Source organism: Planktotalea arctica (assembly GCF_002105285.1).
Lineage (GTDB): Bacteria > Pseudomonadota > Alphaproteobacteria > Rhodobacterales > Rhodobacteraceae > Planktotalea > Planktotalea arctica.
The window spans coordinates 57,370-115,040 of the sequence record NZ_MUHR01000003.1; the positions used below are offsets into that span (position 1 = coordinate 57,370).

50 protein-coding genes, 2 tRNA genes and 1 other RNA gene (2 of these 53 only partly in view) are annotated in these 57,671 nt (G+C 58.3%); 38 read left to right on the plus strand and 15 right to left on the minus strand.

The features are described 5' to 3' along the window. Positions 1-553, plus strand: the 3' portion of a protein-coding gene (locus B9P63_RS03940; protein ID WP_085307266.1) for a superoxide dismutase. 47 nt of this gene lie to the left of the window's left edge; only the last 553 of its 600 coding nucleotides appear in the window; the start codon falls outside the window, past its left edge; its stop codon occupies positions 551-553. A 124-nt stretch (positions 554-677) separates the two neighbouring features. Here B9P63_RS03940 and B9P63_RS03945 read toward each other — a convergent pair whose 3' ends face one another. Next, complete coding sequence (locus B9P63_RS03945; RefSeq protein WP_085307318.1) at positions 678-1,217, minus strand: LOG family protein; 540 nt, start codon at positions 1,215-1,217, stop codon at positions 678-680. A 99-nt stretch (positions 1,218-1,316) separates the two neighbouring features. Between B9P63_RS03945 and B9P63_RS03950 the strand changes: the two genes are divergently transcribed. The 3 genes from B9P63_RS03950 to B9P63_RS03960 all read left to right on the plus strand — a co-directional run bounded on the left by B9P63_RS03950 (position 1,317) and on the right by B9P63_RS03960 (position 4,832). After that, positions 1,317-2,411 carry a LysM peptidoglycan-binding domain-containing protein gene (locus tag B9P63_RS03950; protein WP_085307267.1) on the plus strand — a complete coding sequence of 365 codons (1,095 nt, stop codon included), beginning with the start codon at positions 1,317-1,319 and terminating at the stop codon, positions 2,409-2,411. A gap of 64 nt (positions 2,412-2,475) precedes the next feature. Next, on the plus strand, positions 2,476-4,290 hold the full coding sequence (locus tag B9P63_RS03955) for an ABCB family ABC transporter ATP-binding protein/permease (protein WP_085307268.1): 1,815 nt from the start codon (positions 2,476-2,478) through the stop codon (positions 4,288-4,290). Further along, positions 4,287-4,832, plus strand: coding sequence for a methyltransferase family protein (locus tag B9P63_RS03960; RefSeq protein WP_139816197.1), 546 nt, complete (start codon positions 4,287-4,289; stop codon positions 4,830-4,832). Before B9P63_RS03955 ends, B9P63_RS03960 begins: the two co-directional genes overlap by 4 nt. A 72-nt stretch (positions 4,833-4,904) precedes the next feature. Here B9P63_RS03960 and B9P63_RS03965 read toward each other — a convergent pair whose 3' ends face one another. Together B9P63_RS03965 and B9P63_RS03970 are read right to left on the minus strand one after the other, a co-directional pair. Further along, entirely contained in the window at positions 4,905-8,504 is a 3,600-nt protein-coding gene (locus B9P63_RS03965; protein WP_085307270.1) for an efflux RND transporter permease subunit, read from the minus strand. Next, positions 8,501-9,754 carry an efflux RND transporter periplasmic adaptor subunit gene (locus B9P63_RS03970; RefSeq protein WP_085307271.1) on the minus strand — a complete coding sequence of 418 codons (1,254 nt, stop codon included), beginning with the start codon at positions 9,752-9,754 and terminating at the stop codon, positions 8,501-8,503. Before B9P63_RS03970 ends, B9P63_RS03965 begins: the two co-directional genes overlap by 4 nt. Positions 9,755-10,003: 249 nt before the next feature. Here B9P63_RS03970 and B9P63_RS03975 point away from each other — a divergent pair, with 249 nt between their 5' ends. The 3 genes from B9P63_RS03975 (at position 10,004) to der (ending at position 13,658) form a co-directional block, all read left to right on the plus strand. After that, positions 10,004-10,678 (plus strand): hypothetical protein, encoded by a 675-nt coding sequence (locus B9P63_RS03975; RefSeq protein ID WP_085307272.1) that lies wholly within the window; start codon positions 10,004-10,006, stop codon positions 10,676-10,678. A gap of 55 nt (positions 10,679-10,733) precedes the next feature. After that, positions 10,734-12,065, plus strand: coding sequence for an outer membrane protein assembly factor BamB family protein (locus B9P63_RS03980; protein ID WP_245830547.1), 1,332 nt, complete (start codon positions 10,734-10,736; stop codon positions 12,063-12,065). 120 nt (positions 12,066-12,185) lie between these two features. Next, entirely contained in the window at positions 12,186-13,658 is a 1,473-nt protein-coding gene (gene der, locus B9P63_RS03985; protein WP_085307274.1) for a ribosome biogenesis GTPase Der, read from the plus strand. A gap of 20 nt (positions 13,659-13,678) precedes the next feature. Here the strand turns inward: der and B9P63_RS03990 are convergent, their stop codons facing one another. Further along, positions 13,679-14,383: a hypothetical protein gene (locus tag B9P63_RS03990; RefSeq protein ID WP_085307275.1), complete on the minus strand. Its 705-nt coding sequence runs from the start codon at positions 14,381-14,383 to the stop codon at positions 13,679-13,681. Positions 14,384-14,499: 116 nt separating this feature from the next. On the opposite strand from B9P63_RS03990, the gene B9P63_RS03995 reads away from it, so the two are divergent. Next, a complete protein-coding gene (locus B9P63_RS03995) occupies positions 14,500-15,717 on the plus strand; it encodes a DUF2235 domain-containing protein (RefSeq protein ID WP_176219097.1) in 1,218 nt (405 codons plus the stop codon). On the opposite strand, the gene serS is transcribed toward B9P63_RS03995, so the two are convergent. Beyond that, positions 15,714-17,012: a serine--tRNA ligase gene (gene serS, locus B9P63_RS04000; RefSeq protein WP_085307277.1), complete on the minus strand. Its 1,299-nt coding sequence runs from the start codon at positions 17,010-17,012 to the stop codon at positions 15,714-15,716. The genes B9P63_RS03995 and serS overlap by 4 nt on opposite strands. Before the next feature lie 238 nt (positions 17,013-17,250). Further along, positions 17,251-18,165 (minus strand): LysR family transcriptional regulator, encoded by a 915-nt coding sequence (locus B9P63_RS04005; RefSeq protein WP_085307278.1) that lies wholly within the window; start codon positions 18,163-18,165, stop codon positions 17,251-17,253. Between the two features lie 191 nt (positions 18,166-18,356). Here B9P63_RS04005 and B9P63_RS04010 point away from each other — a divergent pair, with 191 nt between their 5' ends. The 10 genes from B9P63_RS04010 (at position 18,357) to B9P63_RS04055 (ending at position 29,706) form a co-directional block, all read left to right on the plus strand. Next, positions 18,357-21,758 carry an indolepyruvate ferredoxin oxidoreductase family protein gene (locus B9P63_RS04010; RefSeq protein ID WP_085307279.1) on the plus strand — a complete coding sequence of 1,134 codons (3,402 nt, stop codon included), beginning with the start codon at positions 18,357-18,359 and terminating at the stop codon, positions 21,756-21,758. Between the two features lie 118 nt (positions 21,759-21,876). Further along, a complete protein-coding gene (locus B9P63_RS04015) occupies positions 21,877-22,758 on the plus strand; it encodes a lysophospholipid acyltransferase family protein (protein WP_085307280.1) in 882 nt (293 codons plus the stop codon). 8 nt (positions 22,759-22,766) lie between these two features. Next, positions 22,767-23,579: a glutamate racemase gene (locus tag B9P63_RS04020; protein WP_085307281.1), complete on the plus strand. Its 813-nt coding sequence runs from the start codon at positions 22,767-22,769 to the stop codon at positions 23,577-23,579. Between the two features lie 33 nt (positions 23,580-23,612). Then, the gene (gene argC / locus B9P63_RS04025) at positions 23,613-24,641 is read left to right on the plus strand and encodes an N-acetyl-gamma-glutamyl-phosphate reductase (protein WP_085307282.1); all 1,029 of its coding nucleotides are present in this window, start codon (positions 23,613-23,615) and stop codon (positions 24,639-24,641) included. Between the two features lie 24 nt (positions 24,642-24,665). Then, positions 24,666-25,109, plus strand: a complete 444-nt coding sequence (gene ccmE, locus B9P63_RS04030; protein ID WP_085307319.1) for a cytochrome c maturation protein CcmE — start codon at positions 24,666-24,668, stop codon at positions 25,107-25,109. A gap of 74 nt (positions 25,110-25,183) precedes the next feature. Then, the gene (locus B9P63_RS04035; protein ID WP_085307283.1) at positions 25,184-25,804 is read left to right on the plus strand and encodes a holin-associated N-acetylmuramidase; all 621 of its coding nucleotides are present in this window, start codon (positions 25,184-25,186) and stop codon (positions 25,802-25,804) included. Beyond that, positions 25,795-26,403, plus strand: a complete 609-nt coding sequence (locus B9P63_RS04040; RefSeq protein ID WP_085307284.1) for a holin family protein — start codon at positions 25,795-25,797, stop codon at positions 26,401-26,403. Before B9P63_RS04035 ends, B9P63_RS04040 begins: the two co-directional genes overlap by 10 nt. A 75-nt stretch (positions 26,404-26,478) precedes the next feature. Next, positions 26,479-28,437, plus strand: a complete 1,959-nt coding sequence (locus B9P63_RS04045) for a heme lyase CcmF/NrfE family subunit (RefSeq protein ID WP_085307285.1) — start codon at positions 26,479-26,481, stop codon at positions 28,435-28,437. Further along, the gene (locus tag B9P63_RS04050; RefSeq protein WP_085307286.1) at positions 28,434-28,898 is read left to right on the plus strand and encodes a cytochrome c-type biogenesis protein; all 465 of its coding nucleotides are present in this window, start codon (positions 28,434-28,436) and stop codon (positions 28,896-28,898) included. Before B9P63_RS04045 ends, B9P63_RS04050 begins: the two co-directional genes overlap by 4 nt. A 31-nt stretch (positions 28,899-28,929) precedes the next feature. Then, on the plus strand, positions 28,930-29,706 hold the full coding sequence (locus B9P63_RS04055; RefSeq protein ID WP_085307287.1) for an enoyl-CoA hydratase-related protein: 777 nt from the start codon (positions 28,930-28,932) through the stop codon (positions 29,704-29,706). A gap of 104 nt (positions 29,707-29,810) precedes the next feature. On the opposite strand, the gene ssrA is transcribed toward B9P63_RS04055, so the two are convergent. From ssrA to B9P63_RS04070, 3 genes are all read right to left on the minus strand, one after another. Beyond that, positions 29,811-30,161, minus strand: a transfer-messenger RNA (tmRNA) gene (gene ssrA / locus B9P63_RS04060). Then, the gene (locus B9P63_RS19135; protein ID WP_176219098.1) at positions 30,143-30,493 is read right to left on the minus strand and encodes a DUF4345 family protein; all 351 of its coding nucleotides are present in this window, start codon (positions 30,491-30,493) and stop codon (positions 30,143-30,145) included. Before B9P63_RS19135 ends, ssrA begins: the two co-directional genes overlap by 19 nt. 79 nt (positions 30,494-30,572) lie before the next feature. Continuing rightward, a complete protein-coding gene (locus B9P63_RS04070; RefSeq protein WP_085307288.1) occupies positions 30,573-31,301 on the minus strand; it encodes a FadR/GntR family transcriptional regulator in 729 nt (242 codons plus the stop codon). 65 nt (positions 31,302-31,366) lie between these two features. Here B9P63_RS04070 and B9P63_RS04075 point away from each other — a divergent pair, with 65 nt between their 5' ends. The 17 genes from B9P63_RS04075 (at position 31,367) to B9P63_RS04155 (ending at position 50,063) form a co-directional block, all read left to right on the plus strand. Next, on the plus strand, positions 31,367-32,146 hold the full coding sequence (locus tag B9P63_RS04075; RefSeq protein ID WP_085307289.1) for a DUF2182 domain-containing protein: 780 nt from the start codon (positions 31,367-31,369) through the stop codon (positions 32,144-32,146). Between the two features lie 6 nt (positions 32,147-32,152). Continuing rightward, positions 32,153-32,860: a DUF1326 domain-containing protein gene (locus B9P63_RS04080; protein ID WP_085307290.1), complete on the plus strand. Its 708-nt coding sequence runs from the start codon at positions 32,153-32,155 to the stop codon at positions 32,858-32,860. Continuing rightward, positions 32,857-33,381 (plus strand): DinB family protein, encoded by a 525-nt coding sequence (locus tag B9P63_RS04085; protein WP_085307291.1) that lies wholly within the window; start codon positions 32,857-32,859, stop codon positions 33,379-33,381. Before B9P63_RS04080 ends, B9P63_RS04085 begins: the two co-directional genes overlap by 4 nt. Before the next feature lie 6 nt (positions 33,382-33,387). Further along, complete coding sequence (locus B9P63_RS04090) at positions 33,388-34,491, plus strand: dimethylsulfoniopropionate demethylase (protein WP_085307292.1); 1,104 nt, start codon at positions 33,388-33,390, stop codon at positions 34,489-34,491. Between the two features lie 64 nt (positions 34,492-34,555). Further along, a complete protein-coding gene (gene acuI / locus B9P63_RS04095; protein ID WP_085307293.1) occupies positions 34,556-35,539 on the plus strand; it encodes an acryloyl-CoA reductase in 984 nt (327 codons plus the stop codon). Positions 35,540-35,763: 224 nt separating this feature from the next. After that, entirely contained in the window at positions 35,764-36,186 is a 423-nt protein-coding gene (locus B9P63_RS04100; protein ID WP_085307294.1) for an HIT family protein, read from the plus strand. A 189-nt stretch (positions 36,187-36,375) separates the two neighbouring features. Beyond that, positions 36,376-38,049 carry a BCCT family transporter gene (locus B9P63_RS04105; protein WP_085307295.1) on the plus strand — a complete coding sequence of 558 codons (1,674 nt, stop codon included), beginning with the start codon at positions 36,376-36,378 and terminating at the stop codon, positions 38,047-38,049. 98 nt (positions 38,050-38,147) lie between these two features. Then, entirely contained in the window at positions 38,148-39,368 is a 1,221-nt protein-coding gene (locus B9P63_RS04110) for an aminotransferase class V-fold PLP-dependent enzyme (RefSeq protein WP_085307296.1), read from the plus strand. Between the two features lie 53 nt (positions 39,369-39,421). Further along, a complete protein-coding gene (locus tag B9P63_RS04115; protein WP_085307297.1) occupies positions 39,422-40,843 on the plus strand; it encodes a cryptochrome/photolyase family protein in 1,422 nt (473 codons plus the stop codon). A gap of 114 nt (positions 40,844-40,957) precedes the next feature. Further along, positions 40,958-42,166 carry an SAM-dependent methyltransferase gene (locus tag B9P63_RS04120; protein ID WP_085307298.1) on the plus strand — a complete coding sequence of 403 codons (1,209 nt, stop codon included), beginning with the start codon at positions 40,958-40,960 and terminating at the stop codon, positions 42,164-42,166. Positions 42,167-42,184: 18 nt separating this feature from the next. Then, positions 42,185-42,625, plus strand: coding sequence for a TrgA family protein (locus B9P63_RS04125; RefSeq protein ID WP_085307299.1), 441 nt, complete (start codon positions 42,185-42,187; stop codon positions 42,623-42,625). Then, the gene (locus B9P63_RS04130) at positions 42,622-43,764 is read left to right on the plus strand and encodes an NUDIX domain-containing protein (protein WP_085307300.1); all 1,143 of its coding nucleotides are present in this window, start codon (positions 42,622-42,624) and stop codon (positions 43,762-43,764) included. The genes B9P63_RS04125 and B9P63_RS04130 overlap by 4 nt, the downstream gene beginning before the upstream one ends. A gap of 200 nt (positions 43,765-43,964) precedes the next feature. Then, positions 43,965-45,002 (plus strand): cysteine synthase A, encoded by a 1,038-nt coding sequence (locus B9P63_RS04135; RefSeq protein WP_085307301.1) that lies wholly within the window; start codon positions 43,965-43,967, stop codon positions 45,000-45,002. Continuing rightward, complete coding sequence (locus tag B9P63_RS04140) at positions 44,999-47,341, plus strand: DUF3772 domain-containing protein (protein ID WP_245830548.1); 2,343 nt, start codon at positions 44,999-45,001, stop codon at positions 47,339-47,341. Before B9P63_RS04135 ends, B9P63_RS04140 begins: the two co-directional genes overlap by 4 nt. After that, entirely contained in the window at positions 47,338-48,066 is a 729-nt protein-coding gene (locus tag B9P63_RS04145; RefSeq protein ID WP_085307302.1) for an alanyl-tRNA editing protein, read from the plus strand. The genes B9P63_RS04140 and B9P63_RS04145 overlap by 4 nt, the downstream gene beginning before the upstream one ends. Before the next feature lie 140 nt (positions 48,067-48,206). Beyond that, on the plus strand, positions 48,207-49,829 hold the full coding sequence (locus B9P63_RS04150; RefSeq protein WP_085307303.1) for a hypothetical protein: 1,623 nt from the start codon (positions 48,207-48,209) through the stop codon (positions 49,827-49,829). A gap of 144 nt (positions 49,830-49,973) precedes the next feature. Beyond that, positions 49,974-50,063: transfer RNA gene (locus B9P63_RS04155), tRNA-Ser, on the plus strand. 61 nt (positions 50,064-50,124) lie between these two features. Here the strand turns inward: B9P63_RS04155 and B9P63_RS04160 are convergent. The 5 genes from B9P63_RS04160 to B9P63_RS04180 all read right to left on the minus strand — a co-directional run bounded on the left by B9P63_RS04160 (position 50,125) and on the right by B9P63_RS04180 (position 54,540). Further along, the gene (locus tag B9P63_RS04160; RefSeq protein ID WP_085307304.1) at positions 50,125-51,639 is read right to left on the minus strand and encodes a tripartite tricarboxylate transporter permease; all 1,515 of its coding nucleotides are present in this window, start codon (positions 51,637-51,639) and stop codon (positions 50,125-50,127) included. A gap of 4 nt (positions 51,640-51,643) precedes the next feature. Next, positions 51,644-52,126: a tripartite tricarboxylate transporter TctB family protein gene (locus B9P63_RS04165; RefSeq protein ID WP_085307305.1), complete on the minus strand. Its 483-nt coding sequence runs from the start codon at positions 52,124-52,126 to the stop codon at positions 51,644-51,646. A 66-nt stretch (positions 52,127-52,192) separates the two neighbouring features. Continuing rightward, complete coding sequence (locus B9P63_RS04170) at positions 52,193-53,176, minus strand: Bug family tripartite tricarboxylate transporter substrate binding protein (RefSeq protein WP_085307306.1); 984 nt, start codon at positions 53,174-53,176, stop codon at positions 52,193-52,195. Between the two features lie 524 nt (positions 53,177-53,700). Further along, positions 53,701-54,249, minus strand: a complete 549-nt coding sequence (locus B9P63_RS04175) for a hypothetical protein (protein WP_085307307.1) — start codon at positions 54,247-54,249, stop codon at positions 53,701-53,703. Between the two features lie 201 nt (positions 54,250-54,450). After that, positions 54,451-54,540: transfer RNA gene (locus tag B9P63_RS04180), tRNA-Ser, on the minus strand. A 166-nt stretch (positions 54,541-54,706) separates the two neighbouring features. Here B9P63_RS04180 and B9P63_RS04185 point away from each other — a divergent pair. Then, positions 54,707-55,522: a hypothetical protein gene (locus B9P63_RS04185; RefSeq protein ID WP_245830549.1), complete on the plus strand. Its 816-nt coding sequence runs from the start codon at positions 54,707-54,709 to the stop codon at positions 55,520-55,522. Positions 55,523-55,539: 17 nt separating this feature from the next. Here the strand turns inward: B9P63_RS04185 and B9P63_RS04190 are convergent, their stop codons facing one another. Beyond that, complete coding sequence (locus B9P63_RS04190) at positions 55,540-56,163, minus strand: thiamine phosphate synthase (RefSeq protein WP_085307308.1); 624 nt, start codon at positions 56,161-56,163, stop codon at positions 55,540-55,542. 211 nt (positions 56,164-56,374) lie between these two features. On the opposite strand from B9P63_RS04190, the gene B9P63_RS04195 reads away from it, so the two are divergent. Both B9P63_RS04195 and ctaA read left to right on the plus strand, forming a co-directional pair. Continuing rightward, positions 56,375-57,118, plus strand: a complete 744-nt coding sequence (locus B9P63_RS04195) for an RNA methyltransferase (protein ID WP_085307309.1) — start codon at positions 56,375-56,377, stop codon at positions 57,116-57,118. Positions 57,119-57,188: 70 nt separating this feature from the next. Then, positions 57,189-57,671: the 5' portion of a heme A synthase gene (gene ctaA, locus B9P63_RS04200; protein WP_085307310.1), read on the plus strand. The gene runs 663 nt beyond the window's last position; the window shows 483 of its 1,146 coding nt (coding positions 1-483); its start codon is at positions 57,189-57,191; its stop codon lies off the right edge, out of view.

Here is a 57,671-nt window from a genome sequence, read left to right on the forward strand (position 1 = left end):
CGACAATGGCATGTCCAAAGAGACGCTGGAATACCATCACGATCTGCACCACAAAGCCTATGTGGACAACGGCAACAAACTGATTGCTGGCACCGAATGGGATGGCAAATCCATGGAGGAGATCATCACAGGCACGTATGATGCCTCCTCGGTGGCGCAAAACGGGATTTTCAACAACATCTCGCAGCTTTGGAACCACAACCAGTTCTGGGAAATGATGGGCCCTGGCAAATCCGCGATGCCCTCCGAGCTTGAAAAAGCGCTTGGCGAGAGCTTCGGCTCGGTTGCGGCCTTCAAGGAAGCCTTCGCAGCTGCAGGCGCGGGCCAGTTCGGCGCAGGTTGGTGCTGGTTGGTAAAGAACGCGGACGGCTCGCTCGCGGTGACGAAGACGGAAAATGGCGTGAACCCGCTGTGCTTTGGTCAGACGGCACTTTTGGGCTGTGATGTCTGGGAGCATTCCTACTATATTGATTTCCGCAACAAGCGTCCTGCGTATCTTGCCAACTTCATGGACAACCTGGTGAACTGGGAAAACGTCGCATCACGTATGTGATTAATTTAAGTGTGCGCTACCGCGCGCTTTTATTTTGAAATTTGAAACGCGCCGTCCGATGTTTTGGACGGCGCGTTTTTGTTTGCTGCACGCTGCGCGGCGAGTTTAAGGGGCAAGATGAAGTTTACTTTAAGAGGGGCAGGGCATCTTGCGGGGTGGCGGCGATTTTGAAGAAATCCTTGATGTTGGCTTTGGCAAAACCTTCAGCGATGATGTGATCGAGCAGCGTTAGAAGCGGGGTCCAGTAACCGTTCGTGTTGATCAGCACCAAAGGTTTTGCGTGCAGGCCAAGCTGCGCCCAAGTGAGCACCTCGAAAAACTCATCGAGCGAGCCTGCGCCGCCGGGCAAGAGCGCGACTGCATCAGCGTTCATGAACATCACTTTTTTGCGCTCGTGCATGGTTTCGGTGACGATATAGGTGGTGAGATCGGTTTTGCCCACTTCCCAGTCCACAAGGTGCTGCGGGATCACGCCGAAGGTGACACCTCCTGCGGATTGCGCCGCGCGTGCGGTGCGCCCCATCAGCCCCACGTCGCCAGCGCCGTAGACGAGGCGCATGTTATTTTCCGCGATAAGCGTGCCGAGGGCTTCGCCCGCAGCGCCATAGGCGGGATCGATGCCATCGGATGCACCACAAAAGACACAGATCGAGCGTTGCCGCATCACGCATTCCTTATTTTCAGTGTTTTGACCGCTAAGTCCGTGTTTGCTATACACGGGCAAGCCGCGCGGCAAAAGCGGGCATTACGGAGATGGGTTTTGATGAGTAAACTTGCAGTCCTTTCCTCTGGACCGGGGGCTGCGCTCGGTGCGAGCGTGGCTGTGATCGCGGTTATTGGCGGCGTTGCCTACTTTGGCGGCGCGTTCAAAGCTGAGCGTGCTTCGGAGGCGCTCGCGGTGCCAGCGGCGCAGATCGTACCCGAAGTGGTCGCGGTGCCTGATGTAGCGCCATTGCTGGAGGTGAAGCCCGAGGCTCCGCGCTTTGACGTGGTGCGCGTAGAAACCAGCGGTGCGGCGATGATCGCAGGGCGAGCGCAGGCTGGCAGCACTGTCGCGATCCGTCTGAATGATGATGTTGTGGCTGAGGCGAAAGCGGACGCCACGGGAAATTTCGCGAGTTTCGTGACCTTGCCGGAAAGCGCGGATGCGCGGATTTTGACACTGGACGTTCAAGGCGGTGCAATCGGGATGGAGCAGGTGATCATTGCGCCGATCGAGACGGCGCGCGTAGAGCCCGTGGTGCCTGTGCCGGAACCGAAACCCGAAACTTCAGAGGCTATACAAGAGCAACCAGAGCCCGAGATTATCGCAGCCGTCGAGCCGCCCAAAGCGCCGCTCGTCATGTTGGCGACAAATGAGGGTATTCGGGTTCTACAAGCGCCTGATGCGCCTAAACCCGATGCGATGACTGCGCTGCTCGGCTCGATTTCCTATGACAGCGCGGGCGATGTTGCCTTGGCCGGGCGCGGAGCCGGTGAATTTGTGCGCGTCTACCTCGATAACAAGCCGGTCGTGACCTCGCAGATTGGCCAGAGCGGCGATTGGCAGGCGGATCTGCCTTCTGTGGACACGGGCATTTACACCCTGCGCGTTGATGAGTTGAACGCAGCGGGCGCGGTGGTGACGCGCGTGGAAACACCGTTCAAACGCGAAGCTGCGGACGTGCTGGAGGCGGCCAGCCAGCCCGAGAAACCGGTGCAGGCGATTACCGTGCAGCCCGGTGCAACGCTTTGGGCGATCGCGCAGGAACGCTATGGCAGCGGCACACTATATGCGCGCGTGGTGGAGGCCAATGCAGATGTGATCCGTGACCCCGACCTGATCTACCCGGGGCAAGTCTTTTCAATTCCCGACTAACCTGTCTGGTCATTCGGCGGGCACGTGATTATCAGTTGTGTCCAAGCCAAAGGACGCAGCCCCTATGAGACGACTTTCCCCCACAGATGCGGCCCTGTCGCGCGATCAACGTATTTCCGGCTGGCGCACCATCCGGCGCGTTGCGCCCTACTTGTGGCCAGCGGATAAGCTATGGGTGAAGCAGCGCGTTTCGCTGGCGCTGATCATGTTGCTGATCGCCAAGGTAGTCGCTGTGGGCACGCCTCTGTTGTACAAACGTGCGGTCGATGCGCTTTCGGGCGCGGGGGTTCCTGATCTGGCGCTTGGCGCGGTTGGCTTGACTGTCGCCTACGGCTTGGCGCGCCTGATGGCCAATGGCTTTCAGCAACTGCGCGACGCGATTTTCGCCAAGGTCGGGCAGGGTGCCTTGCGCGCGCTGGCCTTGCAAACTTTTGAGCATATTCACAAACTGTCCATGCGCTATCACATCACGCGCAAGACCGGTGGGCTGAGCCGGATCATCGAGCGCGGCGTGAAGGGCGTTGATTTCCTGCTGCGCTTCTTGTTGTTTTCGATCGGGCCGCTGGTGCTTGAATTGCTGATGATTGCGGGCATTCTGTTCTATCTGTTCGACGTTTGGTATCTGGCAGCGGTTTTCGTCACCATCGCCTTTTACGTTTGGTTCACCTTCGCCGTGACCGAATGGCGGGTGAAGCTGCGCAAGCAGATGAACGATCAGGACACTGATGCAAACCAGAAGGCGATCGACAGTCTTTTGAATTTTGAAACGGTGAAGTATTTCGGCGCTGAAGCGCGCGAGGCGCGGCGCTATGATAGTGCGATGGAGCTTTATCAGGTTGCTGCGCTCAAGACTTCCTATTCGCTGGCTTTCCTGAATTTCGGCCAGTCCTTTTTGATCACCACGGGCCTTGTGGTGGTGATGGTTCTGGCAGCGATTGGCGTGCAGGCCGGCAATTTGACGGTTGGTGATTTCGTCATGGTCAACGCCTATATGATTCAGATCACCATGCCGCTGAACTTTCTTGGAACGGTCTACCGCGAAATCCGGCAGGCCTTGGTGGATATGGGCGAGATGTTCGATTTGCTCGAGCAGCCCTCGGAAGTGGCCACCAAAGACGGCGCGCCCGATTTGAAAATCTCGGGTGGACATGTGTCCCTCAAGGGCGTGCATTTCGGCTATGATCCCGAGCGGCCCATTCTGAAAGGCGTTGATCTTGAGGTGCCTGCGGGGCAAAATATCGCCATCGTCGGGCCGTCGGGATCAGGCAAATCCACCATCGGGCGGCTATTGTTCCGCTTTTATGACGTCACAGGCGGCGCTTTGACCATCGACGGACAGGATGTGCGCGATGTGACGCAAACCAGCCTGCATGATGCGATCGGCGTGGTCCCGCAGGATACGGTGCTGTTCAACGACACGATCCGCTACAATATCGCTTATGGCAAAGACGGGGCGAGCCACGGTGAGATAGAGGAAGCGGCGCGTGCGGCGCAAATCCATGACTTTATTATAAGCCTGCCCAATGGCTACGAGACGACGGTGGGCGAGCGCGGTTTGAAACTTTCGGGCGGCGAAAAGCAGCGCGTGGGGATTGCGCGCACCTTGTTGAAGAACCCGCCGATCCTGCTTCTGGACGAGGCGACATCGGCGCTTGATTCCGGAACAGAGCATGAAATTCAGGACGCTTTGGCACTTGCGGCTCAGGGGCGCACGGTGATTACCATCGCGCATCGTCTCTCCACGATTGCCGATGCGGACCGGATCGTCGTTCTGGAAGATGGGCAGATCGCAGAGCAGGGCAGCCACGCAGAATTGCTTGAGATGTCCGGTCGCTACGCGGGCCTGTGGCATCGCCAGCAATCGGAAGAGGCGGCTTGATCTGGGCGCTTTCGCTCCTGTCCTGCTTCGGCTTTATCGCCATATCCGCACTTGCACTACTTTGCCCGCGCCTTTGCGGTTGGCGCTATTGGCCGCCTGAAAGGGCCGCCACTTGGCAACATTCCAGCTTTCGCGCGTTGTTTCGCCTTGGGCTTTATCCGCTGATCGCAGCCTCTGTGCTACTTGTGCGCGCAACCGGAGTCTGGCTGCCGGCACCGGGCATTGCATTGATGTTCGCGGGCTTTGGCGGCGCACTTTGGGTGACGGGCAAGCTGGGTTGGAAACAGGCCTTTGGCACAGCACAGGGTCTGGTGGTGACGGGGCCATACGCCTATTCGCGCAATCCGGTCTATGTTGCGACCTGGCTCGCGCTGCTTGGCTGGGGGCTTTGCCTGCCATATTTGCCTGTCGCGATCCCGCTCGTCCTATGGGGGCTGCTGTATTACATCGCGCCGTTTCTGGAAGAACCATGGCTAGAGGAAAAATTCGGCGCGCCCTACCGTGCCTATAAAGCAAAAACGCCCCGCTTCTTCGGTCCTTAAATACCTCGGGGTTTGGGGCAGAGCCCCAAACGATCCCTGCGTTTGCCTGCAAACGCAGGGATCAATCAATACTCACTCGGCAGCTTTAAGCGGTGTGTTCATCATCGGGGAAGGCTCTGCCTCGGGCGCATAGTTTTCGATCGGGTCGCTGTCGTCGCCCCAAATGATCATCGGCGCTTTGATGCGGCCCGCTTCACGCTGCAAGGCCCAATCACGCGCAGCGGCGCTGGAGCGGCCGAGCGAGAGCTTGGCGAGTAGCCGCGCAGTCCAATGCGCGTAGGTGGTGATCCAGACGCGCAGCGCCAGCATCGAGGGCGTGAACACCAGCGTCAGAACCGTCGCAATGCCAAGGCCAAAGACCACCGCCGTCGCCAGTTGCTTCCACCAAAGTGCTGTGGGACTGTCGATCGAATAACCGCCATTGATGAAATCAAGGCTCAGACCGAACATCATCGGCGCGAGGCCAGCCATGGTCGTAATGGTGGTGAGCAGAACCGGGCGGATACGGTCCTCTGCAGTGCGCACGATCGCCTCGATCCGCGGCATGTAGCGGCTGTAATCCTGATAGGTGTCGATCAGAACAATGTTGTTGTTCACTACGATCCCCGCCAGTGCGACGATACCCGTGCCCGTCATGATGATCGAAAACGCCTGATCCATAACCAGCATCCCGATCAGCACGCCTGTGGTGGACAAGATCACCGCCAGCAGAACCAGAACCGAGTTATAAAGGCTGTTGAACTGCGCCAGAAGGATGATGAACATCAGCCCCAGCGCGCCCGCAAAGGCGGTTGACAGGAACTGCTGGCTTTCGGCCTGCTCTTCCTGATCGCCGGTCCATTCATGTTCGATCCCGTCCGGGAAGGGGCTCGTTTCGAGCCATTCGCTGAGGGTCGCGATGCGCTCGTTGGCATTGATCGGCACATCTTTGGCCGTGCCGTCTTCGGCGATGATTTCCTTGGTGAGGCCCGCCGCAACGCCGGCTTTCACGTCAAAGTAACGCTTTTGATCGATGCGGTTGATCTCGGCCAGTTTTTGCACAGGCTTGCGGGTGGTGAAGTTCGCAAGTGGAACCAGCCCGTCGCGTGTGCGCACCTTGAGCGAATCGAGCGTGCTTAGCACGCGGTCTTCCTCGGGCAGGCGCACGCGGATTTCGATTTCCTCGTCCGAACTCTCTACGCGCATCGTATCAAGCAAGATACCGCGCGTCACGAGCTGCACCATACCGCCCACCGTGGCAACATCCGCGCCGTAGCGGCCCGCCTTTTCCACGTCCACGTCGATTTGCCAGTCAATGCCGGGCAGGGGGCGGGTGTCCTCGATCAAGGTAAGACCCGCTGTCGCTTCGAACTTTTCGCGCGCAAGTTTGGTCGAGGCCAGCAGGTCCTCCCAATTGTCGCCCTTTAGGCGCAGGTGCACGGGTTTACCCGACGCCGGACCGCGCGCCTGCGGGAGGATTTCGATCTCGATACCTGGGATCAGGCTCAATTCTTCGGTCAATTCCGCAATCACCGTATCGCCGTCAAGTTCAGGGCGATCGCGGCGGTTTTCCCATGGGATTGTCTCAAGCTGGACCTGACCGATCGTGTCCTTCGGGATGGCTGCGCCCGAGGCATCGGTGTTCAGCCCGCCCTCGCCAGCGAAGGCAAAGGCGCTTTGCACGCCGGGATGGCGCAGCACGACAGCTTCGGCCTTGGCGACCAGCGCGTCCTTTTCCTGCAAGGACAGGTTGCCGCGCGCCAGCACGTAAACGATCGCCTGTTCTGGTTCGCTTTCCACAAAGAACTCAACGCCTTTGTTATTGGCGCCAAAGTAGCTGAAGGTTGAAATCACAAAGAAGCCAACCACGCCGATAGTGACCAGCGGCATCACGGGATTGCCCGCGATGGCCTTGATGAACCAGCCAAAGGCCGTGCGGCGGTGGCCCGCTTTGATCTTGGTCTTGCGCGGCTCCAGCTTGGCTGCGCCAAGGGTGACGGAGCTGGCGAATGCACCAAAGAGAAAAAGGGCTATGCCGGGCAATGCGCCAACAAAGCCCTCTGCGATCGGCGTGCCGCCGAACAGATAACCGGGGTTCAAGACCTGCATTGCGCCAAGGAAAACGCTATAAAGTGCCGGTGGCACCAAAAGCGCGCGCAGCCACCAGGGGGCCGCCGCGCGCAGCGCGTCCGAGGTATTGCCGAACACGCGACTAAGGCGTCCGGTGACGCCGCCCATGACCGGCAGATAGACCAGCGCCACGACCAGCGACGCGGATAAAACGAAGATCAGCGTGACAGGTAGCATGCCCATGAATTGTCCGGGAACACCGGGCCAGAACAGCATCGGCAGAAAGGCGCAGAGCGTTGTCGCTGTCGAGGACACGATGGGCCAGAACATACGTTTTGCCGCCTCGACGTAAGCGTCCATCGGGCCGGAGCCTTCTGAAATCCGCTTATCCGCATATTCCACCACGACGATCGCGCCGTCCACGAGCATGCCCACAGCAAGGATCAGGCCGAACATGACGATGTTGGAAATGGTGACTTCCATTACGGCAAGAAAAGCGAAGCACAAAAGGAAAGAGGTGGGAATTGCAAAACCCACTAGCAGCGCAGGGCGCGTGCCGAGCGCAGCAAGCACAACGATCATCACCAGCGCGATCGCGGTCAGAACCGAGCCTTCAAGCTGCGAGACCATCGAGCCGACGGTGCGCGATTGATCGTTGGAGGTGCCTACTTCGACGGCCGCTTGCAAAGCGGCGGGCCATTCGGCGCGGGCCTCTTCGACGGTGGTTTTCACCAGTTCCGCAGTGTCGATCAGGTTGAAGCCCTTGCGTTTGACCACTTGCAGCGCCACGGAGGTTTCGCCGTTAAAGCGCGCCGTGCCTTTGCGATCCTCGAAGGTCAGGCTGATTTCGGCAAGGTCGCCAAGGGTGACGACGCGGTCGCCATTGATCTTGACTGGAAGCGCATAAACATCGCGCGGCTCATCGAAGGACGACGGGATCTTGACGGCAAAGGTGCCTTGCGCGGTTTCGACTTCCCCTGCAGCGATCAACTGGTTGTTGTTCTGCACGACGCTAATCAACTCGCCCGCCGTGACATTGTAGGATTCAAGGCGCAACGGATCGATCAGCACTTCGAGCATTTCATCGCGGTTGCCTGCGATGCCTGCCTCGAGGACGGCATCAAGGCTTTCGATACGGTCCTGCAAGTCCTTTGCCACGTTCGCCATCGTGCGCTCGGGCACATCTCCTGTTAGATTGACGATGATGATCGGAAATTCGGAAAAGTTGATTTCGTTGATTGAATAGTTTTCTGCGCCTGCGGGAAATTTGCTCTCGGCAGAGTTCATTGCATCGCGCACATCAGCCATCACGCGGGTCTTGTCCCAGCCGAATTCGAATTCCAGTGCGATGCCCGCATATCCCTCTGCGGCAGTACCGGAAATGGATTTCAGACCATCAAGGTCTGCCAGTTCGGATTCCATTGGCTTGACCAGAAGTGTTTCGCTGTCGGCGGCAGAAATACCGGGGAAGGGCACCGACACGAAGAGCGCGGGGATTTCGATGTCCGGCTCACCCTCTTTGGGCAGGCCCCAATAGGCAAACCCTCCCACGAGAAGAGTGAGGGCGATGAAGGCAAGAACCATGCGGGCGCGCTGTGCGGCCCAATCTACGATACCGGTCATTGCACAAGCTCCTCAAAGGTCGCGATGACGGGGACGCCGTCGATCACATATTCTTGGCCAACGGTGATGACATTCGCGGTATCCGGCAGGCCGGTGACCCAGACGCCCTTTGCGGTGTCGCGCAACAAGGTGAGTTTGACGAACTGCGATGTGTTCTTGTCGTCCACCGTTCGCACGCCCAGATCGCCATGATCGTTTAAGGTCAATGCAGAGGCTGGCAGCAAATGGGCATCATTGCCTTCTGCGGAAACGATGATTTCAGCGGTCTGGCCATCGCGGATGGCAAGATCATCATTGGGCACTTCGATTTCTACGCGAAAGGTGCGCGTGGTCGTATCGGCAGAGCGCGACAGGAATGTAACGCGCCCTTGGACGTCGAGTCCGCCCGCAAGGCGTGCACCGGAAAGTGCGCCGATTTCGATGCGGTTCACTTCGGCTTCGGGCACAAAGCCAACCAGTTTGATCGGATCAAGCTGCAAAATTGTGGCGCACAGACCACCGGGCTGGAGCAGGCTGCCAAGTTCGGAGGTGTCGGTTTCGAGCAATCCCTCGAAAGGCGCGGTAATTTTAAGCCGCTCGATATCTTTCTGAACGGCTGCAATCGCAGCTTCGGCGCTTTGAATACCTGCGCCCGTGCTTTGCAATCCGCTGCGAGCTGCGGCGACAGAGGCTTCGGCAGAGCGGACAGACGCCTGCGCAGAGGCGACGCGCGTTTCTGATGCAAAGCCGCCCTCGCTAAGCTTGGAGGCGGCGTTGTCGGAGATCTTTGCTTCGTCAAGGCGCGCTATTGCTTCTTGCAGGCGTGCTTCGGTCTCCGGAACGCGTGCACGTGCTTCGCTCAAGCGCGCTGTTGCTTCGGCAAGGGAGGCCTCGCGGGTGCCGGGATCGAGTTGGCACAAAAGCTGATCCTGAGTGACATAGGAGCCTTTGCGCAGTGGTTCGGAAATAACTTGCCCCGAGGTCTGCGCGCGTACTTCAACCGAACGCATCGCTTCGGTTTGACCGCGCAGGATGACCGCGCTGTCGATCTGCCGCGCTATTGATTTAACGGCAATGACGCGCACCACTCCGTTTTCGAGTGGCTCTTCCAGGGAGGTTTCGGATGGCGCTTCTGAGGGCACTTCTACCTCGCTGGCGCTTTGCGCTGGCGCGTCACCCCGCGCAAAAGCGAGCAGGGCGCTGCGCTCGAAAACCATCAAATAAAGGAATGCGGTCACCAAAATTGCGGTGACGATAGAAATCAATTTCATTTGTGGTCTGTCCTTGCTTTGGTCTGCTCAAGTGCCAAAAATTGCTGATCTCGACATAGGCTTTTTCTGCGAAAGTGCAATCTGGTATAGAGATTACGCTAAACTCGTCAGTTCAGATCAGTATTTTTGACGTGCATGCGCAACACTTCACGTTGCGCCAATCTCTGCGCACAGAGTGGCAAGGACGTGACCGGCCCTTGGCAGGGCTGTGACATCGCGATAAGAGAGGCAAAAATTAGGGGTTAAGGCGTGAGCGACACCGATAGTTTCATTGAAGAAGTCAGCGAAGAGGTCCGCCGTGACCGTTTGTACGGGCTTTTGCGCCGCTATGGCTGGATTGCAGTTGTCGCCGTGCTGGCGCTGGTCGGCGGTGCCGCCTTTAACGAGTGGAACAAAGCGCAGGCACGCGCGCAGGCAGAATCGGCGGGTGACGCGATAATTGCTGCGCTTGAAGCGAATGCGCCAGCTGCACGGGTCGAAGCCCTCGAATCGGTGCGCGCGCAAGACATCACGCAAGGTGCCAAGGCGGTCGTGGCCTTGTTGCAAGCGGCCGAGCAGAGCGTTGACGGCGATGCCGGCGGTGCGCAGGGCGCTCTTGAGAGCATCGCATCCGATGGTAGCTTGCCGGAAATTTACCGCCAGATCGCATCGTTCAAGGCGGCGAGCCGCGCGGATGGTAATCTTAGCGTTGCCGATCGCCGCATTCGCCTTGAGGCCCTGAGTGCACCGGGCACGTCCTTGCGTCTGCTGGCGACGGAGCAACTGGCGCTTTTGGATATCGATGCGGGTGATACGGACGCAGCGCTTGAAAAACTCCAAGGCATCGTCGTGGACGCCGAAGTAACAGCAGGCTTGCGTCAACGCGCCAGCCAACTCATTATCGCACTCGGCGCGGAGCCGGACACACTCATCGGTCAAAACTAGGCCGATCAATCAAGCCCGCGGCAGACGGGACGCACTATCGAAGGGGCTTTGAGCGGTGAGTACAGCAAAATGGATCATGGCAGGCGTTGCAGCAGCAGTGCTTGCGGGCTGCGCAGAAGAAGACACAATTCTGCCGGGCAAGCGCGAGGATTTGCGCGCTCCCTTCGGTGAAGTGTCTGACGATAGGGTGCGCACGCAAAATGTTGCGCAAAACATATCGCTGCCCAAGCAAACCAGCAACGCGGCCTGGACACACCGGATTGGTAGTCCCGCAACGCGCACTGCACATCCAGCATTGGCCGCGCAGCTCACCGGGGTGCAGTGGTCAAGCAAGATTGGCGAAGGCGACAGCCGCCGTCACCGCATAACAGCCGATCCCGTCGTCGCCGACGGGCGCGTTTTTGCAATGGATTCCAAAAGCAAGGTCAGTGCGCTTTCCCTGAGTGGAGAGCCGCTTTGGTCTGTTGATCTCACGCCTGCGCGCGACCGCGAGAGCGACGCAGGTGGCGGCGGCCTTGCCTACGGTGATGGCAAGTTGATCGTCTCGTCCGGTTTTGGCAGCGTGCGCGCACTTGATCCTGCCAGCGGGGCAGAAATTTGGGCGCAGGACCTAAATGCAAGCACGACAGGCACGCCGTCTATTTCGCGTGGTTTGGTCTATGTGGTCTCGGGCGACAATGTGGCTTGGGCGATCGATTCGGGCACGGGCCGGGTCGCGTGGCAGCTTGACGGCTTTTCCGAAGCGGGGAATGTGTCGAACGTTTCGGGCGGCCCCGCACCAGCGGTGGGGGAGGATCTTGTGGTTTTCGCCTTTGGTTCGGGTGACATGCAGGCCGCATTTCGCAAAGGCGGTTTGCGCCGCTGGGATGCAGCTGTCGCAGGTCAGCGGCGCGGCGTAGCGGCAAGCACTGTCAGCGACATAACGGGTGATCCGGTGATTGACGGCGCTGTCGTCTATGCAGGGAGCCACTCGGGACGCATCGTCGCGGTGAATGTTGAAAGTGGTGCACGCTTGTGGACGGCCAAAGACGGAGCGCTTGGCCCGGTCTGGCCTGCTTCTGGCTCGCTCTTTGCGGTGACAGATCGCAATGAATTGGTGCGCCTTGATGCGGAAACAGGCACGCGTATCTGGGGCACAAAGCTGCCCTTCTTCGTGCGTGAGGACCGCCGCCGCCGCTCGGAAATCGTAGCACACTACGGCCCCGTGATTGCGGGTGGGCGCGTGCTGGTTGCCTCTAACGATGGTCTGGTCCGCAGCTTCGATCCTGCGACGGGCGCGCAAGTAAGCGCGGTGGAAATCCCGGACGGTGCCAGCACCAATCCGGTGGTTGCGGGCGGCACGCTCTATGTCGTGTCGCGCAAAGGCGTGCTCCACGCGATCCGATAGATTGCACTCGATCAGGGTTCGAGGGGCAGGGCGTGTGCCGTTACTGGTGCGACATGACCTCTTTCACAGAGCGCCGCTTTGCGTTAGAGCGGCGATCTGATCTGTTTTTTGGAACGTGACATGAGCTTTACCCTTGCCATCGTGGGCCGCCCTAATGTGGGCAAATCCACGCTTTTCAACCGCCTTGTCGGTAAGCGCCTTGCGCTGGTCGATGACCAGCCGGGCGTTACGCGCGATCTGCGCGAGGGCGATGCGCGCCTTGCCGATCTACGCTTTACCGTGATCGACACGGCGGGCCTTGAAGAAGCGACGGATGAAAGCCTGCAAGGGCGGATGCGCAAACTGACGGAGCGCGCGGTTGATATGGCCGATGTCTGCCTGTTCATGATCGATGCACGCGCGGGCGTGACGCCAGCCGATCAGGTCTTTGCGGAAATTCTGCGCAAGCGCTCGGCTCATGTGGTTTTGGCTGCGAACAAAGGCGAAGGCTCTGCGGCGGACGCGGGTGTGATCGAGGCATATTCGCTTGGCCTTGGTGAGCCAATCCGCCTTTCCGCCGAGCACGGCGAGGGGCTTAACGATCTTTATACGCATCTGATGCCTATCGCCGATGGCTTTGCCGAGCGTGCACGCGATCAAGCGCCCGAGGTGGATGTCGCGCTCGATGAGGACGGTGAATGGGACGAAGATGCGCCCCTTGTGATGCCCACTGCGCGCAAGCCGATGCAAATTGCTGTCGTTGGTCGCCCGAACGCGGGTAAATCGACGCTGATTAATAAAATTATGGGCGAAGAGCGGCTTTTGACCGGTCCCGAAGCGGGAATCACCCGCGATGCGATTTCGCTGCGCACAGAGTGGCACGGCACGCATATCCGCATTTTCGATACCGCGGGCATGCGCAAAAAGGCCAAAATTCAGGACAAGCTGGAAAAACTCTCGGTTTCGGACGGTCTGCGGGCGGTGAAATTCGCCGAGGTGGTCGTGGTTCTGCTCGATGCAGCGATCCCGTTCGAGCAGCAGGATTTGCGCATCGCCGATCTGGCCGAGCGCGAGGGGCGGGCGGTGATCGTGGCCGTGAACAAATGGGATATCGAGGACGACAAGCAGGACAAGCTGCGCGATCTGCGCGAGAGCTTCGAGCGACTCTTGCCGCAACTGCGCGGCGCGCCTCTGGTGACGGTATCTGCCAAGACGGGCCGCGGCCTTGATCGTTTGCACGACGCGATCTTGCGCGCCTACGAGACATGGAACCGCCGCGTTCCGACTGCGGCGCTTAACCGTTGGCTGGCAGGCATGGTCGAGGCGCATCCGCCCCCCGCGCCGGCCGGAAAGCGTATCAAACTGCGCTACATGACACAGGCCAAGACGCGTCCACCCGGGTTTGTCGTCATGTGTTCCTTGCCGGACAAAATGAGCGAGAGCTATTCGCGCTATCTGGTGAACGGTCTTCGCGCAGATTTTGATATGCCGGGCACGCCTATCCGCCTGTACATGCGCTCGCAAAACGAATCCAATCCCTACAAAGGGCGCAAGAAGGCGGGTCCGTCAAAGCTTCGCAAGCACCTGAAAACAAACGCGCAACGTCAGGAATGACGGGCGCGCTCCGGCGTCGTTTATCCCTGCCGCTTCAGCCAAAGCGCGGCACTCAGAGCAGCGATTCCAAGTGCGGCCAACGCGCTGACAGCAGCAACATCGCTGCCGTTTGCCACGATAATTCCAATCAGCGCCCAGATGATGCTGACAAAATATTCCGGCGCCGAGGGGCGTAGGCGAAACACTAAAAGGGCGACCACCAGCGCGCCCAGTATGCCAGTGATCGCCCATCCGAAACTGCCCAAGACGATGCCGTAGCCTGCCATGCCCGATCCGATCGACACCCAGCTCGCAGCCGTGAGCCAGCCTGCATAAAGGGCGAGAGGTGCTTGAAACAGCCAGCGGTCCTGCTTGGGCGCGCGCAGCAAGGCCAAGATCGCGAAAACTGCCATCCAGATGATTGCTATCGTTGCCCAAATCACGCTGGCGTTGGCGATTGCCAGCCATGGCACGCCGACCGCAAGGCTGGCGATGAGCGGCGTGCGCGCGGCGCTCCAAGCATCATTCCCAGCGCGCGCGATCACCCCGAACAGCGCCGAGACAATCAGCCAGGCATAGATCAGCCCCCAGATTGCAAAGGCATATCCCGCGGGCTGGATTGGCGGATCGATTTGCGGATATGGCAATTGATCCGCTGCGAAGCCGGTGAACGGTTCGGTGAATAGCGGCGAGAACGCAAACGCGAGCGAAAGGGCGAGGGTGAGGTACGCAATAATATGTTTCATATAAAGTTAACGCGCGCGAGGCCCAATTGGTTCACTCTTATTTCACGTGCAATCTGAGGTGGTGACGAGGCACTGCGAATGCTTTAGCGTCAATCATATTTATGAAAGGGCATTTTATGAAACGAATTGCGATTTTTTGCGACGGAACCTGGAACCTGAGCGATCGCAAGGAATCCCAGACCAATGTCGTGCAACTGGCCCAAGCGGTCAAAACCACCAGCAGCGATGGGGTCAAGCAAGTGCCGCTTTATATTCGCGGTGTCGGCACTGGGCGTGGATCGAATGCGTTGGCGCGGGCCAGTGACAAATGGTTTGGCGGTATTCTGGGTTGGGGTCTTGATGACAATATCGAGGATGCTTACCGCCAGTTGATCTGGCTTTATGAACCGGGCGATGAAATCTACATTTTCGGCTTTTCGCGCGGGGCTTATACCGCGCGCTCCCTTGCGGGTTTGCTGCGCAAGGCCGGGATTTTGCGGCGCAGTGAAGTGGACCGCGTGCCGGAGGCGATGCGCCTCTACCGCACGCGCGGCAAGGATGGCCACCCCGATGTAGCGGCCGTACAGTCCAAACGCGCCGCGCTTTCACCCGATGTGGCCACCTCGACCAACGAGTTCATCAAACGGGCAAATAGTGAAAATCCTGTTAAGTTGCTTGAAATTTCGTATCTTGGCGTGTTCGACACGGTGGGGGCTTTGGGGTTGCCCGGCTTTCTCGGGATGATTTCCCGGCTGACCAATCAGAAGTATTCCTTCCACGATACGGCGCTGAGTTCGTCGGTGAAGGCCGCCTATCATGCGGTTGCGCTAGATGAGCGGCGCAAGACGTTCCCCCCCTCCTTGTGGGAAAACCTTGATCGATTGAACGCACTTGCGCAGCGCCAAGAGCCAGCTTACCGCCAGATTTGGTTTGCGGGGGATCACGGCTCGATTGGCGGCGGCGGCGATGTGGTGGGCCTTTCGGCCTTTACCCATGATTGGATCGCCAAAGGCGCGATTGCGCAGGGCCTCGATATGGATGAGGAGATGTTGCAGCGCAGGGTGCAGCGCTGCCGCGTAGCGGATGTGGTGAACAACAAAAAACAGGGCATTTTAGGAAAATTTGCGTTTTTGTTGAAAGATCGCGAAGGGCCACGCTTTGCCGCGCATGTTCATGAAAGCGTGCTTGCCAAGATATTGCTTGGCGCGCGCAATGATGGCGGCCCGTATCGTCCCGCCAGTCTGGCGCAGGTTTGGAACGATCTACCCGGCCTTTTGCCGCCCCAAGGACCGGGCGATGGATCGCCTCCGCCACTTGACGACGAAGACGATGAAATCACGCCGCAGCCTTCCTAGGGCTTGGACAGGGATCCGTCAGCATTCAACGTTGTTCTGCCACCCAAATAGGGAGCAAGCACCACGGGCAGTGAGATTGATCCATCGCTTTTCTGGCCATTTTCCAACACCGCGATCAAACAGCGCCCGACCGCAAGGCCAGAGCCGTTGAGCGTGTGAACAAATTGCGGTTTGCCCCCGTCGTCGGGTTTGAAGCGTGCGTTCATGCGGCGTGCTTGAAAATCGCCCGTTGTGGAAACGGAACTGATTTCGCGGTAAGCATTCTGCCCCGGGAGCCAGGCTTCTATATCAAAGGTGCGCCGCGCGCCGAAGCCCATATCGCCAGTGCATAAAATGACTGTGCGGTAGGGAATTCCGAGCGCCTCTAGAAGCCGCTCTGCGCAGGAAAGCATGCGTTTCTGCTCTGCGTCGCTCTCTTCGGGGTGAGTGATCGATACCATTTCGACCTTTTCGAACTGGTGCTGGCGCAGCATGCCGGATGTATCGCGCCCCGCGCTGCCCGCTTCAGAGCGGAAACACAGCGTGTGCGCCGTCATGCGGATTGGCAAATCACCCTGCGCCAGAACATCGCCCGCGACTGAATAGGTCAACGGCACTTCGGACGTTGGTACCAGCCACCAGCCATTCGTGGTCTGATAGCTGTCATCGCCGAATTTAGGTAATTTATCCGTGCCATACATCGCCTCGTCGCGTACGATGACGGGTGTGTTTATCTCGGTTAGCGCGTTTTGATCGACATGCGTATCAAGCATGAACTGCGCCAAGGCGCGGTGGATGCGCGCGACGCTGCCTTTGAGCATGACGAAACGCGCGCCGGAAATCTTGGCAGCCGTGTCGAAATCCATCGAGGCTGCGACGCTTTTGATTTCGAAATGCTCCTTTGCCTTGAAATCAAAACTGGGCAGTGCGCCCCATTTTTTAACTTCAATATTGGCATCCTCATCGGCACCGTCCGGCACGTCTGGCGCGGGGCTGTTGGGGATGCGCGCCAATAGGTCGTTCAGCTTTGCGTCTTCTGCCTTGGCTTCGTCATTCAGTTGCGCGACGGCAACCTTTTTTTCTGCGACCAGCGCGCGCAGGCGTTCGAACTCTGCCTCGTCACCAGCGGCTTTGGCTGCGCCGACCGATTTGGACGCTTTATTTTGCTCTGCCTGCGCTTGCTCGGCAGCTTGGATTTTTGCACGTCGGGCGGCGTCGATCTCGAGCAGGCTGGCCGATAATGGCGCATCGCCGCGCCGCGCGAGGGCGGCGTCGAACGCATCGGGGTTTTCGCGGATGGCGCGGATATCGTGCATAAGATCGATCCTTGGACGAGTTGAATTCCTGCACGTTTACCTGAGCCGCGGGGCGGGGTGAAGTGAGATTGACCTAATGGGCAAAAGTTAAAGACCGGTAAAGCGCCGCAATATTTTTTTGCCGAAATTCTCTTGCCTGTTAAGGGATCTTCAATTTTTCGGGCCTAAACCTGATTTTGAAGCGGCTTGGCACGGTGCTAGTTTAACAGTTTTGAAAGAAAGGACATCGCATTACGTATCAGGTTTTGCCGCTTGCGGCGTTTTCTTTTAACTGGCGTCGATGAGTGATGATTTCGTCCTGTACGAAGTCGCGAAACACTTGGATGCGCTTGGATTGCCGCAGTTCTTCGGGGTAGGCGAGGAAGACAGGCACTTCGTTCGAGCTGAGATCAGGCAGCACACGAACCAATTCAGGGAAATCCTGAGTGACGTAATCCGGCAGCATGCCGATACCCAGATCGTTGAGCACCGCCTGCAGGACGCCGAAATAATTGTTTACGGTCAACATGGAGGGCACATCATAGGCCAAAAGATGCTGTACCATCATAAGACCTGCACTGACTTGGGCCGAGCGCGGGTTCTGGCAGATCAGGCGATGTCCGCCGATATCTTCGATCCGCTCGGGCGCGCCGCGCGTGGCAAGGTAGGAGGGTGAGGCGTAGAGCTGCATGTGCACCGTCATCAGCCGCTTTCGGATAAGATCGGCCTGACTTGGCTCTTTCATACGGATGGCGACATCGGCCTCGCGCATGGGCAGATCGAGCACTTTTTCCTCAAGCATCAGATCGATTTTCAGATCCGGATATTTCTCGTATAGTTTTGCCAGTCGCGGAGCGAGCCAAAGGGAGCCGAAGCCGGTTGTCGTGGTGACGCGCAATTCGCCAAAGACCTCTTCCTCGCTGTCTTTGATTCGCGCCTCGGCGGCATCGAGCCGCTTGATCATCGCGGTCGTCGCATCAAAGAGCAATTCGCCCTGTTCGGTAAGAATCAACCCACGCGCATGGCGGTGAAACAGCGTGGTGTTCAGGCTTTCTTCCAAACCACGCACCTGCCGCGACACCGCAGATTGCGACAAATGCAACGTATCGCCTGCATGGGTCAAACTGCCGGCGTCGGCGACGGCGTGAAAGATTCTTAGCTTGTCCCAATCCATGAGAGAAATTTCCTAACTTTGGAATAAATGTTTGCGCAACTCATATCTAGTCGAGGTGCGCGTGTTCTTCAACGTAAGTGGGTCGTTAACTTAGCGGTAAAGCAGGGGGAAAGTTTTGATATACAGGTCAGCTTTTATGACCTAACATTGATGTTAAGCTGAAATCGTCGTGTACCTTGGGAGGGAGCCACATGAGCCTGCAACAAACATCGCTGAACGACAAATTCGATCTGGAAAAAACGACGGTTCTGATGAACGGCACGCAAGCGCTGGTGCGCTTGATGCTCATGCAAAAAGCGCGCGACGCCAAGGCGGGTTTGAATACGGCGGGTTATGTCACTGGTTATCGCGGATCACCCCTAGGGGCGGTGGATTTTCAGATGACGCGCGCGGCGAAGTTTCTGGCTGGTGCGAATGTGAAGTTCGAAGAAGGGCTGAACGAAGATCTTGCGGCGACCGCGCTTTGGGGATCGCAGCAGGCGGAACTGCGCGGCGAGGGTAAGTTCGACGGGGTGTTCGGGCTTTGGTACGGCAAAGGCCCCGGCGTCGATCGCACGGGCGATGTTATGCGCCACGCGAACATGGCGGGGACCTCGAAAAACGGTGGCGTGCTTATGGCGATGGGCGATGATCACACCGGAGAGAGCAGCACAGTGCTGCATCAATCCGAATTCGCGATGATCGATTCCTACATGCCAGTCGTGAGCCCCGCGGGCGTGCAGGAAATGATGGATTATGGGCTTTATGGCTATGCTTTGTCACGTTTCGCCGGAGTCTGGGTCGGCTTGAAAACCATGAAGGACACGGTCGAAGTGACCTCTGTGGTGAACGGAGATCCGCACCGTTTGAGCTTTATCGAGCCAGAATTTGAGGTGCCCGAAGATGGTCTCAATATCCGCCTCGTGGATGATCGCTACCAACAAGAGGCGCGTCTGCTCGATTATAAACGCTACGCCGCCGAAGCGTTTAGCCATGCCAACAAAATGGACAGGCGGGTCTGGGGCAAGCCCGGCGCGAAGATCGGTTTTGTCGCAGCGGGCAAAAACTGGCTCGATCTGACCCATGCGCTGTCTCTGCTCAATATCGACGCCGCCGAGGCCGAGCGGATTGGCCTGACCACCTACAAAGTCGGGCAGACCTGGCCGATGGATATGAAGGGCTTTCGCGAATGGGCTGAAGGGCTCGATCTGATTGTCGTGGTGGAAGAAAAACGCAAGCTGATCGAAGTGCAGATCAAGGAGGCAATATTCGATGATCGCCGCGGGCGGCGCGTGTATGGTGAGCGGCGCGAGGGCCGCGAGATGTTCGCGGTGCGCGGCGCGCTCGATCCGGTGATGATCGCGGAAAATCTTGGCTCCATTCTGGCCGATGAGGGCTGCGGCACGGACGGCATCAAAGCAGGGCTGACTGCGTTGGAGGAGGCGCGGCGCGCAGACAATGCGCCCCAGCTTGCAGCGCGCTTGCCGTATTTTTGTTCGGGTTGTCCGCATAATTCTTCGACCAAAGTGCCCGAAGGCAGCCGTGCTTACGCGGGCATCGGATGTCATTTCATGGTGCAATGGATGGACCGCGATACGCTGGGGTTCACCCATATGGGCGGCGAGGGCGCGAACTGGATTGGCGAGGCACCGTTCTCTAAACGTGAGCATGTGTTCCAGAACCTTGGCGATGGCACCTACAATCATTCGGGCATTCAGGCGATCCGTGCGGCGGTCGCTGCGGGCACGACGATGACGTATAAAATCCTTTACAATGATGCGGTTGCGATGACGGGCGGGCAGGGCAATGACGGTGGTCTCGATGCGCCGCGTATTGCGCGCGAGATTGCTGCGATGGGCATTGAAAACATAGAAATTGTTTACGATGAAAAGGAAGATGTGCAAGCGAGCGCTTTTCCAAGCGGCATGGCGATGTTCGAGCGCGCGCAGTTGCAGAGCGTTCAGGAGAGGCTGGCCAAGACCTCGGGCGTGTCGGTGATCCTCTATATCCAGACCTGCGCCGCCGAAAAACGCCGCCGCCGCAAGCGTGGACTGTTTCCGGATCCCGACAAGCGCGTCTTCATCAATCCCGATGTTTGCGAGGGCTGCGGCGATTGCGGAGTGCAGAGCAACTGCGTCTCCATCGTTCCTCACGAGACGGAACTGGGGCGCAAACGTGCAATTGATCAATCAAGCTGCAACAAGGATTTTTCCTGTGTGAAAGGGTTCTGCCCGTCCTTCGTTACGATCGAGGGCGCGACACCGCGAAAAGCAGCAACAACAGCGCTGAGCTTGCCGGAACTGCCAATGCCGGAACTGCCGGTGATCAACGGCACACATAACGTGGTGATCACCGGTGTGGGCGGCACGGGCGTTGTCACGCTTGGCGCGCTTTTGGCGCAGGCGGCCCAGCTTGATGGTAAAGGCGCCGGCATGATGGAAATGGCCGGCCTCGCGCAAAAGGGTGGGGCGGTGCATATCCATTGCCGCCTCGCGAACGCGCCCGAAGATATCTCTGCCATTCGCGTCGCAACCGGCGAAGCGCATGCGCTTATCGGCGGTGATCTGGTGGTCAGTGCTGGATCTGCGACGCTGGGCCTGACGAAAGAGGGGCAGACCGGCGCGGTCGTGAACAGCCACGAAATCATCACAGGTGATTTCACCCGCGATACGGAATTCAAACTGCCGACAGAGCAGCTTGCGCTGTCGCTGCGTGCGCGCTTGCGCGAGCGGGTTGATCTGTTTGACGCCTCCGATCTGGCGCGCAACGTGTTGGGGGATGCGATTTTTTCCAACATGTTGGTCTTTGGCGCTGCGTGGCAACGGGGCTTGATCCCGCTCACGCTAGAGGCGCTGCAAGAGGCGATCCGTATGAACGGCGCGGCTGTAGACAAAAACCTCCACGCCTTTGACGTAGGCCGCTGGGCGGTCCTTTTCCCCGAAGAGGCGGCGGCGCTTGGTGCGCCAAAAGTGGCGCGTTTGCCTAAAACACTAGATGAAAAGATTACGTTTCGGGCGGATCACTTGACGCTTTACCAAGGCAAGCGTCTGGCCAAGCGTTATCGCAAGTTTTTGGAGGGCATCAGGGATGCGCGCACGAAGGAAGCCGTGGCAAAGGGCTATCACAAGCTATTGAGCTATAAGGATGAATATGAAGTCGCGCGCCTTCATCTGAGCACCGTTGAAAAGGCGGCAGAAGCGTTTGAAGGGGATTTAAAACTATCCTTTCACCTTGCGCCGCCGCTTTTGAGCAAGATGGGTGCGGACGGGCGTCCATTGAAAAAGCAATATGGGCCCGCGATGCTGCGTGCTTTCAAGGTTTTGGCAAAGCTGAAATTTCTGCGCGGTACGCTGTTTGATCCTTTCGGGCGCACGGCAGAGCGCAGGATGGAGCGCGCGTTGATCAAGCAATATGAGGCTGATATAAAAGCGGCGCTGTCAAAGGCGGAGGCGCAAAATATGGATGCGATCGTGGCACTGGCGGAATTGCCGCTCTCCATTCGTGGCTTTGGGCCGGTGAAGGAAGCGAACGAGCGCAAAGCGGCAAAGCGGCGCGAGGAATTGCTGACGGTGATTGCGGCGACTGGGCAAAGCGCGACATTGGCGGCGGAGTAGCAAAGACTTTGTAAATGTGCGGCCGCGATTTTTTTCAAGAAAATCGCGGCTTCGCTCTGTATCCCGTTCGCTCTCCTGCCATATACAGCGGCGAGTTCACTGGTTTCGAGGCGAGAGCATGTCCAACCACCCCGCGCGCGAAATATCCTATGCACATTGCGCCCAAACCCGCGGCGGACGCGTTTTGATTCGCGCGCTGGAAAATTCTACGGGCCGGCTTGGGCTGATCAAGCGCGCAGAGGGCTATGAGGCCGACCTCGCGCGCGGACGTGATTTCTGGGAGGTCATGGCCGAGCGTTACGGGCTGACGCTTGATGTTATCGGCGGGGGACTCGAAAATATACCCCGCAGCGGCCCGCTCATTTTGATTGCCAATCATCCCTACGGCATTCTGGACGGGTTGATGATGGGCTTGATCCTGTCGCGCGCGCGCGGTGATTTCCGTATCATGGCCAACAGCGTCTTTCAAAAAAGCGAGGCGCTGGAGCGTGCCATTTTGCCGATCTCCTTCGATCCGGGCAAAGCTGCGCAGCGCATGAACCTGCAAACCCGCGCGCATGCTCTGGAGTTCCTTCGTGCGCATGGTGCGATCGGGATTTTCCCCGGCGGCACGGTGTCCACGGCGGCGCGCCCCATGGGCCTGCCGCTGGATCCCAATTGGCGCGCTTTCACGGCGCGCATGGTGAGCAAATCAAATGCCGCTGTCGTGCCAATCTATTTTGATGGCCACAACAGCCGCTTGTTCCAGATTGCAAGTCATCTACACGCAAGCCTGCGCCTTGGTCTTCTGATCAAGGAGTTTCGCAAAAAGATCGACACGCCGGTGCGCGTTGCCATCGGAGCGCCGCTGGATCAGGACGCACTAAACGCGCGTGCTCGTGATCCGCGTGAAATGATGGATTTCCTGCGACGATCCACGTATGAGCTGTCACCAAAGCCCCTTGACGCGGCACGTCTGGGTTATGATTTTGAAGATAAGCACCGCGAGCGGCGGTATTAGGAGCCAGTATGGCAGTCGGGATTTTTGATAGCGGACTTGGGGGATTGACCGTGCTGGACGCGGTGCGTGCGCGCCTGCCGGAAGTGCCCTTCGTTTATTATGCGGACAGTGCCCATGCGCCCTACGGCGTGCGTAAATCCGAGGATATTTTCCAACTGACCAAAGCGGCGGTGGAATATCTGTGGGACAACGGCTGCGATCTGGTGATCCTCGCCTGTAACACGGCCTCGGCAGCGGCGCTCAGGCGTATGCAGGAGGCGGGCGTGCCCGAGGGCAAGCGCGTGCTGGGGGTGTTCGTGCCGCTGATTGAGTCGCTGACAGAGCGCGAATGGGGCGATAATTCGCCGCCGCGCGAAGTGGCAGTGAAAGAGGTGGCGCTTTTCGCGACCCCCGCAACCGTCGCCAGCCGTGCGTTCCAGCGCGAATTGGCGTTTCGCGCGATTGGCGTGGATGTCGAAGCGCAGGCCTGCGGCGGCGTGGTCGATGCGATCGAGGACGGCGATATGATTTTGGCGGAAGCTTTGGTGCGCAGCCATGTGGACGCGCTGAAACGCAAGATGCCCAAGCCGCAGGCGGCTATTTTGGGCTGTACGCATTACCCGCTGATGCAGGCGCATTTTCAGGAAGCCTTGGGCGCGGATGTGCGGGTCTACTCCCAAGCCAACCTCGTCGCCGAGAGCCTTGCAGATTACATCACGCGGCGTCCGCAATTCACTGGCTCGGGCAAGACGCACCGCTATTTCACCAGCGGCGATCCGGCGCGCGTCAGTGATCGCGCGACACAATTCATGCGACGAGAAATCTCTTTCGAAAAAGCCTGACGCGAAAGACATTTCCATAGAAAGATCAAAGACATGACACAGAATATCGCCATCTTAGGGGCCTCCGGCTATACGGGCGCGGAATTAATCCGGCTGATCGCCACGCATCCCAGCATGCAGATCAAAGCGCTCTCGGGCGAGCGCAAGGCAGGTCAACCGTTGGCTAGCGTTTTCCCGCATTTGCGCCATCTTGATCTACCTGATTTGGTGAAGATCGAAGAGATTGATTTCACCGATATAGATCTGGCCTTTTGCGCGCTGCCTCATAAGACCAGCCAAGAGGTGATTGCGGCACTGCCGATTGACCTCAAGATTGTTGATCTGAGCGCGGATTTCCGGCTGCGCGATCCCGCGGCCTATGAGAAATGGTATGGCAATCCGCATAGCGCGCTGCACATGCAAGGCGAAGCTGTCTACGGTCTAACCGAGTTTTACCGCGATGAAATTGCGGGTGCTCGGCTTGTCGCGGGCACTGGCTGCAACGCGGCGACGGGGCAATTCCTGCTGCGCCCGCTGATTAGCGCCGGTGTGATCGGGCTTGATGATATTATCCTCGACCTGAAATGCGCCGTATCCGGCGCGGGCCGCAGCCTGAAGGAAAACCTGCTGCATGCAGAGCTGTCCGAGGGCTATAGCGCATACGCGGTGGGCGGCACGCATCGCCACCTGGGCGAGTTCGATCAGGAGTTTTCCGCGCTGGCGGGCCGCGAGGTGCGCATTCAGTTCACGCCGCATCTGATCCCTGCGAACCGCGGTATCCTTGCCACCGGCTATGTGTCGGGCGACGCTGCGCAAATCCACGAGGTTCTGGTCGCACAATATGCAACCGAGCCGTTCATCGAAGTGCTGCCCATGGGCGAAACGCCAAGCACGCACCATGTGCGCGGATCGAACTTTTGCCACATCGGCGTGGCAACAGATCGCATCGAGGGTCGCGCGATTATTATTGCGGCGCTGGATAATTTGACGAAAGGTAGCAGCGGGCAGGCCTTGCAGAACGCGAATCTGATGTTAGGTCTGCCTGAGACGGCAGGGCTGATGCTGGCCCCGTGCTTTCCGTAACGTGCTGGAGATACTCCAATGGCAATGACAGGTCTTAAGAAGAAACGCCGTATTCAGGTGGTTGCGCTGACTGCTGTTGCGCTGGTTTTGTCCACGGTTCTGATCGGCTACGCGATGCGCGATGGCATCAACTTCTTTCGCGCGCCAAGCCAGATCATCGCCGAGCCGCCCAGCCCGAGCGAAGTGTTTCGCATCGGCGGTTTGGTCTCCGAGGGTTCTATCGAGCGCGGCATGGGCGAGGAAATACGCTTTTCCGTGACCGACGGCGGCGCAACGATTCCTGTGACCTTCGTCGGTGTTCTGCCGGATCTGTTCGAGGAAAATCAGGGCATGGTCGGCACTGGAAGCTACGTAGATGGTGTGTTCAAAGCCTCTGAAATTCTTGCGAAACATGATGAAACCTACATGCCCTCCGAAGTCTTGGACGCGCTGAAGGCGCAGGGCATTTACGTAGACCCCGACGCCTGAGCGCGCGCTGCGCTCACTTTGCATTAACCTTAACGGGCGCATCTTTCTTGCTTAAGTGAGCAAGGGGGAAGAACATGTCATCAAACCGAGATGTCCGCGCGATTGCACAGGAAATCGTGCAGCGAGAAGGCGGATATGTGAATGATCCCGATGATCGGGGCGGTGCAACCAATCACGGCGTGACGATCCACACGATGCGCCGTTTAGGCATTGATCTGAACGGCGACGGACGGGTGAACGCGGCCGATGTGCGTATTCTGTCGCGCGATCAGGCGATAGATATCTTTATGCTGCATTATTTCGACAAGCCGAAAATCGCACGTTTGCCTGCACCTCTGCACGCCAGTGTGTTCGATATGTATGTGAACGCGGGCAGCAATGCGGTGAAAATTTTGCAAGCTTTGGTGAGCAAAATGGGATTTCCCTGCATTGGCGACGGCGCAATCGGTCCGCAAACCATCGCTGCGGTGACGCGCGCCTATGATGCCGCGCCTGACCATCTGCCGGATGCCTACGGGATCGAGCGGCGCAATTACTATTTCCGATTGGCAGACAGGCGCGCCGCAAGCCGCAAGTTTGCGCGCACGCGGGCAGGGGGCAAGGGCGGTTGGATCATCCGCGCCGAAGACTTTATCGCCGTGCGCTACCACCTCACAGCGCAGCAATTTCAGCAAAGGATCGCAAAATGGGCCTGATTGATCGCGTCTTCGGGATGCTCTTCGGCAGCGGCGGCAATGTCATTCGCCAGACCGCTGAAGTCTTTGTCGAAAACGCCGAAAAAGGTGCGGCGCGCGAGGCGGTGCTGCGCGGCGATGCGCTTACGCAGTTTGCGGGGGAGTTCGCAAGCGTGCAGCGCGGCTTGTTTGATCGCGTGCTCGACGGCCTCAACCGCCTGCCGCGGCCCGCGATGGCGCTCGGCACGCTCGGGCTATTTGGTGCGGCGATGGTTGATCCTATCTGGTTCGCCTCGCGCATGCAGGGCATCGCGTTGGTGCCGGAGCCGCTTTGGTGGCTATTGGGGGCGATCGTGTCCTTCTATTTTGGCGCGCGCCACCAAGTGAAAAGCCAGCAATTTCAAAAGCAGGTCGCGGCCTCGCTCGCGCTGACGCCGACGGTTCTTCAAAACCTCGATACGCTTGAGGCGATGCGCCCCATGCCACAACAAGTCCCGGCAAAGCGCATCGAACCGGGCGCCCCTGAGATCCGCCACGAGGCGGCCCCAATGCCTATACGAAACCAGCTCGATTTCCCGCAAAACGCCGCTTTGCAAGATTGGCTGCGCGGGCAGGGGTAGCCCCCGCGACAATGTGATCAGATTGCGCGTCCGAAAACCATTGGCGGCGGGCGGAGCGCGCACTATACCAAGGGTATGATTACAGAACTCGGACATTTCGCCCTCATCCTCGCCTTTCTGGTCGCGATCGTGCAATCGATCGTTCCACTTATCGGCGCGCACAAACATTGGTACGGCTGGATGGCCGTGGCAGAACCCGCCGCCAAAATGCAATTCCTGTTAACAGGATTTTCCTTTGCGGCGCTGACCTATGCTTTCGTGACCTCGGATTTCTCTTTGCGCCTCGTCTGGCTCAACTCGCATTCCGCCAAGCCGATGATCTACAAGATCAGCGGTGTTTGGGGCAATCACGAGGGCTCCATGCTGCTTTGGGTGTTGATCCTCACGCTGTTCGGGGCCTGTGCGGCATGGTTCGGCGGCAATTTGCCCCCGACGTTGCGCGCCCGCGTTCTTGCGGTGCAATCTTCCGTTTCTGTTGCGTTTTTCGCCTTCATCCTGTTCACGTCCAACCCGTTTTTGCGCCTCGCGGTGCCGCCCTTTGACGGGCAAGATCTTAATCCGCTGCTTCAAGATCCCGGCTTGGCGTTTCACCCCCCGTTCCTTTATTTGGGCTACGTTGGCCTTTCGATGGCTTTCTCTTTCGCGGTCGCCGCATTGCTGGAGGGCCGCGTTGATGCGGCTTGGGCGCGCTGGGTGCGGCCATGGACGCTTGCGGCTTGGGTGTTCCTCACAATCGGCATCGGGCTTGGCTCCTGGTGGGCCTATTACGAGCTGGGATGGGGCGGTTTCTGGTTCTGGGATCCGGTGGAAAATGCCTCCTTCATGCCATGGCTCTTGGCTGCGGCGCTCTTGCATTCCGCCATCGTCGTTGAAAAACGCGAGAGCTTGAAAAGCTGGACCATCCTGCTTGCCATCCTCGCTTTTGGATTCTCGCTTATCGGCACATTCATCGTGCGCTCGGGTCTGTTGACCTCGGTTCACGCCTTTGCCAATGATCCGGAGCGCGGCGTGTTCATCTTGATGATCTTCGGCTTTTTCACGGGTGGCGCACTTATTCTGTTCGCGGCTCGCGCCTCCACGATGGAAGCAAAGGGCGTGTTCAGCGTCGTCAGCCGTGAAAGCGCACTGGTGAGCAACAACGTCCTTTTGGCCGTGTCCTGTTTCGTGGTCTTCGTCGGCACGCTTTGGCCGATGTTCGCTGAAATGTTCTTTGACCGGAAACTCTCTGTCGGGGCACCGTTCTTTAATATGGCGTTCACACCTTTCATGGTCGTGCTTGGCCTGATCCTGCCTGTTGGATCCACCCTTGCGTGGAAACGCGGCAAGCTGGGGCGCGCAGCCTATCAAATGCGCTATGTCTTCGCTCTGGCCGTTTCTTTGGGCCTGTTGGTGTGGGTCATGCAAACGGGTCGCTCCTTGATGGGGCCCATCGGTCTTTTCCTTGGCTCTTGGCTGGTGTTCGGCTCCATGCTGGATCTGTGGATGCGGGCAGGGCGCACATGGTCGCGCATCCCGCGCCTGCCGCGCGCGGATTGGGGCAAAGCGGTCGCACATGGCGGCCTTGGCGTCACCATGTTTGGCATCGCAGGCCTGATGGCTTGGCAGCTTGAGGATATTCGCGTCGCCAAGATGGGTGAACCCTTCACCGTTGGCGCGTTCGAGTTGGAGCTGCAGGATGTACAGCGTGTGCAGGGCCCCAATTACCTATCGACGATGGGCTTTGTTGCGCTGCGCACGAATGGAGAACAGATTGCCGTGCTGAACCCTGAAAAGCGCAACTATCCCGTGGCGCAAATGCCCACGACCGAAGCTGCGATCGACTACCGCTTCCTGCGCGATGTCTATGTGGTGATCGGCGATCCACAGGAAGGTGGCGGCTGGACACTGCGTACTTATGTCAAACCGCTGGCGAACTGGATCTGGGCGGGCACTTTGTTGATGGCGTTGGGCGGCACGCTTAGCCTAACGGATCGCCGCTTCCGCGTGGCTGCGGGTGCGCGCCGTCGCCGTGAAACCGCGGTGCCTGCGGAATGAAAAAGGTGTTCATGGCGCTTCTCGTCGGGCTCTTGGCCATGCCCGCATTCGCGGTGCAACCAGATGAAATGCTAAGCGATCCGGCCCTTGAAAACCGTGCGCGCGAACTGTCGCGCGGGCTACGCTGCCTTGTGTGCAAGAACGAATCCATCGATGAAAGCAACGCATCGCTCGCACGCGATCTTCGCATTCTGGTGCGTGATCGCCTGACTGCGGGTGACAGCGACGACGAAGCGATAGAGTTCATTGTCGCGCGCTATGGTGAATTTGTGCTGCTGCGACCCACCGTCACCGGCTCTAACTGGTTGCTTTGGGCGGCAGGTCCGCTCATGTTGCTGCTCGCGGGCGGGATTGGCCTTAGCTACCTGCGGGGCCGCGCGGCTGCGCCGGAAAGCGATATAGCTGCGCTGAGCGACGCGGAAAAGACGCGGCTTGCGGAAGTGCTGGGCGACAAGCGCTGATGCGCGCGAAACAATGACATTGGGGACGATCATGGACTACCAAACCATCACCTACAGGCTTGCGGAGAATGTTGCGACCGTAACGCTTGATCGCCCCGATGTGATGAATGCGCTCAGCACGCAAATGCGCGCGGAGATTACAGATGCGGTGATCACGGGGGGGCGCGAGGCGCGCTGCGTTGTGATCACGGGGGCAGGGCGCGCTTTCTGTTCCGGGCAAGATCTTGGGGATCGCGCGAATGCGGGCAACATCGATCTGGAACGCACGCTGCGCGATGAATATCAACCTATGCTTCATGCGATCACGAATTGTCCGGTGCCCACGATCAGCGCAGTAAACGGCGCTGCGGCGGGCGCGGGCGCGAACCTCGCCCTTGGCGCAGATGTTGTGATCGCCAAACAAAGCGCGTTCTTTATGCAGGCTTTTACTAAAATCGGCCTGATCCCCGATGCGGGGGGCACCTATTTTATGCCGCGCCAGATGGGCATGGCAAAAGCCATGGGGGCCGCGCTGTTTGCCGACAAAATTACCGCCGAGCAAGCCGAGCGCTGGGGCATGATCTGGGAAGCCGTGCCTGACGTTGATTTCGAGGCAACGTGGAAAGCGCGTGCGGCGCATTTGGCGAATGGACCAACGGCAGCCTACTTCGAAGCAAAAAACGCCATCCGCGCCTCTTTTGAAAATTCGTTGGAAGATCAACTCGCGCTCGAAGCAAAACTCCAGGGCAAATGCGGCAAAACCCGCGATTTCAAAGAGGGCGTGCTCGCCTTCCTCGACAAACGCACTGCCGAGTTTGAAGGCCGCTAACGCGCCCCTCGCTTCTCTGGTCTTGAAATACCTCGGGGGAGGCTCGGCTCTGCCGAGGCGGGGGCAGAGCCCCAAAAGAACAAATCATAAGCAAAGATTTGGAAAGTGCAGGCTTCTGTTGCCAGGTGCCTGCGAACCCCGCCTAAAGTCGCTAAACCGTAGGGCTTAAGTTTTCAACAGTTCCGGTCGCTTACGCAGCCATCGCTATTGGAGCACGATTGTCATTTGCAATTGTACATTTTGGGCCGATACGGTGGCACCCAGCCGAAACAAAGCTAACCTCTTTAGACGTTCGTCGATCCTATTTCGACCCCCTCCGCCGTCAAATGAACGGGTGATTGGTGGAGTCGCCGGGTACCGCCCCCGGGTCCGAACCGCTTATTACAAGCGCGTTTATGTTCATAGCTCTTGCGAGCAATATTAATATAGTAAGCCCTTAGAGGTTTGCCAAGAGCAGATAGGCCGCAAGCAGGACTTCAATCGCGAAATAAATGAAGGCCTTGGTAAAGGGCGGCTTGTCGAGCACCAATGACGTGAGGCGCCCAAAGGCGGCTCCAGCATATGCAACGCCCATCATCGAAAACGCCATTGGCGCGGGCCAGATCAGGCAGAACAGGCCCAAGGCGACAAAAAGACAGCCGACAGAGGCGCGCAATTCGCTGAGACCCATCGTTGTCTCGCCAGTATGTAAATCCAGCGCAGAGGCAGTGAACCGCGGCGCGAGAAATCCGAAGGAACCAAAACCGATGGTGAGCAGCGCTGCGGCTATGTTTAGAGTATCAATCATAAAGGGTGTTCGTGTCCTTGCATGGCTTGGATCATTTTCTGCCAAAGAAAATGGTGACAAAATTCTGCAAACGCTAATTCTACGTCGCGCGCCGTTTCGCGGCCATTTCCTGCCCGAGCGCGCGGGTATAGGCGGCAAGGTCCCCCAAGGTGGCTTCAATTCCAGTCCCATCGCCCGCATCGCAATGATCCGCGATCTGCTCGTGCAGCGCCACGATCCGCTCGCGCGAGCGCGCGGTGAACGTGATCATATTCATAAGCGGTTGCATGGCCTCAACGGCCCCAGCGAGTTGATAAGAGAGCACAGGGTTGCCCGTCGCATCAACCAGCGCGCGGTGGAAGGCCACGTCACTGGCGCACCAACCCTCGTCCGACAGACCGGGCTGGGTCTGGCGAAAAATCTCTGCGCGCATGGTGGCAAGATGATCGGCGCTGCGCCGCTCTGCCGCCAGCGGCGCGCAAGCGCGCTCCAGCGCGAAACGCGCCTCGCAAGCCGTCTCAAAACTCACCGCATTCATCGAAAGCAACAGCGTCGACGTGGTGATCTGCTGGCCATATGCCTCTTCAAAACTGAGACGATTGACGAAGGCCCCGCCAAACGCACCGCGCTGGGTGCGGATCAGGCTTTGCGCTGCCAGTCGTTTTAGAGCTTCGCGCACAGTCGCACGCGATACCTCGAATTGTTCGGACATTTCCGCTTCGGAGGGCAGGCGCTCATCCACGATCAACGCGCCGCTCACGATCGCGTCGCGGATCGCCTTGGCGATTTGCGCAGAAAGGTCTGTTTTGGACTTGGGGTCAATTTTCATTTGTCTGACGTTTAAATGTCTGACATTAAAAACGCAACTGAAACCGTCAAAGTGATTCCGCGCATATGATCCGATCGACCCTCTGGCTTGGCTTTTTCACCATCATCCTGCTGTCGTGGTGGATGATGTATATGATGGCGATGCAGATGGACCTCGACCTATTAGGGCGCCCCGGCGAGATGGGTGCGCGCATGGCCGCGATGGACCCCCGGATGGATATGAAGATGCCCATGGCCGAGTTCGGCCCGCTTTTTTCCATGTGGGCGATTATGATGGCGGCGATGATGCTCCCGACCATGGTGCCGACGTTGCGTAGCTACGAGATGCTGATGGTCTCCGCAGATGGCACGCGGGCAGGGTGGCTGGGTGTTCTGCTTGGGTATTTCGTTGTCTGGGTCGCCTTTGCCGCGCTGATCGCAGCGGTACAGCTTGCGCTCTTGTTTGGCGGGGTGATCGACATGCTGGGCATTCCCAATTCGACGTTTTTTGCGGGCGGTTTGCTGATTGTTGTCGGCTTGTTCCAGTTCACCCGCGCCAAGGAAATTTGCCACGGGGTGTGCCACAGCCCGATGAATTATTTCTTGGGGCGCTGGAAAACCGGCTTTGCGGGCGGTGTCAAAATGGGTCTCGGGCTTGGCGCATTTTGCGTCGGGTGTTGCTGGGGTTTCATGGCGCTTGGCTTTGTCGGCGGTGTGATGAGCCTGCTGTGGATGGGCCTTGCCACATTTTTCATGGTGATCGAAAAACTGCCCCAGATCGGGCATTATGTCACAAAACCAATGGGGGCGATCCTGATCGCAGCCGGGGCAGCGGTGCTGCTTTGGACCCCGCTCATGGGAGGATAGAACCAAATGGCAGCGACAAAGAAACCCGATGCAGATCGCTTGGCGGTCAGCCAGCGTATCGACAGCCGGATGAGCAATCCGAAACGGCGCACCGCGACGCCAACGGATTGGGCGATCAAGGGTGAGTTGTTCCTGAACTGCTCGTGCGAGCTCTTTTGCCCCTGCGTTGTCTCGCTTGGCGCGCACCCGCCCACGGAAGGGCACTGTAACGCATGGATGGCGATTGCCATCGACGAGGGCCATTATGAGGGCGAAGACCTCAGTGGCCTCAATGTCGGACTGATGGTCGAAATCCCGGGCCGCATGGCCGAGGGCGGCTGGAAAGTTGCGGCCTATGTGGACGAGCGCGCCTCTGGCAAAGCCTACAACGGTATTTTGCAGATTTTCAGCGGTGCGGCAGGCGGCACGACGGGCCTGTTCACGATGCTGGTCAGCGATATCGTGAATGCAGAGCGTGAAAAGGTAGAAATCGTGCGCGATGGCAAGAAACGCGGGCTTTATATAGGCCGCAAGATCCAAGGCGAGATCGAGATGATCGAAGGGTCTAGCCCGGATCATCCCGTGATGATATCGAACTCCAAATACTGGATGGGGCCGGATATTATTGCGGCCAAAGGCATCAAATCCAAAGTGCGCGACTTTGGCCGTATCTGGGACTTTGCCGGTAAATCCGCCGAGATTTGCCCGATCGACTGGAGCGGCGCCAAGCCATGATCACGCCAGCATATTGCGCGTTGATGGCGCGCTATAATGCTTGGCAAAACGCTGAGTTGGTCAAATCGCTTGAGATTTTGTCCGAAGCAGACCTGCGCGCAGAGCGCGGGGCTTTCTTCGGATCGATCTTCAAGACGGTGAACCATTTGCTTTGGGGCGATACCCTTTGGATTTCCCGTTTCGACGGGGGCTCTGGCCCTGCTGAAACAGACCTGACCAAAACGGACACCACGGATACGACAGATAGCTTGGCGCAGTGGTCTGCCGAGCGCTCCGTTGCAGATGCACGCTTCATTGCTTGGGCGGATCGCGTGAGCGAGGCCGATTTGCAGGGTGATCTGACATGGTTTTCAGGGTCTATCCAGGCAGACATCAGCAAATCACGTCCGCTTTGCATCATGCAAATGTTCAACCACCAGACCCATCACCGCGGTCAGGTTCACACCATGCTCGGCGCCGCTGGCGCGCCGATGTATACCACCGATATTCCCTTCATACCCTCTTCTTTCATGCCGGAGTAGCCCGATATGGCTCTAATCTCTCCTTCGCGCCGCCTGCGCCGCACACCTTTTTCCGAGGGTGTCGAGGCGGCAGGTGTCAAAGCCTATACGGTGTATAACCGCATGCTTTTGCCCACTGTTTTTCGCTCGGTTCAGGAGGATTATCACCACCTGAAATCGGCGGTGCAGGTCTGGGACGTGGCCGTCGAGCGCCAGGTCGAATTGCGCGGCCCCGATGCGGGGCGCCTGATGCAGATGCTGACTCCGCGCGATCTGCGCGGGATGCGGGCAGGGCAATGTTACTACGTGCCCATCGTCGATGAAACCGGCGGAATGCTAAATGATCCGGTCGCGGTGAAGCTGGCTGAGGATCGCTGGTGGATTTCCATTGCCGACAGTGATCTGCTGCTCTGGGTCAAGGGCATCGCCTATGGTTATCGCCTTGATGTGCTGGTGGACGAACCTGATATCTCCCCCCTCGCGGTGCAAGGCCCCAAGGCGGATGAGTTGATGGCGCGGGTCTTTGGTGATGCCGTGCGCGACATCAAGTTTTTCCGCTATAGCTGGTTCGAGTTTCAGGGGCGCGACATGGTGATTGCGCGCTCTGGCTACTCTAAACAGGGTGGTTTCGAAATTTACGTGAACGGTACCGACATGGGCATGCCGCTGTGGAATGCGCTGATGGAGGCGGGCAAGGATTTGGATGTTTATGCGGGCTGCCCCAACCTGATCGAGCGGATCGAGGGTGGATTGCTGAGCTACGGCAATGACATGAACGAGGACAATACGCCCCATGAATGTGGGCTTGGCAAATTCTGCAACACAAACACGGCCATTGGCTGCGTCGGGCGCGATGCGCTTTTGCGGGTGGCGCAGGAAGGTCCGGTCAAACAGTTACGCCCCATTGAGATTCACGGTGATCCGGTTGGACTTTGTGATCGACTTTGGCCGCTGATGGATGGGGACCGGCAGGTTGGCACGATCAGCTCGGCGGCTTATAGCCCTGATTTTGCGACGAACGTGGCGATCGGCATGGTGCGCATGACCCACTGGGATGAGGGCGCGGAACTGGATGTCATAACGCCGAGCGGGATTCAGCCCGTGACGGTGAAAGAGACGTTCTGGATTTGATACGATAGAGTGGGGGCCAGCCCCCACACCCCCGAAGTTTACTTGGAAAGATGAAGGAATAGTCATGTTTAACGCACTTGTTGTGAATAAGAACGATGAAGGTAAAACCAGCGCTGCGGTTACGCAGATCGGGCTGGATGATTTGCCAACGGGCGATGTGACGGTTGCAGTGGAATATTCCACGGTGAACTATAAAGACGGGCTTTGCATCGGGCCGGGCGGCGGACTTGTGCGTAATTATCCCCATGTGCCGGGCATTGATTTTGCGGGTACGGTCGAGGCATCGGATGATCCACGCTATAAAGCGGGCGACAAAGTGGTCTTGACCGGCTGGCGCGTCGGCGAGGCGCATTGGGGCGGGTATTCCCAGAAAGCGCGTGTTAAGGCCGATTGGCTGGTGCCATTGCCGAGCGGTTTGGACACGCGTCAAGCGATGGCCGTTGGCACAGCAGGCTTTACCGCTATGCTGGCGGTGATGGCGCTTGAGGATCACGGCATCAAGGCTGGGCCGGTTCTTGTGACGGGTGCCGCGGGCGGTGTTGGCTCGGTCGCGACGGCCATTCTGGCGCATTTGGGGCATGAGGTCGCTGCGGTCACCGGGCGCCCTGAGACTGCGGATTACCTGAAATCATTGGGCGCGACGCAGATCGTGGCGCGCGAAGAATTGAACGAGACGATCAAGCGTCCGATGGAAGCGGAAACCTGGGGTGGCTGCGTTGATGCCGTTGGCGGCGAGATGCTGGCGCGCGTGCTTGGCCAGATGCAATACGGCGCTTCGGTCGCGGCCGTTGGCCTTGCGGGCGGAGCGGGCCTTCCTGCGACTGTCATTCCATTCCTTTTGCGCGGCGTTAATCTGCTTGGCATTGATAGCGTGATGCAGCCCTATGAGAACCGTTTGCGCGCGTGGGAACGGATTGCGAAGGATCTGCCGATGGACAAGCTGGAGGCGATGGTTCACCCAGCGATCCTGTCCGATCTGCCAGATTTGGGGCGCGATATTCTTAAAGGTCAGGTCAAAGGGCGCGTTGTTGTTGACGTGAACGCCTAGGCCGATTTGCGCATGCCGCATGAATGTGAACCGTCCCTTAAAGGGGGCGGTTCTTGCGTTTTGTAAGTTGGCCTCCTACGGGAAAATCTGATGTGAACATACGAGAATGGAGGCAATTTAACGCAATCATTCGCGGCTTTGCCCCGGTTTTCGGCGCGCCGGGGCTACACGGCGCTGACCCGTCTCGCTAGGATGGGCGCAAAGCAAACCGAAAAGGCCATGACATGAGCTACGATCCCGACAATATATTTGCCAAAATCCTGCGCGGCGAAATTCCAAGTTTCAAAGTTTATGAGGACGATGATACCTATTGCTTCATGGATATCATGCCGCGCAGCGACGGGCATTGCCTGGTTATCCCGAAAACGCCCTGCCGCAATATTCTGGATGCAAGCCCTGCACAGCTGAGCGCTTGCATGGCGACGGTCAACAAAGTGGCCAATGCCTGTATGACGGCCTTCAACGCGGACGGTATCACGCTTCAGCAATTTTCCGAAGCCGCGGGGGGGCAGGAGGTATTCCACCTGCATTTCCACATTCTTCCGCGCCTTGATGGGCTTGCGACGCGCCCTGCTGGCAAAATGGGGGATATGGAGCAAATCAAAGCTCATGCCGATGCGATAACGGCTGTGCTGGCTGCGGGCTGATGCGCTTTGAACCTGTGATTTGAAGTGTTTATTGCGAAATTGGCGCGCTTTTTCGGGAGAAAATCCTGAGAAAGCGCTTGAAAGGCTTGAAACTCCCAAAGGCGTCACTATTTCGACAGAGTCCCTAGGTTTTTGTGTGTGACATGTTAGGCTTCGCGCACAAAAAACAAAAAAACAGGGACAAATTCAATGAAACCTCCTCTGATGGATCTCCACATCGAGACCGCGATAAGCGGCTTTTACAAAGGGTTCGCCAAGAATGTGACGGTGGCCGGCAAAGTGATTGTCGGCGCGCTTATCATTTGGGCCGTGGCCTTTCCGACGCAAGCCGCCTCTGTGCTCTCGAGCATCAATGGCGTCATTCTGTCGACGTTCAACTATTGGTATGTTTTCGTGATGGCCTTCTTCGTGCTGGTTTGCCTCTTGCTGGCGATCTGGCCTGCGTCGGGCCGTTTGAAACTGGGGCATCCCGAGGACAAGCCGGAGTTTTCAAATTTCTCGTGGTTCTCGATGATGTTCGGTGCCGGTATCGGTATCGGCATGCTGACCTTTGCCACCGCAGAGCCCATGTATCACTGGGCCTCCAACCCTGACACCATTCGCGGGATCACCGAGGGCAGCAGCGCGGAGAATGTGCGCGCCGCCTATGTGTGGTCCTTCACCCATTGGGGCCTTGCTGCGTGGGCCGCATATGCGATCGTCGGGCTGAGCCTTGCCTATTTCGCCTATCGCCGCGATTTGCCACTGACCATTCGCTCCGCGCTTGTGCCCTTGTTCGGGCGCAGCCTGTCGGGGCCTTTGGGGCATACGATTGATGTGGTTGCGGTTGTGGCCACAGTGCTTGGCGTGAGCCAAACGCTTGGTTTTGGCGTCGAGCAATTTGTTGCGGGTCTAAGCCGCATCGGCTTTGGTGACTGGCTCTATACGGCGACGGCAGATGGCGGGCAGAAGGTCTCTATCATGGCGATCATTCTGGCGCTGGTTGTGATCATGGGGGCCTCGACGCTTTCCGCGCTTTCGGGCGTCGGCAAGGGCATCAAATGGCTGTCGAACATCAACATGGGCCTCAGCTTTTTCATTCTGGCGTTTTTCTTGATCTTCGGATCGACCTTCTTTGGACTTCAGGCGCTGTTCCTTGGTATTTGGGACTATCTCGTTTCGATCCCTAGCAACATCCTGACCGTCTGGGCCAAGGACGGCACGGAAACCGGTGATGCGCTTGCGGGCTGGCAGGGTGGCTGGACCATCTTCTACTGGGCTTGGTGGATTGCATTTGCACCCTTCGTAGGCGTGTTCCTTGCGCGTATTTCCAAAGGGCGCACCGTGCGTGAATATGTGCTCGGCGCGATCGTGATCCCGGCCTTCATGTGCTTTGTGTGGTTTGCAATCGTTGGCGGCACAGCCATTGATCTGGAGCTGAACGGCAATGCCAATGGCGCAATCACCGGCGCAGGGCAGGCAGATCAGCTCTTTGCGATGCTGGGTGTGATCCTTAGCCCGACACTGGCGTGGATCATGTCGATCGTCGTGGTGGTGTTGTTGCTCACCTACCTTGTGACCTCGGCGGACTCGGCTGTTTTGATCATCAACACGATCAACGCGGCGGGCGACGAGGGTCCAAAGGCACGTCCACATATCCTGTTCTGGGGGGCGGCACTGGCCTTTGTGGTCGGCGGCTTGATCATCGCGGGTGGTCTGGGTGCGATCCAGACGGCCATGGTGATCGGCGCGCTTCCGTTCAGTCTTGTTATGGCGCTGATGGGCATTTCTGTGCTCAAAGCGATCTGGCGTGACGGCAAACGCGAAAAGATGGGGGTCGCTTCGACCTCTGCTGAAGTGGCTGCGACTGCTGCGGCCGAGTAAAACAGGCGCTTAACGTTGCGCCCCTGAGAGGCCCCGATGCTTGCGCGTCGGGGCCTTTTGGTTCTTTGTAGGCACCGAACACTTTGGGGATATTTATCATGGCACTCGATCTGGATTTCGTGCGTGCGCAGTTTCCGGCCTTCAACGAGGCGGCATTGCAGGGGCAGGCGTTTTTCGAAAATGCGGGCGGCAGCTATACTTGCGCGCCGGTGATCGAGCGCTTGATGCGCTACTACACCCAGCGAAAAGTGCAGCCCTACGGACCCTACGACGCCTCGCGCCTTGCGGGCGAGGAGATGGACGAGGCGCGGGTGCGCCTTGCTGCGATCATGGGCGTTGACACGGACGAGGTGTCCTTTGGCCCCTCCACGACGCAAAACACCTATGTTCTGGCGCAGGCCTTTGCCGGCTTTATGCAGCCCGGCGAGGCGATCGTGGTCACCAATCAGGACCATGAAGCCAATACCGGCCCTTGGCGCCGTTTGGCCGAACGCGGCATCGAGGTGCGCGAGTGGAAGATTGATCCGGATACGGGCCATCTGGACCCAGAAGCGCTGGCTAATCTGCTGGACGAAAAGGTGCGGCTGGTGTGCTTTCCCCATTGCTCCAATGTGGTGGGGGAAATCAATCCGGTCACTGAAATCACCGCAATGGCCCATGCGGCGGGTGCGTTCGTTTGTGTAGACGGCGTGTCCTATGCGCCCCATGGCATCCCGAATGTGGGCGAGCTTGGCCCCGATATCTATCTGTTCTCCGCCTACAAGACTTATGGGCCACATCAGGGCATCATGGTAATGCGCCGCGCGTTGGGAACGACTTTGCCAAATCAGGGGCATTTCTTCAACGAGGGCACGCTGTACAAACGCTTCACGCCCGCAGGGCCGGATCACGCGCAAATCGCGGCTAGCGCAGGGATGGCTGATTATATCGACGCGCTTGCCGCGCACGAGGGCATTACCGGCGACGGCGCTGCGCGCGGGGCAGGGGTGCATGATCTGATGCGCGCACATGAGGTGGAACTGCTGCAGCCCTTGCTCGATTACGCATCGACGAAGAATTCTGTGCGGCTTATCGGCCCTGATCAGGCCGCTTCGCGCGCTCCGACCGTGGCCCTGGCCTCGCAGGAGAACGCTGAAGTTCTGGCGCAAAGGCTGGTCAAACACGGCGTCATGGCGGGGGGTGGTGATTTCTATGCTGTACGCGCGCTGCAAGCGATGGGCGTGGATATGGACAAGGGCGTGCTGCGCGTGAGTTTCACGCACTACACCAGCAAAGCGGAAATAGAACAGCTTTTGAATGCCTTGGATGATATTCTTTGATCTAGTGCAGCAGTGGGCGCGTATCTAGATAAAAGAAACACGGCGGGGACTTCGTGAGCGATAAAAAACCGATACTTGTCTGGTTCAGACGGGACTTACGCCTGTGTGATCATCCGGCCCTCATTGCTGCTTGCGAGAGCGGCGCACCGGTGATTGCCGTTTTCATCAAGGACGATGTGGTGGAGGGCCTTGGCGCTGCACCAAAGTGGCGTCTTGGCGCGGCATTGGCGACGTTTGCCGACGCGCTCAAAGCCAAGGGCGGCGCGCTTGTCCTGCGCTCAGGGCCTGCGCTTGAGGTGCTGCAAAAGCTGATCGGGGAGACCGGCGCAAGCGCGGTCTACTGGTCGCGGCTTTATGATCCCGAGTGCACCGCGCGCGACACCAAAGTGAAAGCGGCGTTGAAAGAGGCTGGCATCGAGGCGCGCTCGTTCGGTGGGCATTTGATGTTCGAGCCTTGGACGGTCGAGACCAAGACAGGCGGCATGTATAAAGTGTACACGCCGTTCTGGAAGAGCGTGAAGGATCGCGGCGTGGATGCGCCCAAACCCGGGCCCAAGAATATCCGCTCGCCCGAACACAGCCCTGCAAGCGAGGCGCTGTCGGACTGGCAGCTTGGCGCTGCGATGCACCGGGGAGCCGATATTGTCGCGCGCCATGCCCAAGTGGGCGAGCAGGCGGCGCAAGATAGACTGGCTGAGTTCATCGAGGGCGATGTCGATAAATATGTCGAGCAGCGCAATATCCCCTCCGTGCGCGGCACATCGGGGCTAAGCGAGAACCTTGCGCTTGGGGAAATATCGCCTCACCAGTGTTGGCATGCGGGAATGCGCGCGCTGCACGGCGGCGCGGACGATGCCGAGGTGTTCCTGAAGGAGTTGGTCTGGCGCGAATTTGCCTACCACCTGATGCACCACACTCCGCATATCCTAAGCGGCAACTGGAAGCCAGACTGGGACAAATTTGCGTGGAACGAGGACGCTGAACATCCCGAGGTTATTGCGTGGAAACAGGGGCGTACGGGGATTGAATTTGTCGATTCTGCGATGCGTGAAATGTATGTGACCGGCAAGATGCACAATCGGGGCCGGATGATCGTCGCCTCCTACCTCACCAAACACCTGATGAGCCATTGGAAGATCGGCAAGGCCTGGTTCGAGGAGTGCCTGACCGATTGGGACCCTGCTTCCAACGCGATGGGCTGGCAATGGGCCGCCGGATCGGGGCCGGATGCGTCACCCTATTTTCGCGTGTTCAATCCAGTGACACAGCTGGATAAATTCGACGCGGGCCGCGGCTATGTGCGCGCTTGGATTGCCGAGGGGCAAAGCACGCCGCCAGCCACCGCGCTGAGCTATTTCGAGGCGATACCACGCGCATGGAACCTGAGTGCGACGGAACTTTATCCGCAGCCGGTGGTCGATGCGGCGCTCGGGCGCAAACGCGCGCTGGACGCCTACGCGGGGCGCAACTTCTAGCGCATACAAACTTTCACGATCTTGCGCCGCAGGGCGATCCTGCTGCATTCTGACTTTAACGACAGGGCATGATGCGCGCGATAGCGCCGCCCGCTTCACCGATTGGGGGGTGATATGATCTACACATCTACCGAGGGCCAAAAAGGCCTACCGCGCTATTTTTCCCGCGTTTTCGCAATGTCTGGCGCGATGAACAACGGGCGGGTAGATTTTCACATGCCCGACGGACGCGTGTTTCGCGCCGAGGGCAAAAATCCTGGCCCCGTCGCCGAATTGCATGTGCACAACCCCGATCTTTTTGCGCGCCTGATCCGCGAGGGCGATCTGGGTTTTTGCGATGCCTATCTTGATAGCTGGTGGTCTACGCCTGATTTGCAGGCCTTCATGGACCTCGTTCACATGGACAACGAGGACGTCTATGACGGCTTTCCCGGCATGGGGCTGGTGCGTGCGCTGGAGAAATTCCGCTTTTGGCTGCAACGCAATCACCGCGAGCAAGCGCGCAAGAATATCTCGTATCACTATGATCTGGGGAATGAATTCTACGGGCTTTGGCTTGATGAAACGATGACCTATTCCTCGGCCATTTTCGAGACTGGCCAGGAAAGCATGGAAAAAGCGCAGATCGCCAAATATGCCTCGATGGTGGATGAAATGGGTGCCAAGCCCGGGGATCACGTGCTGGAAATCGGTTGCGGCTGGGGCGGCTTTGCCGAATATGCCGCGCGCGAGCGCGGGTTGAAGGTGACAGGGCTGACCATTAGTGAGGAGCAGTTTAAGTACGCCACGCAGCGCATTGAAAAAGCTGGTCTTTCCGATATGGTCGAATTCAAGCTACAAGACTACCGTGACGAGACCGGAAGCTATGACGGCATCGCCTCCATCGAGATGTTCGAGGCGGTGGGCGAAAAATACTGGCCGGTTTATTTCGAAAGTGTGCGCGAGCGGCTCAAACCGGGTGCGCGCGCGACCTTGCAAATTATCACCGTCGCGGACCGGCGCTGGCAGGTCTATAAACGCGGCGTGGATTTCATCCAGAAATACATTTTCCCGGGCGGTATGCTGCCCAGCCCCGGCGCGCTCAAGGCTGAGGTACATAAGGCCGGGCTTGATGTGATCAGATCGAAGGAATTCGGCGAGAGCTATTCAATCACGCTGCGCCGCTGGTTCAAGACGTTCAACGACAAATGGGATGTGGTCGCGGATATGGGCTTTGACGATCGTTTCCGGCGGATGTGGAACTTTTATCTCACCTCTTGCGCTGCGACGTTTCAAAGCGGAAACTGTGATGTAACACAGATCACCATTCGCAAGCCCGTTTAATGCAGAAAGCGCCCCCTCATGCCCACTGCCGCCCGTATTACTGCCGCTTTGTGCCTTGCGGCTTTGGCATGGCTGGTCTCGGATTTGATCAAACCGCTGTTCGATGAGGACAAGAATTTCGGCTCGTTCAATCTGGTCAATTTTTGCATCGGTTTTCTTGTCGGCTGGAAGGTCGTTGGAAGCCGCGCAGGGCGCGGCGTTGGCGCGGCGATCAACAATGGGTTGACGGGCGGCGCGGTGGCGCTGTTCTGGGTGCTGCTGGTGCATTCGTTTTACAGGATGTTCAGGATTTCCATGCGTGGACGCTATGACGGGGCGCTGGATGCGGGCGGCGCTGCGTTCAAGATCATGGCTGATTATGCGCTCTTGATTGCAACGCCGACGATCATCCTCACGTTTGTCGCAGGCTCGGCGCTTGTCGGCTTGATTGCTGAACTTGTGTCGCGGCGTGCTTCATGAGCGTGGACAAGGCGCGCGCGCTGTTCTTTTATGGAACGCTGCGCCATATGCCGCTGCTGGAAATCGTGCTTGGCCGCGACGCGGCTTTGATTGATGTGCGCCCAGCGCAATTGCCGGATCATGCCGTGAACTGGGCCGAAGGCGAGATGTTTCCGATGATCGCTGCGCAACAGGGCGCGGCGGCGCAGGGGCTTTTGGTGCAGGGCCTGAGCGAGCAGGATATCGCGCGCCTGCGTTTCTACGAGGGCGGCTTTGCGTATGACCTTTCGCCGCGCGTGGTAGAGATAGGCGGTGCAGAGCGCGCAGCAGAGGTGTTTTTCCCCGCGCGCGATAGCTGGCGTGCAGGTGCGCCTTGGGATTTGCAGGCGTGGCGTGGCGAATGGGGCGCGCTGAGCGAGCATGCGGCGCGTGAAGTCATGGAGCATTTCGGCCAGCGCAGCGCGCAGCAGATTGCGCATCTGTTGCCGTTTTTTCGCGCGCGCGCCTGGGCGAAAGAGCTTGCCAAAGACGGTGCGCCAAGCACGCTGCGGCGCGATATGCAAAGCGGTGCGGTCAGCTTGCGCAAACGCGATGATGGCTACGCCGGTTTTTTTCGCCTCGAGACTTTCGACGTCAGCCATACGCGCTTTGACGGAGGGCAAAGCGAGACCCTCGAGCGCGGCGCATTCGTCGCCTATGACGCAGCGCTGGTGCTGCCCTATGACCCTGCGCGCGATCTGGTGATGCTGATCGAACAAATGCGCTACGGCCCGCTTTTGCGCGGTGACCCGCGGCCTTGGTGCCTCGAACCGATTGCGGGGCTTGTGGATGCGGGCGAAGCACCGATCGAAACCGCGCGCCGCGAAGCGGTGGAGGAGGCGGGGCTGGTTCTGAAGGACATCCGCCCGATGTTGAAAACCTACGCTTCGCCCGGCTATTCAACCGAGTTTTTCCATTGCTTTTTAGGTCTTTGCCCGTTGGACCCTGCGCAAGAGGGGCTGCATGGATTGGCAAGCGAGAGTGAGGATATTCGCAGTCACGTCATGCCCTATACGCGCGCCATGGAACTGCTGGAGAGCGGCGAGATCAATCAGGCACCACTGGCGATGATGCTGCTGTGGCTTGGGCGGCAGCGCAGTGAATTGCGCGGGCTTGCGTGATCTTGTGATCGTGGGCCCACACCCGCTATCAAGTGGGGGCCAGCCCCACACCCGCTACCACGTGGGGGCCAGCCCCCATACCCCCGCGATATTTATGGAAAGAGGAAGGGATGGTGCGGCAATGCCGGATGAGCTGCGCCGCAGTGGCTTGAGTTAGCTTTGCCGCGCGCATAGGTAGGGGCAAGCAAGGAGATACGCAAATGATTGTCGCGCAGGATTTGGCCCGGGCCATTGGAAATACACCGCTCATCAAGCTCAAGGCCGCATCGGACGCGACGGGCTGCACCATTCTGGGCAAGGCGGAGTTCATGAATCCCGGCCAATCGGTCAAGGACCGTGCGGCGCTCTCGATTATTCAGGCGGCGGTTGCCAGCGGCGCGTTGAAACCCGGGGGCACGATTGTCGAGGGCACGGCGGGGAATACCGGCATCGGCCTTGCGCTGGTTGGCGCGTCCATGGGGTTCAAGACGGTGATTGTCATTCCCGAGACGCAGAGCCAAGAAAAGAAAGATATGCTGCGCCTTGCGGGGGCTGAGCTGGTGCAGGTGCCTGCTGCGCCCTACCGCAATCCGAACAATTTCATCCGCTACTCCGAACGCCTAGCCAAAGAGCTAGCGCGCACCACCAACGAGGGTGTGATCTGGGCGAACCAGTTCGACAATGTGGCCAATCGCCAAGCGCATATCGACACCACCGGCCCTGAAATCTGGGAGCAGACAGGCGGCAAGGTGGATGGTTTCGTCTGCGCCGTTGGCTCGGGCGGCACGCTGGCGGGAGTTGGCATGTCGCTTCAGCCCAAAGGCGTCAAGATCGCGTTGGCGGACCCGGACGGGGCCGCGCTGCACAGCTATTACACCACGGGCGAGTTGGCGATGAGCGAGGGTGGATCGATCGCGGAGGGCATCGGGCAGGTGCGCATCACCGCGAACCTTGAGGGCTTTACGCCGGATATGTCTTTCAACATTCACGACGACGAGGCGCTGCCGATCGTCTTTGATCTGTTGCAAAATGAGGGCCTGTGCCTTGGTGCATCTTCTGGCGTCAATGTCGCTGGTGCGATCCGCATGGCGCGTGAAATGGGCCCCGGGCATACGATCGTCACTATCCTGTGTGATTTCGGCACGCGCTATCAGTCCAAACTGTTCAACCCAGAGTTCCTTCGCGAAAAAGGCCTGCCCGTGCCTGCTTGGCTTGATAGGGCACCTGCCAGCATTCCTGGCGTATTCGAGGAAGTATGATGTCGCTGTTCACGCTGCTGCGCGCGCTATGTATTGCGCTGATCCTTGCAACGCCAAGTGCATCGCTGGCGCAAAATGCAGGGCCGGACTACGAGGAATGGGTGAAAGTGGCGCAGCGCGCCGAGATTGCCGTGGAAAACGGGCGTGCCTCGACAGGCGCGCTGGAGGCGCTGCGCATTCAGGTTGTGGGCTGGCGCGAGCAATTTTTGACCGCCCAGCAAGGCAATCAGGCGCGCATCGTTACGCTGCAATCGCAAATTGCCTCCCTTGGCATTCCTGAGGAAGGCATCGCGGAGGCACCCGACATTGCGGCGCGGCGCAGCGAGCTTAACGATCAACTGCAACGCTTGCGCACGCCCATCGTCGCCGCCGAGGAGGCTTATAGCCGTGCGGACGGAGTGATCAAAGAGATCGACCGGCTGATCCGCGAGCGCCAGACGGACGAGTTGCTGCGCAGCGGGCCAAGTCCGCTAAATCCGGTGCATTGGGCACCTGCGCTTGAAACCTTGAGCCGCTCTAGCCTTGCCGTCGTGCAGGAAGCCGTGTCGGCCTATAAGTCAGAAGCGCAGCGCAAGACTGCGAGCCAGGATTTGCCCGAAGTCATCATCCTGACGCTGATCGGTTTCGTGCTGATGCTACGCGGTCGGCGCTGGTCTCTTAAAATCGTCGATGTATTGCGCCGCTATACCAAGCGCGGAACGGACGTGTGGCGCTTTATCGCTTCGCTTTTGCAAATCCTGCTGCCTTTCGCTGGCCTTACCGCGCTAGTCGAGGCGGCCTTCGCCCTAGGGCTGGTCGGGCTGCGTGGCACGCTGTTGCTAGATAATGTTCCAAGCTACGGTCTTCTGTTGTTGGTGTTCTGGTGGCTGGGTGGGCAGCTGTTTCCGCGCAAAGACGAAGAAGCGATGTTGCCCATCGAGGGCTCGCACCGCGCGGAGGCGCGATGGTACATAACGGCCAGTGCGATTATCCTGATTGCGGCGCAGGTGCTGCAAGTGCTGGCAACCTATGATGAGTGGCGCGATGCCACGCGCGCTGTTCTGGGCTTTCCGCTTTTGATCGTCACCGGCCTTGTGCTATTTCGCGTTGGCACTTTGCTGCGTGGGGGCATGGTCGAGCCGACGGATGAAGATGACGGCTGGCTCTACCGTATGCGTATTGCGCGGCTTTTGGGGCAACTGGCTGTGGTGATCGCTGTGATTGGTCCGGTTATTGCGGTGCTTGGCTATGGCACGGCGGCGGCGCGTTTGATGTTCTCTTCCGTCGCCTCGATGGCGCTGCTGGGTCTGTTGTTGGTGATGCAGGCCTTCATCGCAGACCTTTATGCCTTTTTGATGCGCAAGGAAGTCAAGGACAAGGAAGGCGGCTTGATCCCCGTGCTTTTGGGCTTTGCACTGGTCATGGCGTCGCTTCCGGTTCTGGCACTGATCTGGGGCGCGCGGTGGGCGGATATCACCGAAGTCTGGACGCGCTTTCAGGAAGGGTTCTCCATTGGGGACAGCCGGATTTCGCCGTCCGATTTCCTGACCTTCGCCGTGCTCTTTAGCATTGGCTATATGGCGACGCGCTTGCTTCAGGGGGCGATGCGCACGACCATTCTGCCGCGCACCAAACTGGATGCGGGGGGCCGCAATGCCATCGTTTCCGGCATCGGTTATGTGGGTATCTTCCTTGCTGCTGTGATTGCCATCAGCTCTGCCGGCATCGATCTGAGCAGCCTTGCGATCGTTGCGGGTGCACTGTCCGTTGGCATCGGTTTCGGTCTGCAAAACATCGTGTCCAACTTCGTGTCGGGCATTATCCTGCTGATCGAGCGGCCGATTGCCGAGGGCGACTGGATCGAAGTGGGCGGCAAGATGGGCTATGTGCGCGGCATTTCCGTGCGCTCGACCCGTATCGAGACGTTTGATCGAACAGATGTGATCGTGCCCAACGCCGATCTGGTTAGCGGCATGGTGACCAACTGGACGCGCGGCAAGACGGTGGGGCGGGTGATCGTGCCCGTGGGCGTGGCTTACGGCAATGACACACGCAAGGTCGAGAGCATTTTGCTGGGCATCGCGCGCGAACATCCGATGGTCTTGCTTAATCCCGAACCGTCGATCGTGTTTCAGGGCTTTGGCGCGGATTCGCTTGATTTCGAGATCCGCGCGATCCTGCGGGACGTGAACTATGTGCTGAGTGTGAAGTCGGACATGAACCACGAGATTGCCAAACGCTTTCAGGAAGAAGGCGTGGAAATTCCATTCGCGCAGCGCGATATCTGGATTCGCAATCCCGAGGCGCTTACCCAGTCAGGACCAAGGCCTCTGACAGGCGAGGAGGATAATTCTGCATGACCCTGCCATTGTTCTTGGAGGATGCTTATCTGCGCGATGCGCGTGCGCGGGTGATTGAACACACGCCCGAGGGCGGGGTGGTGCTGGATCGCTCGATCTTTTACGCGGCGGGCGGCGGGCAACCCGGTGACAGCGGCGTGATCACATGGGGCACGCGCCGGCTTGGCATTGCGACTTGTGTTAAAGTGGAGGGCAGCGCGCAGGGCTATACGGCGCTGGTCGCGGCCGAGCCTGCGCCCCTGCCGCCTTTGGGAGCGGTGGTCGAGCAATCGCTCGATTGGGAGCGCCGCCACGCGCATATGCGTGTGCACTCGGCGCTGCATTTGCTGTCGGTTGTCATTCCACTGCCGGTCACAGGCGGCTCGATCTCTGCAGGCAAAGGGCGGCTCGATTTTGATATGCCTGATGCGCCAGAGGACAAGGACGCGCTGGAGCGTTCGCTCAATGCGTTGATCGAGCTCGATTATGTGGTGAGCGAGGAGTGGATCAGCGATGAAGAACTGCGCGCCAATCCGCAATTGGTGAAAACCATGTCCGTGCAGCCACCCGTCGGGGCAGGGCGCGTTCGACTGGTGCGCATTGGCGATGCCACCCGCCAGATTGATCTGCAACCCTGCGGCGGCACCCATGTGGCGCGCACCTCTGAAATCGGCCGCGTGCGCATCGGGAAGATCGAGAAGAAGGGCAAGCAAAACCGCCGTGTCTATCTGCATTTGGACGACTGACTAGAGCTTTGAATCTAAACACAGATCATGTGTTGCTCTAAAGATTCTCACCGCGCGGGACAAACCTTTGCCCCCTAGTCAATAGGCCAGCGCAGCCATTAACCTTAAGAAAATTATAAAAAACTTTCTGAGGTTTGGGCATGACAAACGCAGTAAAACTTTGCGCGCATATAAAACAGGACGTGAGCAAGGTTTTTGCTTATCAATATCTGGTTACTCCGGGGAAATCGGAGCAAATCGACGGTATGTCTGTTTTGCCGTTCGGGAAGTTTTCCATCCATGTCGGGGCCAAACTGCACTCGGCATTGCTCACCGATTGCAAGGGGCGCTTTTTCGGATATGTGCTTGGCATCGCGGTTGATCGCTCCGGCTTGATCAAGGGCGAGCATCAACTGGACGAGCTTGATCTGGACGACCCGCAGCTTTTCGCGCGCTTTGCCGAATATCTTGACGATGTCGCGGGGCGCTATGTGGTCCTGTGCGGCGCGGGCACCGAGCAGCGCGTCTACACCGATCCGGTCGCGATGATCGGCTGTGTCTATGATCCTACCAGCCAACGGGTTGCGTCATCACTGAACCTGACGCTGAACCACGACATCGTGCTGAATTCCAAATCCGATCATGAGGCCGTTGAAAAAAGGGGTGGCAAGTACATCCTGTTCAATACGCGCGATGAATACTGTCGCCGCATGAACGGCAGCTTCTATCTTGATCTTGAAACGATGATGGAAACCCGTTTCTGGCCGCGCACCGATCGCTTTGAAGTTCCCCTGAGCAAGTATGGCAAGGTCTACGATGAAATCATCAACACCGCGCGCCACGTCATCGGGGCGATCACGGACCGATTCAAAACGGCGATGCCGCTCTCTGGCGGGCGCGACAGCCGCTTACTCGCGGCGATGGCCGGCGAGCATATCCACAAGGTCAACCAGCCGTTCACCCACATTACAAATTTCGCCACGCGCTATGATGCGACCGTTGCCTCCCTGATTGGCAAGCATCTGGATATTCCCCATGAGGTGCATAGCTGGCGTCAACCCTCGCCGCCCGAGCGCTCGAAATTTCAGTACAGACAAGATCTGCGCGGGTTCCAAACCGCTGTTGGCGCGCCCGTGCGTATGCCCGACGAAATGGAACGCAACGTGCATCAGCTTTTGCACGAGGATCAGGTGGTCTTGCGTGGGCATCTGACCGATCTTTTGCGTGCGGTATATGTGTTCACCAGCAAGCGGAGCCGCTGGAAGGAATTCGACTGGCAAGTGCAGCGCTTGTTCCCCGTAGCCTTGAGCGACTTCAATCAGGATATCTACAAGACATTCTTGCCCGACTTTACCGCATGGCACAGCTCTTTGCCGCCCGCCGCGCAGGAGTTGCCGCTCGATTTCATGTTTATCGAGGCGTATTATAATGCCACCGTCGGCTTTACCTTCAATGGCTTGCACAAGCATTTCTACATGTCGCCCTTCAACAGTCGCCGCCTGATCGAGCTTAGTCTGGCAATCAACGTGGACTACCGGCGCACCGGCAAACCTGTGGATGACATCATCTATCGTATTGATCCCGGGCTTTGCGCGATTCCCTATTACAAAGAAGCGGGGGCGGATTTGTCGGTTCTGGAATACGACTCTGATTGGCGCTCTATCTCGAGCGAACGCATGGCCGATGTTCAGTGCCGCTTTGATACAAATTATGCCGAAGCCGCCGCCTTTATCGAGCAATACGAAAAAGAGAGCGCGAAACCCGTTCTTTCACTGGCGTCCTAAAGGCAGGAGTTGCGTATCTGGCACTGTTTTGAGGGGATCAAGACGGCATATGCGGCTGCACAACAGCTAATCGCAATCTAAGTGTGCGTTATCATAGTTTTGCGCTTGCATAGTGCCTTTCGTTTTGGGTAAACCCCGCGCAATGGATCGGTGGCCGAGTGGTCGAAGGCGCACGCCTGGAAAGTGTGTAGGCGGGAGACCGTCTCCAGGGTTCGAATCCCTGTCGATCCGCCATTACCCTCCCTTATTTCATATGTCCGCTCATTTGACGGGAAACCGCATGCTTGCGGTGTGCTTAATCCCCGTCCGCGACGCCCTTGGCGCGCATGCGCGCGCGCTGTGCGCGGTAGGTGGGCAGGACGATCAACAGCGCCGCGATCACCAGAAGCCCCAGTGTCATAGGCCGCTCCCAGATAAAGCTGATGCCGTCATATAGCTGCATCGAGCGCGAGAAGTTATCCTCGAGCATGCCGCCAAGGATGAAACCGATCAACAAGGGGGCCAGTGGATAATCGGCAAAGCGCAGCGCAGTGGCGCAGACCCCGAACCCGACGAGGAACAGTAGTTCGGTTGCGTTGTTCTGCCCGATGTAGGCCCCCATGAGCGTAAAGAACAAAATGAAGGGGATCAGATAGTTACGCGGAATTGCGAGAATTTTTGCGATATAGGGAATAAGCGGCAGGTTCAGGACCAGCAGGACCAGATTGCCGATGAACATCGACATGATGACAGCCCAGAAGATCTGTGGCTCGTCGATCATCAGGCGTGGCCCCGGCGTCACGTTGAGCGCGATCAAAGCGCCCAGCAAAATCGCCGTGGTGCCTGAGCCGGGGATGCCCAGCGTCAACAGTGGCACGAAGGATCCGGTACAGGCGGCGTTGTTGGCGGTTTCAGGCGCGGCGAGCCCCTTGATCGAGCCTTTGCCAAATTCTTCCTGCTCGTGCTTGGGGGCGATATTGCGCTCGACCGCGTAGCCGAGAAAGCTGGCGATGGTTGCGCCTGCGCCGGGGAGCACACCGATGAAAAAGCCTTGAATGGATTGGCGCCCGATAACGGGGGCAATTGCGCGTGCCTCTGCCCGCGTGATGCGCATATCCTTGATTTCACCGCTATTTGCCGCATTGGCCGAGCGTGGTTTGAGCACCAGAAACAACGCCTCTGGCAGCGCGAACATCGCCATGGCCAGCGTGATAAACCCGAAGCCCGACTGCAAATCCATGATCCCCATTGTAAAGCGCGGCATGTTGAAAAGCGCGCCCTCGCCAACGGTGGCCATCATCAGCCCCAGCACCGTCATCAATAGCGCCTTTGCCACTTGCCCCGTGCCCGCAAAAGCCGCGATGGCCGAAAGGCCGACGACCATGAGCGCGAAATATTCAGCCGAATGGAAGAGCAGCGCGACCGAAGACAGGGCAGGCGCAAAGATCATCAACAAGATCGCGCCAATCGTACCGCCGCAAAAACTTGCCACCGCCGCGATGGTCAGCGCCTTGCCGGCCTTGCCCTGCTTTGCCATGGGAAAGCCGTCGAAACTGGTCGCGACGGTGCCCGCCACCCCCGGCGCATTGAGCAGGATCGACGAGGTCGAGCCGCCGAAGATTGCGCCATAGTAGACACCTGCAAGCAGGATCAAAGCCGCCGCAGGATCGCCCATGGAGATCGCGACAGGGATCATGATCGCGATGATCGACATCGGGCCTAGCCCCGGCAACATGCCGATGAACGTGCCGATCAGGCAGCCACCGATCACCATAGCAAGCATCTGGAACGACAGGGCCGTTTGTAGGCCGATCAAAAGTCCTTCGAGCATATCATCAGCCTCCTATGAAACCGGGGAAGGGGCGCAGGTAAATGCCCAGCACCTGTTGCACCAGATACCAGACCACCGCTGTCGCGATCACCGCGGCAAGCAGCATGATATGCCATTTACGCTCACCCAGAATGAATGCGCCCAACACGAGAAAGGCAATATTAGAGCTGATAAAGCCCAAAGGGCGCAGGCTCAGCGCATAAAGCACCATGAGCACCAGCAGCAGGATTGCCTGCCAGAGGTGATACTCGCCAAGGCGGCGGTAATCGATATCGGCTTCTTTCACGACGCTTTTTTCAAGGCCCAGTACGATGATGCCCGCGGCGATGATTCCAAGGATCGACAAGACTTTGGGAAAGGTGCTCGGCCAGATCGGATTGCGCTGCATGAACGGTGCGAGGCCTTGGTCCATGGTGAACCACGCTGCATAGCCATAAGCGAGGCAGATGCAAAGAATGACAAGTGCGATCCAGCGATCAAGGGCCATGGGCTGCGCGTCCTTATTCAAAGAGAGAGGGGCGAAGCAGTCTCCCGCTTCGCCCCTTTGGTTTACTTAGAGAAAGCCGAGCTTTTTCATCAAATCACCGATGACCTGCTCCTGATTTTCCAAGAAAGCTTTGAAGTCATCGCCCGAGTTGTGGATGTTGACCCAGCCGTTGCGCGCGCGCACGCTCTCCCATTCGGGCGTATCATACATCTTGATGATCGCGTCCTGATACATCGCCAACTTGTCCGCTGGCAGACCCGGAACGCCGAAGAAGCCACGCCAGTTAACGAAGGACGTGTCGATGCCTTGCTCTTTCATGGTCATTGCGTCCGGTGCCGCTGCCACGCGCTCGTCCGAGGTGACGCCGATGATTTTCACTTCGCCCGCATTGGCCAGATCGACCGCTTCGGAAAAGCCCGTGGAGAGCGCTGCGATTTCGCCCGAAAGCAGCGCGGCCATGGCCTTGCCGCCCGCGTCATAGGGGATGTACTTCACGCCAAGCGCGTCCTTGCCTGCCGCTTCCATGACCATCGCCGCAACAAGGTGATCCATGCCGCCGGGAACCGAGCCGCCGCCGACGGCGGTCTTGGAGGGATCCGCGTCATAGGCCGCCAGCAGGTCTGCCATGGAATTGATCGGGCTGTCTTTGCCCACGACGATCGCCGCGTAATCGCCGATCGTGCCAGCGACCAGCGTCAGATCGCGAAAGTTATGCGGGAACACGCCGGTGAGCGAGCGGATCACGATGGGCGTGGAATTGACCATGAGCGTGCCATGATTGCTCTCGGCGTTCTCGATCATGAAACCGATGGCTTTGCCGCCACCGCCGCCGGACATGTTCTCGTAAGATGCGGTGCCGACAAGGCCAGCCCCGGTGAGCGCTTCGCCCGTGCCGCGCGCCGTGCCGTCCCAGCCGCCGCCCGCGCCGCCCGGAATAATAAAGTGCAAGCTATCAAGCACTTGATGCCCGTCAGCCAGTGCTGGCGCGCCAAGGCTCATTGCCGCCATGCTCGCTGCGGCGAATGCGCGGCGCGTAAGTTTCAATGTCATAGATAGATCCTCCCAGAAATACGACAGGCCGCTTTGCGGCTCGGGTGAACCCGGACCTTAAGCAAAGGCATCGGCGCTGTCATCCTAAATGGCGCTCCGTTTTTGCACATGGGTTCTCTGATATCATTCACCAAGGCGTTGCTCAGGGTGTCTATACCAACAATCTCGACTTCGCACATGCCGCGGCGCTCGAGGAACAGGCAGAGCCCCGCGAACCGATGGCGTGCTGTCTGCAAGCCTGTATAACATAAGGCGCAGTGAGGGGGGGATCGTATCCGGCATGGAAAACTGCGCATTCGAGCCCACACCTTGCAGGCATCGAGAGGGTAAAACGTATCTAAGCTGACGCAAGCCGCATGCTGACATGTGATTTGGCGGAGCGAAAGTCTTTAGAGCTTTATCATTACCTTTTGATGTAATTCATTATTTCCATATTTTTATGGAAAAATACCATAGTTCTAACCACACCCCACACCACGTTATCCGAAATCGCAATTTAAGAAGTTCGATCTGGATCGATCCTGTTAGTTAATCTTCACGCCTCGAGCATCAATTATGCCCCATGACCAACAGCTCTTGTCTTCCTCGGGGTTATCGCAAAACTCGAAGTCTTCAAGGTCTTTCGTATTTAGCCCGTCTATATGTTCAAGATATTCGAAGGTTGCGTTTGGTTCGATCCACATTCGGCTAAAAGCAGAATAGGATTTTTTCACACCATCTTTGTCTATTTGGACAAGTTCTAGTTCTAACCAAGTAAACACCGTGTCTGAGCGCTTGTTTTGCAACGAAGCGCCCAATGATACCTTTTCGCCTACTTTTCTTGGTCCGCCCAAGCCAGTCAGTTCACTTGCCACTAACCTAACTTCCAAGGAGCTCGCGCAGGCGATTTTCATAGCAGCTTCAGATAGCAATTCGTTCGAAGCCAAGCGTACACATTCAACAATTCCAGCTAACGTGCCGTGTCGAAATTGCTCATTGTATGCTTTCAGCAGAGGCCTAAATCCAATTAGAGAAAGCGCCAACGCGGCAGCAAGCACTATGATCAAGTAGGACTTCAATTTTTCGTTTGCCAAGGCTACGCTCTTTTCCTGTTTGATAAAATTAGCCTGTTGAGGCTACGGCTTCAGTTACTCGGCTCAATAAAATTCAATACAATCAAGTGCGCGGGCGACGAGATGTCTGACCAATATATTCATATATCACACCTCCGAAATTCTTGATCAATGCCCAAGTGGCGTAAATGTGAGTGAATAAAATGTTATGAAAAGCCGCATTGGCGGAGCGACAGGGATTCGAACCCTGGGAACCCGTGAAGGCTCAACGGTTTTCGAAACCGTCCCGTTCGACCACTCCGGCATCGCTCCGCGAGGTGTGGCTGGCAACCCGATAATCGCAGCGGCCCGCCCATGCAACCCATTTTTCGCGCGCGCGCCGATGCAGGGGCCAACGCGCACCTGGCATCCATTGGCACCGCGCGTTCGAATGCTTATGTAGGGCACTCAGGATAGAAGCCTAAAGAGGGATATCACCGTGCGTTTGCCCATCGTCTTTGCGAGTGCTTTGCTCGTTTGTCTGCCCGTTTTTGCCAGTGCGAACGAGGCAACCGATCGGCTGCTCGGCGTGCTTGGCATGGAGCGTATGGTTGCTCTTATGCGCCAGGAGGGCCTCGAATATGCGGTGGAGCTGGGCGATGAAATGTTGCCGGGCGGTTATTCGGAAAGCTGGGGCGATGCGGTTTCGCGAATCTATGACATCGATGCGATGGAAACTTCTGTACGGCGCGGCTTTGAAGCCGGGCTGGAGGGCGTGAATCTGGCTCCGCTCGAAGCCTTCTTCTATACGCCGCTTGGCGCGTTGATTGTCGATCTGGAGCTCTCTGCACGCAGCGCGATGATGGAGCAGGAAATCGAGGATGCGGCCAAGGAGCGGGCCCGCTCCGACGAGCGCACGGGCGATGATGCTTTTGTGCTTACCGATGACTTTGTCAAGGCGGGCGACCTGCTCGAAGCTAATGTGGTCGGCGCGCTGAACTCTAACATTCAGTTCTATCGCGGCCTCGTCGATGGCGGTGCCTTTGCGCTCTCCGAAGAGGAAATTCTAGCCGATGTCTGGAGCCAGGAAGAGGAGCTGCGCGCCGAAACCCGCGACTGGCTTTATGGCTTTTTGATCATGGCCTACAGCCCCTTGGAGCCGGGTGCGCTCGAAACCTACACAGAGCTGGTTCTGACACCAGAGGGGGGTGCCATGACACGCGCGCTCTTCAAGGGATTCGATGATATGTACGGCGATATCAGTTATGCTTTGGGCCTTGCAGCAGCGCAGGCAATGAAGGCGCAGGACATCTAGCGCCGCGCCCTTGATGCCTATGCCTGAATGATCTTCGCGATTTCGGCCAGCTTGGCGATAGGATCCTGCGCGCTCCAAATTTCTTCGCCCAGAGCAATAAAATCGCTCATCGGTGCGAACTCTCTCAGCGCCTCGGCGTCCAATGCGCCCTCTGCGACGATGGGCACTTCGATCACTTCGGACCACCACTTGAACAGATCGGCGCTGGCGCGTGTGCCATCGCCAAGCGCACCAGCGCCGATGGGACCAAAACTCACGTAGTCCGCTCCAGCTTCGCCTGCGCTCATCCCGTCGTGGCGCGATGTGCCGCTGAAGGCACCGACGATGGCATCATCGCCCAGCATCTTGCGCGCTTTGGCAATGCGCCGCGCGCCGTCTCCGAGATGCACGCCGTCCAACCCGAGTTTTTCCACCAGCAAAATATGTTCGTTAATGACAAGGGCGACGTCGCGCGCCATGCTCACCTCCAACAGCGCATCTGCGGCGCGGCAAATCTTTTCCTCATCCTGTGTCGCCAGTGCAAGGCGTACACAAGCCACGTCCGCACTATCAAGCACCTGACCGAGCAAAGTGGCGAAATCGCGCGGATCGAACTCCGGCGGTGTGATCAAGTATAATTGTGGCTGCTCGATTTCGACCATGGGACGCGCTCCGTCTAAGCTGTTTCGCTTCCTATAACGCGCCTGATCCGGTTTGACTATGTGAACTCGTGCCTCAAAGCTGCCTTTGCTTGCTTCTTCGGTCTCCAAATACCTCGGGAGAGCGCGAGAGGGCTGGCCCTCTCGCATCCCCACCTTGAAAACAGTGCCAAGCCCGAATATCAGCGCAGAACCACGCCAAGGAGCACCTGAAATGCCCACCGACACCGCCCAACCCAGCTTTGTTCTTGTGCGCCCGCAAATGGGTGAAAACATCGGGGCCGCCGCGCGCGCGATGTGGAATTTCTCGCTTGATCGCATGCGCCTCGTCGATCCGCGCGACGGTTGGCCCAATCCCAAGGCCGATGCAATGGCCTCTGGCGCCGGGCGGCTTCTGGACGAAGCGCAGTTCTATAATACCACTGCCGATGCGGTTGCGGATTGCACCTATGTCTTTGCCACAACTGCGCGTCAGCGCGGCCTCACCAAACCCGCGTTCTCGCCCGAGGGCGCGATGAAACTGGCGGCGCAAAAAATCGCGCAGGGCGAAAAGATTGCAGTGCTCTTCGGGCCCGAACGCGCAGGGTTGGAAAACGATGATATCGCCCGCGCCAATGCGGTGATAAACGTGCCTGTGAACCCCGAATTTGCCTCGCTCAACCTTGCGCAATGCGTGCTCCTGACCGCCTATGAATGGCAGCGCCAGGTGGCCGATATCACCCACGCACGCACCGAAATGGCCAAGACCGTCTGGGCCTCGCAAGGCGAGAGCGAAGCCTTGGCGAGGCACTATGAAGAGCGCCTTGATGAGGCTGGTTTTTTCTTTCCACCGGAAAAGGTCGAAAGCATGCAGGTGAACCTGCGCAACATGTGGTCGCGCATGCCGCTGACGCGTGCGGATGTGCAGATGCTGCATGGCATCCTGCGTCAAATGGTGCGCTGGAAAGATAAAACCTGATTGACGCTTGAAGGGGCAGGGGGCGAGGCCTACCCTTTTGCGCACCCCCACCTCCCGAATGAGGCAAAGCATGAGCACGAGCAAAAAACGTAGTATTTTCGAAGAGGTCGATACGGCCGAAAAGGGCGCGCCGGTGACTGGCGTGATAGATGCAGGCAAGCGCGGAGCGCGGCGCGGCATTCGTATCTGGCTGACACTGCTTTTCGCGCTTTTGGTCGTGATGATCGCGGTTGGCGGGCTGACGCGTCTGACCGACAGCGGCCTGTCGATTACCGAATGGAAGCCCGTTACAGGCGCGATGCCCCCTTTGAGCGCTGCTGAGTGGGACTCAGAATTCGACAAATACCGTGCGATTCCCGAGTACCAGTTGCAAAACAAGGGCATGTCCTTGTCCGAATTCCAGTTCATCTACTGGTGGGAATGGGGCCACCGCCAGCTTGGCCGCGTGATCGGCCTTGTCTGGGCGATCGGCTTTTTCGGCTTTCTGCTCACCAGAAATATCCCGGCTGGCTGGACGGGCCGTCTGCTTGGCCTTGGAGCGCTTGGCGGTTTG

Coding starts and splice junctions, on each gene's coding strand:
- B9P63_RS03945 (WP_085307318.1), bottom strand. CDS start 1,217: ATGCGGCAACGCTCGATCTGTGTCTTTTGTGGTGCATCCGATGGCATC.
- B9P63_RS03950 (WP_085307267.1), top strand. CDS start 1,317: ATGAGTAAACTTGCAGTCCTTTCCTCTGGACCGGGGGCTGCGCTCGGT.
- B9P63_RS03955 (WP_085307268.1), top strand. CDS start 2,476: ATGAGACGACTTTCCCCCACAGATGCGGCCCTGTCGCGCGATCAACGT.
- B9P63_RS03965 (WP_085307270.1), bottom strand. CDS start 8,504: ATGACCGGTATCGTAGATTGGGCCGCACAGCGCGCCCGCATGGTTCTT.
- B9P63_RS03970 (WP_085307271.1), bottom strand. CDS start 9,754: ATGAAATTGATTTCTATCGTCACCGCAATTTTGGTGACCGCATTCCTT.
- der (WP_085307274.1), top strand. CDS start 12,186: ATGAGCTTTACCCTTGCCATCGTGGGCCGCCCTAATGTGGGCAAATCC.
- B9P63_RS03990 (WP_085307275.1), bottom strand. CDS start 14,383: ATGAAACATATTATTGCGTACCTCACCCTCGCCCTTTCGCTCGCGTTT.
- B9P63_RS03995 (WP_176219097.1), top strand. CDS start 14,500: ATGAAACGAATTGCGATTTTTTGCGACGGAACCTGGAACCTGAGCGAT.
- serS (WP_085307277.1), bottom strand. CDS start 17,012: ATGCACGATATCCGCGCCATCCGCGAAAACCCCGATGCGTTCGACGCC.
- B9P63_RS04005 (WP_085307278.1), bottom strand. CDS start 18,165: ATGGATTGGGACAAGCTAAGAATCTTTCACGCCGTCGCCGACGCCGGC.
- B9P63_RS04010 (WP_085307279.1), top strand. CDS start 18,357: ATGAGCCTGCAACAAACATCGCTGAACGACAAATTCGATCTGGAAAAA.
- B9P63_RS04015 (WP_085307280.1), top strand. CDS start 21,877: ATGTCCAACCACCCCGCGCGCGAAATATCCTATGCACATTGCGCCCAA.
- B9P63_RS04020 (WP_085307281.1), top strand. CDS start 22,767: ATGGCAGTCGGGATTTTTGATAGCGGACTTGGGGGATTGACCGTGCTG.
- argC (WP_085307282.1), top strand. CDS start 23,613: ATGACACAGAATATCGCCATCTTAGGGGCCTCCGGCTATACGGGCGCG.
- ccmE (WP_085307319.1), top strand. CDS start 24,666: ATGACAGGTCTTAAGAAGAAACGCCGTATTCAGGTGGTTGCGCTGACT.
- B9P63_RS04035 (WP_085307283.1), top strand. CDS start 25,184: ATGTCATCAAACCGAGATGTCCGCGCGATTGCACAGGAAATCGTGCAG.
- B9P63_RS04040 (WP_085307284.1), top strand. CDS start 25,795: ATGGGCCTGATTGATCGCGTCTTCGGGATGCTCTTCGGCAGCGGCGGC.
- B9P63_RS04045 (WP_085307285.1), top strand. CDS start 26,479: ATGATTACAGAACTCGGACATTTCGCCCTCATCCTCGCCTTTCTGGTC.
- B9P63_RS04050 (WP_085307286.1), top strand. CDS start 28,434: ATGAAAAAGGTGTTCATGGCGCTTCTCGTCGGGCTCTTGGCCATGCCC.
- B9P63_RS04055 (WP_085307287.1), top strand. CDS start 28,930: ATGGACTACCAAACCATCACCTACAGGCTTGCGGAGAATGTTGCGACC.
- B9P63_RS19135 (WP_176219098.1), bottom strand. CDS start 30,493: ATGATTGATACTCTAAACATAGCCGCAGCGCTGCTCACCATCGGTTTT.
- B9P63_RS04070 (WP_085307288.1), bottom strand. CDS start 31,301: ATGAAAATTGACCCCAAGTCCAAAACAGACCTTTCTGCGCAAATCGCC.
- B9P63_RS04075 (WP_085307289.1), top strand. CDS start 31,367: ATGATCCGATCGACCCTCTGGCTTGGCTTTTTCACCATCATCCTGCTG.
- B9P63_RS04080 (WP_085307290.1), top strand. CDS start 32,153: ATGGCAGCGACAAAGAAACCCGATGCAGATCGCTTGGCGGTCAGCCAG.
- B9P63_RS04085 (WP_085307291.1), top strand. CDS start 32,857: ATGATCACGCCAGCATATTGCGCGTTGATGGCGCGCTATAATGCTTGG.
- B9P63_RS04090 (WP_085307292.1), top strand. CDS start 33,388: ATGGCTCTAATCTCTCCTTCGCGCCGCCTGCGCCGCACACCTTTTTCC.
- acuI (WP_085307293.1), top strand. CDS start 34,556: ATGTTTAACGCACTTGTTGTGAATAAGAACGATGAAGGTAAAACCAGC.
- B9P63_RS04100 (WP_085307294.1), top strand. CDS start 35,764: ATGAGCTACGATCCCGACAATATATTTGCCAAAATCCTGCGCGGCGAA.
- B9P63_RS04105 (WP_085307295.1), top strand. CDS start 36,376: ATGAAACCTCCTCTGATGGATCTCCACATCGAGACCGCGATAAGCGGC.
- B9P63_RS04110 (WP_085307296.1), top strand. CDS start 38,148: ATGGCACTCGATCTGGATTTCGTGCGTGCGCAGTTTCCGGCCTTCAAC.
- B9P63_RS04120 (WP_085307298.1), top strand. CDS start 40,958: ATGATCTACACATCTACCGAGGGCCAAAAAGGCCTACCGCGCTATTTT.
- B9P63_RS04125 (WP_085307299.1), top strand. CDS start 42,185: ATGCCCACTGCCGCCCGTATTACTGCCGCTTTGTGCCTTGCGGCTTTG.
- B9P63_RS04130 (WP_085307300.1), top strand. CDS start 42,622: ATGAGCGTGGACAAGGCGCGCGCGCTGTTCTTTTATGGAACGCTGCGC.
- B9P63_RS04135 (WP_085307301.1), top strand. CDS start 43,965: ATGATTGTCGCGCAGGATTTGGCCCGGGCCATTGGAAATACACCGCTC.
- B9P63_RS04140 (WP_245830548.1), top strand. CDS start 44,999: ATGATGTCGCTGTTCACGCTGCTGCGCGCGCTATGTATTGCGCTGATC.
- B9P63_RS04145 (WP_085307302.1), top strand. CDS start 47,338: ATGACCCTGCCATTGTTCTTGGAGGATGCTTATCTGCGCGATGCGCGT.
- B9P63_RS04150 (WP_085307303.1), top strand. CDS start 48,207: ATGACAAACGCAGTAAAACTTTGCGCGCATATAAAACAGGACGTGAGC.
- B9P63_RS04160 (WP_085307304.1), bottom strand. CDS start 51,639: ATGCTCGAAGGACTTTTGATCGGCCTACAAACGGCCCTGTCGTTCCAG.
- B9P63_RS04165 (WP_085307305.1), bottom strand. CDS start 52,126: ATGGCCCTTGATCGCTGGATCGCACTTGTCATTCTTTGCATCTGCCTC.
- B9P63_RS04170 (WP_085307306.1), bottom strand. CDS start 53,176: ATGACATTGAAACTTACGCGCCGCGCATTCGCCGCAGCGAGCATGGCG.
- B9P63_RS04190 (WP_085307308.1), bottom strand. CDS start 56,163: ATGGTCGAAATCGAGCAGCCACAATTATACTTGATCACACCGCCGGAG.
- B9P63_RS04195 (WP_085307309.1), top strand. CDS start 56,375: ATGCCCACCGACACCGCCCAACCCAGCTTTGTTCTTGTGCGCCCGCAA.